45 protein-coding genes and 4 pseudogenes are annotated in these 46616 nt (G+C 35.7%); 18 read left to right on the forward strand and 31 right to left on the reverse strand.

What is annotated here, in order from left to right:
* A pseudogene (locus F960_RS22055) lies at nt 1–185 on the forward strand (IS30 family transposase); the annotation flags it as partial.
* Nucleotides 186–191: 6 nt separating this feature from the next.
* Here F960_RS22055 and F960_RS23080 read toward each other — a convergent pair.
* Both F960_RS23080 and F960_RS20985 read right to left on the reverse strand, forming a co-directional pair.
* Nucleotides 192–797, reverse strand: a pseudogene (locus F960_RS23080) (RHS repeat-associated core domain-containing protein); the annotation flags it as partial.
* Nucleotides 798–847: 50 nt separating this feature from the next.
* Nucleotides 848–1507 (reverse strand): hypothetical protein, encoded by a 660-nt coding sequence (locus F960_RS20985; RefSeq protein WP_004871648.1) that lies wholly within the window; start codon nt 1505–1507, stop codon nt 848–850.
* A 77-nt stretch (nt 1508–1584) separates the two neighbouring features.
* Between F960_RS20985 and F960_RS20990 the strand changes: the two genes are divergently transcribed.
* Nucleotides 1585–2547, forward strand: coding sequence for an IS30 family transposase (locus F960_RS20990; protein ID WP_004854881.1), 963 nt, complete (start codon nt 1585–1587; stop codon nt 2545–2547).
* Here the strand turns inward: F960_RS20990 and F960_RS20995 are convergent.
* From F960_RS20995 to F960_RS21045, 10 genes and pseudogenes are all read right to left on the reverse strand, one after another.
* Entirely contained in the window at nt 2510–2713 is a 204-nt protein-coding gene (locus F960_RS20995) for a hypothetical protein (RefSeq protein ID WP_004871652.1), read from the reverse strand. The genes F960_RS20990 and F960_RS20995 overlap by 38 nt on opposite strands.
* Nucleotides 2714–3045: 332 nt before the next feature.
* Nucleotides 3046–3582: a DUF4303 domain-containing protein gene (locus tag F960_RS21000; RefSeq protein ID WP_004871654.1), complete on the reverse strand. Its 537-nt coding sequence runs from the start codon at nt 3580–3582 to the stop codon at nt 3046–3048.
* The gene (locus tag F960_RS22855; protein WP_035374227.1) at nt 3582–3857 is read right to left on the reverse strand and encodes a hypothetical protein; all 276 of its coding nucleotides are present in this window, start codon (nt 3855–3857) and stop codon (nt 3582–3584) included. Before F960_RS22855 ends, F960_RS21000 begins: the two co-directional genes overlap by 1 nt.
* Before the next feature lie 106 nt (nt 3858–3963).
* Nucleotides 3964–4521 (reverse strand): annotated as a pseudogene (locus F960_RS23085) (RHS repeat-associated core domain-containing protein); the annotation flags it as partial.
* Nucleotides 4522–4560: 39 nt separating this feature from the next.
* On the reverse strand, nt 4561–4995 hold the full coding sequence (locus F960_RS21020; RefSeq protein ID WP_004871660.1) for a hypothetical protein: 435 nt from the start codon (nt 4993–4995) through the stop codon (nt 4561–4563).
* Between the two features lie 323 nt (nt 4996–5318).
* A pseudogene (locus F960_RS21025) lies at nt 5319–7046 on the reverse strand (RHS repeat-associated core domain-containing protein); the annotation flags it as partial.
* A complete protein-coding gene (locus F960_RS21030) occupies nt 7031–8203 on the reverse strand; it encodes a hypothetical protein (RefSeq protein ID WP_004871666.1) in 1173 nt (390 codons plus the stop codon). The gene F960_RS21030 and the pseudogene F960_RS21025, both read right to left, overlap by 16 nt.
* Nucleotides 8204–8217: 14 nt before the next feature.
* Nucleotides 8218–9378, reverse strand: coding sequence for a hypothetical protein (locus F960_RS21035; protein ID WP_004871669.1), 1161 nt, complete (start codon nt 9376–9378; stop codon nt 8218–8220).
* Nucleotides 9375–10832: a hypothetical protein gene (locus tag F960_RS21040; RefSeq protein ID WP_004871671.1), complete on the reverse strand. Its 1458-nt coding sequence runs from the start codon at nt 10830–10832 to the stop codon at nt 9375–9377. The genes F960_RS21035 and F960_RS21040 overlap by 4 nt, the downstream gene beginning before the upstream one ends.
* Complete coding sequence (locus F960_RS21045; RefSeq protein WP_004871673.1) at nt 10819–13602, reverse strand: type VI secretion system Vgr family protein; 2784 nt, start codon at nt 13600–13602, stop codon at nt 10819–10821. Before F960_RS21045 ends, F960_RS21040 begins: the two co-directional genes overlap by 14 nt.
* A gap of 365 nt (nt 13603–13967) precedes the next feature.
* Here F960_RS21045 and F960_RS21050 point away from each other — a divergent pair, with 365 nt between their 5' ends.
* Entirely contained in the window at nt 13968–14330 is a 363-nt protein-coding gene (locus tag F960_RS21050; RefSeq protein ID WP_004871677.1) for a NirD/YgiW/YdeI family stress tolerance protein, read from the forward strand.
* Between the two features lie 78 nt (nt 14331–14408).
* Here F960_RS21050 and F960_RS21055 read toward each other — a convergent pair whose 3' ends face one another.
* The 4 genes from F960_RS21055 to F960_RS21070 all read right to left on the reverse strand — a co-directional run bounded on the left by F960_RS21055 (nt 14409) and on the right by F960_RS21070 (nt 18538).
* Complete coding sequence (locus F960_RS21055) at nt 14409–15299, reverse strand: LysR family transcriptional regulator (RefSeq protein ID WP_004871678.1); 891 nt, start codon at nt 15297–15299, stop codon at nt 14409–14411.
* Nucleotides 15300–15434: 135 nt separating this feature from the next.
* Nucleotides 15435–16733, reverse strand: a complete 1299-nt coding sequence (salA, locus tag F960_RS21060) for a salicylate 1-monooxygenase (RefSeq protein WP_004871680.1) — start codon at nt 16731–16733, stop codon at nt 15435–15437.
* A 116-nt stretch (nt 16734–16849) separates the two neighbouring features.
* On the reverse strand, nt 16850–18031 hold the full coding sequence (locus F960_RS21065; protein WP_004871682.1) for an MFS transporter: 1182 nt from the start codon (nt 18029–18031) through the stop codon (nt 16850–16852).
* Between the two features lie 240 nt (nt 18032–18271).
* Complete coding sequence (locus tag F960_RS21070) at nt 18272–18538, reverse strand: metal/formaldehyde-sensitive transcriptional repressor (protein ID WP_004871687.1); 267 nt, start codon at nt 18536–18538, stop codon at nt 18272–18274.
* A gap of 88 nt (nt 18539–18626) precedes the next feature.
* Here F960_RS21070 and dmeF point away from each other — a divergent pair, with 88 nt between their 5' ends.
* Together dmeF and F960_RS21080 are read left to right on the forward strand one after the other, a co-directional pair.
* Entirely contained in the window at nt 18627–19604 is a 978-nt protein-coding gene (gene dmeF / locus F960_RS21075) for a CDF family Co(II)/Ni(II) efflux transporter DmeF (protein WP_004871690.1), read from the forward strand.
* 98 nt (nt 19605–19702) lie between these two features.
* Nucleotides 19703–20416, forward strand: a complete 714-nt coding sequence (locus tag F960_RS21080; protein WP_020847073.1) for a DsbC family protein — start codon at nt 19703–19705, stop codon at nt 20414–20416.
* A 70-nt stretch (nt 20417–20486) separates the two neighbouring features.
* Here the strand turns inward: F960_RS21080 and F960_RS21085 are convergent, their stop codons facing one another.
* From F960_RS21085 to F960_RS21105, 5 genes are all read right to left on the reverse strand, one after another.
* A complete protein-coding gene (locus tag F960_RS21085; RefSeq protein WP_004871698.1) occupies nt 20487–20741 on the reverse strand; it encodes a GlsB/YeaQ/YmgE family stress response membrane protein in 255 nt (84 codons plus the stop codon).
* Between the two features lie 269 nt (nt 20742–21010).
* Complete coding sequence (gene hpt, locus F960_RS21090) at nt 21011–21538, reverse strand: hypoxanthine phosphoribosyltransferase (protein ID WP_004871701.1); 528 nt, start codon at nt 21536–21538, stop codon at nt 21011–21013.
* 214 nt (nt 21539–21752) lie between these two features.
* Nucleotides 21753–23078, reverse strand: a complete 1326-nt coding sequence (gene guaD, locus F960_RS21095) for a guanine deaminase (RefSeq protein ID WP_004871704.1) — start codon at nt 23076–23078, stop codon at nt 21753–21755.
* Between the two features lie 178 nt (nt 23079–23256).
* Nucleotides 23257–23739, reverse strand: coding sequence for a hypothetical protein (locus F960_RS21100; protein ID WP_004871706.1), 483 nt, complete (start codon nt 23737–23739; stop codon nt 23257–23259).
* Between the two features lie 41 nt (nt 23740–23780).
* Nucleotides 23781–24680, reverse strand: coding sequence for an NADP-dependent oxidoreductase (locus F960_RS21105; RefSeq protein ID WP_004871709.1), 900 nt, complete (start codon nt 24678–24680; stop codon nt 23781–23783).
* A 142-nt stretch (nt 24681–24822) separates the two neighbouring features.
* Here F960_RS21105 and F960_RS21110 point away from each other — a divergent pair, with 142 nt between their 5' ends.
* Nucleotides 24823–25410 (forward strand): nucleotidyltransferase family protein, encoded by a 588-nt coding sequence (locus F960_RS21110; RefSeq protein WP_004871711.1) that lies wholly within the window; start codon nt 24823–24825, stop codon nt 25408–25410.
* 85 nt (nt 25411–25495) lie between these two features.
* Here the strand turns inward: F960_RS21110 and F960_RS21115 are convergent, their stop codons facing one another.
* Together F960_RS21115 and F960_RS21120 are read right to left on the reverse strand one after the other, a co-directional pair.
* On the reverse strand, nt 25496–26464 hold the full coding sequence (locus F960_RS21115; protein WP_035374230.1) for a TerC family protein: 969 nt from the start codon (nt 26462–26464) through the stop codon (nt 25496–25498).
* Nucleotides 26465–26848: 384 nt separating this feature from the next.
* The gene (locus tag F960_RS21120) at nt 26849–28042 is read right to left on the reverse strand and encodes a sugar transporter (RefSeq protein ID WP_004871717.1); all 1194 of its coding nucleotides are present in this window, start codon (nt 28040–28042) and stop codon (nt 26849–26851) included.
* A 176-nt stretch (nt 28043–28218) separates the two neighbouring features.
* On the opposite strand from F960_RS21120, the gene F960_RS21125 reads away from it, so the two are divergent.
* The 3 genes from F960_RS21125 (at nt 28219) to F960_RS21135 (ending at nt 29887) form a co-directional block, all read left to right on the forward strand.
* Nucleotides 28219–29148, forward strand: coding sequence for an AEC family transporter (locus F960_RS21125; protein ID WP_004871720.1), 930 nt, complete (start codon nt 28219–28221; stop codon nt 29146–29148).
* Nucleotides 29149–29269: 121 nt separating this feature from the next.
* Nucleotides 29270–29557: a GNAT family N-acetyltransferase gene (locus tag F960_RS21130; protein WP_004871722.1), complete on the forward strand. Its 288-nt coding sequence runs from the start codon at nt 29270–29272 to the stop codon at nt 29555–29557.
* A 45-nt stretch (nt 29558–29602) separates the two neighbouring features.
* Nucleotides 29603–29887: a GNAT family N-acetyltransferase gene (locus tag F960_RS21135; protein ID WP_004871724.1), complete on the forward strand. Its 285-nt coding sequence runs from the start codon at nt 29603–29605 to the stop codon at nt 29885–29887.
* 101 nt (nt 29888–29988) lie between these two features.
* Here F960_RS21135 and F960_RS21140 read toward each other — a convergent pair whose 3' ends face one another.
* Nucleotides 29989–30333 carry a hypothetical protein gene (locus tag F960_RS21140; RefSeq protein ID WP_004871727.1) on the reverse strand — a complete coding sequence of 115 codons (345 nt, stop codon included), beginning with the start codon at nt 30331–30333 and terminating at the stop codon, nt 29989–29991.
* Between the two features lie 206 nt (nt 30334–30539).
* Between F960_RS21140 and F960_RS21145 the strand changes: the two genes are divergently transcribed.
* Nucleotides 30540–31013 (forward strand): BLUF domain-containing protein, encoded by a 474-nt coding sequence (locus tag F960_RS21145; protein ID WP_004871730.1) that lies wholly within the window; start codon nt 30540–30542, stop codon nt 31011–31013.
* Between the two features lie 60 nt (nt 31014–31073).
* Here the strand turns inward: F960_RS21145 and mpl are convergent, their stop codons facing one another.
* Both mpl and F960_RS21155 read right to left on the reverse strand, forming a co-directional pair.
* Nucleotides 31074–32441, reverse strand: coding sequence for a UDP-N-acetylmuramate:L-alanyl-gamma-D-glutamyl-meso-diaminopimelate ligase (gene mpl / locus F960_RS21150; protein ID WP_004871733.1), 1368 nt, complete (start codon nt 32439–32441; stop codon nt 31074–31076).
* A 161-nt stretch (nt 32442–32602) separates the two neighbouring features.
* Nucleotides 32603–33133: a hypothetical protein gene (locus F960_RS21155; protein WP_035374217.1), complete on the reverse strand. Its 531-nt coding sequence runs from the start codon at nt 33131–33133 to the stop codon at nt 32603–32605.
* A 341-nt stretch (nt 33134–33474) separates the two neighbouring features.
* Between F960_RS21155 and F960_RS21160 the strand changes: the two genes are divergently transcribed.
* The 4 genes from F960_RS21160 to F960_RS21175 all read left to right on the forward strand — a co-directional run bounded on the left by F960_RS21160 (nt 33475) and on the right by F960_RS21175 (nt 37725).
* Nucleotides 33475–33822: a DMT family protein gene (locus F960_RS21160; protein ID WP_004871738.1), complete on the forward strand. Its 348-nt coding sequence runs from the start codon at nt 33475–33477 to the stop codon at nt 33820–33822.
* Between the two features lie 267 nt (nt 33823–34089).
* Nucleotides 34090–34605 (forward strand): 5-(carboxyamino)imidazole ribonucleotide mutase, encoded by a 516-nt coding sequence (gene purE / locus F960_RS21165; RefSeq protein WP_004871741.1) that lies wholly within the window; start codon nt 34090–34092, stop codon nt 34603–34605.
* Nucleotides 34606–34620: 15 nt separating this feature from the next.
* The gene (locus F960_RS21170; RefSeq protein WP_004871742.1) at nt 34621–35742 is read left to right on the forward strand and encodes a 5-(carboxyamino)imidazole ribonucleotide synthase; all 1122 of its coding nucleotides are present in this window, start codon (nt 34621–34623) and stop codon (nt 35740–35742) included.
* Nucleotides 35743–36426: 684 nt separating this feature from the next.
* Nucleotides 36427–37725, forward strand: coding sequence for a lytic murein transglycosylase (locus tag F960_RS21175; RefSeq protein ID WP_004871746.1), 1299 nt, complete (start codon nt 36427–36429; stop codon nt 37723–37725).
* A 64-nt stretch (nt 37726–37789) separates the two neighbouring features.
* Here F960_RS21175 and F960_RS21180 read toward each other — a convergent pair whose 3' ends face one another.
* From F960_RS21180 to grpE, 4 genes are all read right to left on the reverse strand, one after another.
* Entirely contained in the window at nt 37790–38170 is a 381-nt protein-coding gene (locus tag F960_RS21180; RefSeq protein ID WP_020847070.1) for a hypothetical protein, read from the reverse strand.
* 555 nt (nt 38171–38725) lie between these two features.
* Nucleotides 38726–38977, reverse strand: coding sequence for a hypothetical protein (locus F960_RS21660; protein ID WP_004871752.1), 252 nt, complete (start codon nt 38975–38977; stop codon nt 38726–38728).
* A gap of 88 nt (nt 38978–39065) precedes the next feature.
* Nucleotides 39066–41009: a molecular chaperone DnaK gene (gene dnaK, locus F960_RS21190; RefSeq protein WP_004871753.1), complete on the reverse strand. Its 1944-nt coding sequence runs from the start codon at nt 41007–41009 to the stop codon at nt 39066–39068.
* Between the two features lie 115 nt (nt 41010–41124).
* Nucleotides 41125–41661, reverse strand: a complete 537-nt coding sequence (grpE, locus tag F960_RS21195) for a nucleotide exchange factor GrpE (protein ID WP_004871755.1) — start codon at nt 41659–41661, stop codon at nt 41125–41127.
* A 690-nt stretch (nt 41662–42351) separates the two neighbouring features.
* Between grpE and F960_RS21200 the strand changes: the two genes are divergently transcribed.
* Both F960_RS21200 and F960_RS21205 read left to right on the forward strand, forming a co-directional pair.
* Nucleotides 42352–42588, forward strand: coding sequence for a hypothetical protein (locus F960_RS21200; protein WP_004871757.1), 237 nt, complete (start codon nt 42352–42354; stop codon nt 42586–42588).
* 435 nt (nt 42589–43023) lie between these two features.
* On the forward strand, nt 43024–43269 hold the full coding sequence (locus F960_RS21205; protein WP_035374212.1) for a hypothetical protein: 246 nt from the start codon (nt 43024–43026) through the stop codon (nt 43267–43269).
* A 162-nt stretch (nt 43270–43431) separates the two neighbouring features.
* Here F960_RS21205 and F960_RS21210 read toward each other — a convergent pair whose 3' ends face one another.
* On the reverse strand, nt 43432–44178 hold the full coding sequence (locus tag F960_RS21210) for a hypothetical protein (protein WP_004871762.1): 747 nt from the start codon (nt 44176–44178) through the stop codon (nt 43432–43434).
* 203 nt (nt 44179–44381) lie between these two features.
* Between F960_RS21210 and F960_RS21215 the strand changes: the two genes are divergently transcribed.
* Both F960_RS21215 and F960_RS21220 read left to right on the forward strand, forming a co-directional pair.
* A complete protein-coding gene (locus tag F960_RS21215) occupies nt 44382–45455 on the forward strand; it encodes an alpha/beta hydrolase (protein ID WP_004871764.1) in 1074 nt (357 codons plus the stop codon).
* Nucleotides 45456–45679: 224 nt separating this feature from the next.
* On the forward strand, nt 45680–46195 hold the full coding sequence (locus tag F960_RS21220; protein WP_228134738.1) for a peptidylprolyl isomerase: 516 nt from the start codon (nt 45680–45682) through the stop codon (nt 46193–46195).
* Nucleotides 46196–46616: the final 421 nt, after the last annotated feature.

A 46616-nucleotide genomic window follows, 5' to 3' on the forward strand; every position in this document is an offset into this window, starting at 1 on the left:
TTATACGGCAGTATTTACCGAAAGGAATTGATTTAAACCAAGCTGATCAAAATTATTTAAATCAAGTTGCCATGTCATTAAATACACGACCAAGAAAAGCATTAAACTGGTTGACGCCATTAGAGGAGTTTTCGAGACTAACTGATTATCACAAATGTTTTAAAACTGTCGCACCTCATGTTTGAATCCACCTACCTATCCCAATCCCCATCTTTCAGACCAGTAGGTTTGCCACATTTTGTTTTATAAAGTGAAAGTTTTTTATGCCTCAATGCTGAGTCTAAATTTCGTTGAAGATCTTGAACAGCTCTTTTACGATCACCTTCATTTACATACTTTTTACCAATATGATTTAGTTCCCTTTCAACTGCTTTTGTATAAATAGCATGACCACCAATATGTTCACTTATATAAGCATTTGGTGTTTCTGGTAACATTATACCATTTGAAGCACTATTCATTTTAAAATCAATATCTTTTAAAAGTTGATTGTTTTCTAAAGTTTCAGGAATTAAGTGATGCGCCTGCTTACCTGACCAACTACATTGCCCAGTAACATTTTTACCTAGTTCTTTTGAGTTTTTTTGCTTCCTTGCCAACCCTAATGGATCAATCCACTCCACTGGATTCGGTGCATACTGATAATTATTCTCTCCACCCAATAATCCAATTGGATCTTTGGAAATAAACCTCCCTACATACGGTGAATAATACCGGTATCTATTGTAGTGAAGCCCTGTTTCATCATCATAATATTGTCCCTGAAAACGGATATTATTGGTGATGATTTTTGAGTTTCATATATCAAGCTTCATGTGATTTTGGAATTATATTTATCTTAAAACTCCTATTTTTTTAAATTCAACATACCATTTGTTATACACAAATTACCTAAAGGATATTCTCCTTCCCAACCACAAGGTAAAAAATTACTCTTATAAGCCTCCAATAATAGATTTATTAACTTTTCTGAATATCCAATGTAAATTGCCATTAAAATTAGATGAATATCGCTTTCCATATCATCTAAAAAATAATAAAAAACTGTATTTTTACTTTCTAATTTTTTTTCTAAAATTTGATTTAATTGATCTATTTTTTTCTCGAATATATCTATATTTATTTTTTTTTCATAAACTATGCTATATACTTTTTTAGAAACACTACTTCTTAAATCATTCCAACTTTCAAATGGTTCATCTATATCTTGATCATGCGCTATTATTTTTGCTATATTAAAATCAACAATTTTAAGTTCTTTGTTGTTTAAATTATATTCAAGATTATTTGTTAAAAAAAACTTCTCAAAATATAAAAAAAGGTTGCTAAATTCATCATTAAAATCTAGTAATTTTTCTTTTTTGTGGATTGTTTTTTCCTCTAGTTTTTTTTTAAATTTTTTAATCTTCTCCTCTTCACCATCATTACTTTTAAATAATCCTATAAGATAATTAATTCTATCAGAATCAGTTTTATGATTCGCAGATTCAAATCCCAAGTGCAACACACTTGTAGTTAGTTGAAAAAGTTAGGTGTATTCATAGAATCATTAGACTTTTTCAACTCGCAATTGGAAAGCACACAATGAAGAAATACACCCAACTTTCTCAAGATGAAAGATACGAAATTTATGCTACTTTGAAAAGTAAAAGTTCAATCGCTAGCCTTGCTCGGGAGTTAGGGCGTTCACGATCAACCATCTACCGTGAGTTAAAAAGAAATACTGGGCAACGTGGATATAGAGCTCAACAGGCAGCGAAATTTGCAAGTCAAAGACGGTACCATCCTTCATCATCCATGACAGCATTTGCCTTCGCTTATATTGATTACTTAATTGGCTTAGACTGGTCACCAGAACAAATTTCAGGTGCTTTAACACAACGCGGTTGGCTGGATGTACCTTCACATGAGTGGATTTACCAGCACATTTATCAAGATAAATCACAAGGAGGTAACCTCCATCTACACTTAAGGCATCAGAAGAAATATCGAAAACGAGGTTACAAAAACACGGATCGTAGAGGGCAAATCATTGATAAAACAAGTATTCATTGCCGAGACCAGGTCATTGATCAGCGACAACGTTTAGGAGATTTCGAAGGTGATACGGTGATTGGTAAACATCATAAAGGAGCTTTATTAACCCTCGTTGATCGAAAGAGCCTGTACGTACATATTGTTCATTTAGGGTCAACGAGAGCATCCTCTAAAACGATTACTTGTGCATTAGATCGTTTACGAATGAGCCATGCTTATAGTGTAACATTTGATAATGGAAAGGAATTTGCCGAACACAAAAGAATTACTGATGTCGGCATAGATACTTATTTTGCTGATCCTTACAAGTCTATTCAGCGAGCTAGAAATGAAAATACGAATGGTTTAATCCGGCAATATCTGCCAAAATCATCATCGTTTGATGACGTGTCAAACGATGAAATAGAGCAGATAGAATTTTCACTCAACCATCGTCCTAGAAAAACACTAGGCTGGTATACGCCAAGTGAAGTTATGGCTGGTTTTTATACTGTTGCACTTGCTGCTTGAATCCGCCATTTTTAAATTCAATATCATTAAGTAATAATTCGATAATATTTCTTGATAATATTTTATCATTACTATCACTAAGAATTTTTTCAAGAACTTTTGTGGCCTCAACTACTTTATCAAATTTAATTAATTTTTTTGCATAATCAATTTTTTCAATTTTCAATTTAATATCATCCTAGATGACTTAATACCTCTAGCCCAATCTCCATTTTTTTAACCTGTTGATTGATTACAAATTATTGTAGATAGGAGCACGATTCAGTATCAAAGAGTATAACACATGCAAAAAAACCTTTACGTTATAAGATATAAATCTGAAATCTTTCTTCTTGAGTTAGATGAGGTGGAGTTCATTGTGCAACTTTGCACTTTGGTCTGTTTGTAAGCAAAATGATGTCTCATTTTGCTTCCCACCTGGTTAATCTCTGCTTCACTTCGTCTGAGAATCTAAGGTTTATGAAAAGTACACTGAATTTAACTTCTATAAAAGAAAATTTAATTATTCTTTTGCAAAAATGTTCGTAAATTCTGTGAATCATTATTGATTAATTTTGCAGAATTAATGGCTATTTCTGGTTCCCCAAAAATTGAAACAAAGAAAACAATATCATTAATTTGATCCCCAAGTTTAGTGATTAAGTCTCGTTTAGCTTTCACCATAGCTTCTTCAAAAAGCTTTATATTTTTATTTAATTCAATATTATAATCAAATCCTTGTTGAAATAACGGTACTATATCTTCTTCAAAATGTTTCATCATGAGAGGAGTAAAAGCTCTAATACCTATTGTATCATTATCATCTCCTAACCCTTGCACCCAAGCATTTGGTTCCCATTCTATGCCCTTATGTTCTTGAAGTTTACTTTTTTCAGTTGAAATCATCATATATGTAGTTAAGGCGTCATCATCCGTAATCAATGCCGCAGCATAAAGATGATCTCCATGAGTCGTATATTTTTTATATAAAATAACAAACTCATCTGCAATTAAACTTGCTAATTGATTTAAATGAAATTTATGCCAACTATCCATTATCTATACCCTCCAAATACTTCATGCCCTATCATTTGCAACTTCGCTCGCATTATCAGTTTTGATTGTGTAACAGAAATTTTACCGCATTTTACTGCATCACTGACCTCCCTATCTGCTTGTGTTAGTCCAAACGATACTTTCTTTGCATTATCAATTGTATGGACTCCTTCACCATTATTTGCGATCATTAAGTTCGCAGGATCATTTACAGGATCGATACCATATTTTCTTAAAATAGATTTCGATATTGTTAATATATGGTGTGTATCCATTTTTCTCAAATTTTCCTTTAAATACAATATGATGCCCATGTGGACTTGACATATTCTTTGGTATAGTGTGCCCTGCTTCTAAAGCTTTTACCAACCATGACTTACATGCCAATCCTAATGGATCAATCCATTCAATCGGATTCGGTGCATATGCAAAAGTATTTATACCACCGTATAACCCTATCGGATCCTTACTTATAAACCTCCCTACATACGGCGAATAATAACGATATCTATTATAGTGAAGTCCTGTTTCATCATCCTTGCGCTTCAGACTGAGCAGTGCTCAGTCTTTGCTCATGTCCCTGAAAACGGATATTATTGGTGATGATTTCACTATCCCATATATCACGTTTGAGATGATTTTCAGGTTTACTATTCGAGCACAGCTCTCATCTTGCGCTTCGGGCAAAGCAGTGCTTTGCTTTTCCTCGCTCACCCAAGCCTTATACTCTGCCGTCCAAACGATCGCTCCTGTTTGATCCGACATTTCTTATGGTGTACCGAGATGATCACAGTGATAGAACCATACTCGATCAAACTTCTCAGCCTTTTGGGTTATATGCCACAACGGGTCTTTATCATAGTCATAACCATGTTCCCATTGTGGAGTCTGGTGCTGATTCATCTGCTGACGATAGGTCGCTTGAATCAGTGGTACAAAGCCAATTTAATGTGAATGAGCGTATCTAAAAAATCTTTTCTATATTTTTAATGATTTTAAAAGTGATTTAAAACTGAAATATGCTTCCAAAAAATCTTCAATTGCTGCATCTTCCTTATCTTTAACCAAATTATATAACTGGTATAGCTCAATATTTAAAGAATTTATAAACTGGCTGATTAACACTTTTTTCTCTTTCATCTCATCGACCAAAAAAATATAATCATCTTTGATAAAAAAATTTAAATAAAATGAAGAAGATATACTTAATAATTTATATTCTTTTTTTTGCTTTTTAAGCAGTTTCATTAATCCATCTAATAAATCAGTTAGTACTATAAATATCATTAATCTATATTTAACATTTTTTTTTGTCGAAAATACTGTTTCATCTATTTCTATTGTCAGATCTGCCAGACTAAACCCGTCTATTTCATTATCATAAAACTGGATTTTAATATTACATATACTCATTTTTAGGATCCTGTAATTACTGGAAATGCTGTAATAACAATATTCGTTTGTGTATCAACTGTCACACGAACTAAATCTTGTCTTTTATTCACGACTACCTTTTTTTCAAAAGTTTGTATCCTTCGACATGGATCTTCTGTAACCCGTTTCCCTTTCATAACCACTTCATCAATTGCCTTTTTAACCTGTATGCGTGTAGTTCCTTTAGGAAATAAATCACCTGGTCCACTTGAATGATTACCAGTAATATGTCTTTCATCAATATGTATCCAACCTTTTTTACTATCACCTGTTGTTAATACAGGTTTTTTTCTTTCAATAACTTTACACTGGCTTAATCCTAGAGGATCTACCAAACTGGTTGGATTTGACACATAATTATATACATTATTCCCGCCCAACAACCCAATCGGATCTTTACTTATAAACCTCCCTACATAAGGTGAATAATACCTGTACCGATTATAATGTAATCCCGTTTCCTGATCATAATACTGCCCTTGAAAACGGATATTATTGGTGATGATTTCTGAGTCCCATATATCACGTTTGAGATGGTTTTCAGGTTTACACTCACCCCAAGCCTTATACTCTGCCGTCCAAACGATCGCACCTGTCTGATCCGACATTTCTTGTGGTGTACCAAGATGATCACAGTGATAAAACCATACTCGATCAAACTTCTCAGCCTTTTGAGAAGTATGCCACAACGGATCTTTATCATAGTCGTAACCATGTTCCCATTGAGGTGTTTGGTGTTGATTCATCTGCTGACGATAGGTCGCTTGGATGAGTGGTACAAAGCTCCCCATTTCATAAACATAATGCTTGGTATATTGATTGCCAGACTCAAATGCTAAGGTATCTCCATCCCAACCATATTGCGTCGTTTCGCTATAGCCTCGACTTAATAAATCTTTTTTCAACTTTTCTATACGTCGACCAAGTGCATCATAACGATAATGGGTTTCGGCTTTATCATTTTTACTGCGGATGAGCCTACCTAAAGCATCCCATTCGAAGTATTGGATATGTCCGCCATTCATTTGTCGAATCAGTTGCCCATAGTCATCATATTGATACTTTTGATCTAAATAATCTTTGACTACGTTGTTGATTAAACTGTTATAGCCATGTTTATGGGTCTGCTCGTAATAGGTATCTTGATGTCGTTGCTGATTGTTTTTATTAGGATTGATAATATTGCTTGCAGGGTCAAAAGCAAAAGTTTCTCGTCCCAGTGAACTATTGGCTTGCAGTAAACGCCCTACAGGATCGTATTTATATTCAATATGTCCACGACGTTTATCATGAATATCAGTGAGTTGCCCTACTTTGTCATAATGATATAAACGTTTGAGTAATGCTTTAGTTTGTGTTTGCGCATTTGCATTTTGGTTTTGATAACCTGCTTCATGATCTTTTTCAATATTTTGTAAGATCAATCGCCCGACTTTGTCGTATTGCTGTTGTTGGCTGATTCCATTGGCGTAATGGCGTTCAATCTCACGATGTAGATCATCACGTTTAAAGCTAACACTATCTTCACCATTTAAAGCCAAACCATAAACATGACCGCTACCATAGAGTAACCAATCCACTTTTTGTCCATCTGGGCGATGGGTTGTGGTGCGATTATTCAGTTCATCATACACATGTTGCCAAACTGCTGTCCGTTGGGTTTTATGATCATGATGGTGTTCATGACGAAGATTACCCACTTCATCATAAAAATATTGCACTCGACTTTCAGGATTTTTCGCTTGGATCAGTTGTCCATTGCCATCATAGGCAAATTCTTCTGTGATACGTCCTTCAAGTAATGTTTGTTCATCGCCGTCTTCAAGCACGAGCTTTTCAAGTTGTGCACTAAATCCTGCAGTACGTCCGATCAATCGTCCCATAGCATCAAACTCAAATGATTGAACTCGATGGATCGGTGATGGTTGATTCGTTGCTTTTGCTAACTCGACACTGCGCTGTAATTCACCTGAAGTTTCTGAATAGTGATAAATGGTTTCTTTACCATCAAAGTCTATTTCATTTGATAGTGAATCAACAAATCAGGATTAACACCATTTTTTAATAAATAATCTCGATAAAATTTTTCATAACGATATGCCACTTGTCCATAATTCTCAACCATCGCATTTGGATTGTCATACACATACCCATCTCTTTGTTTTATTTCATCCAGACTTATATACTTTTCACCTTGTTTTAAAGGATAGCGTAAATCTTCTAAACGCAATGGGTTATTGGGAATGCCTTCAGTATTTGGTGGAATTTCCTTAACAAAGTACCAATCTGTATCTATCCATTCATCGCTACCATCAGCGTACATGTCATAAGGGTTAGATGGATTATCATAGTAAGGTGAACTTGGATCATATAAGCCATATTCAATTTCTCCTTTTACTCTTTGAATGGGATGATCCAATTTGGGTAAATCATCAGCACTAACTTTTGTTTGAAAAAATTCTTCGGCAGAAGATGAATAAAAAGCACATGTTTTTAATGGATTATCAGTAATATAAGCACCTTGAATTTCAACTTTTTGCTCAGTATGGAATGGTTTAGGATAAACCAAATAGGTCGGATAAATCTCAGGTTCGCGAAGTGTATCTAGCGCATCATAGTTAATTTTTCTTTCTCTTTCCTTGTTGTCAGATATATAATTAAAAAAATTACCTAATAGTTCGCCTGCATGATAATAACCGCCTAGATTCGACATATTATCAAGCTGTCCTATTTTATCTAGAATTCGATAAAATTCTTCTTCTGCTTGTTTAGAGGGAAAAGCCGTTGGTTCTTGTCCTTGATTAAATACTGTTTTCTCAGTAAATATACGACTAAGATCCGTTACATTCACCGCACTAAACTCTACATATTGCTCAGGATGATTTTTTTTTATCAATATTTTTTCTTGTAAAGAATCAATGGTACGGTTAATAAACTGAGAAACAACTACATCCAACCATACATTATAAAAACTCCAGTTATCAAAGTTTTCACGATGCTTTTGTTTATTGATAGCATCAAATTCCAATGCCTTTTCTTTCAATTCAATAACCAATTGCAATAACTTCTCTCCTTGTGAAAGATCATGTACACGATACATCGTCCAGCAAGCAATCTGAAGATAAGGATTTTGCAAATATTTATATTCTTTTTTTATGCTGCTTCTTTTAAAAAAATCAAAGATCATTTTAAATAACCAATCTACTTTTTAACATTTTGATAAGGCATCAAATCATCTTCATTCACACCATTTTTTAATAAATAATCTCGATAATATTTTTCATAACGATATGCTACTTGTCCATAATTCTCAACCATCGCATTTGGATTATCATATACATACTCATCTCTTTGTTTTATTTCATCCAGACTTATATACTTTTCACCTTGTTTTAAAGGATAGCGTAAATCTTCTAAACGCAATGGGTTATTGGGAATGCCTTCAGTATTTGGTGGAATTTCCTTAACAAAGTACCAATCGGTAGCAATTTCTGTCTTATTTATATATTTAAAAACATCAATGGGATCAACAGGATTATTATAATATTCAGAATAAATGTCATACAATCCATATTCAATATATCCTTGTACACTATTTACTGGTGATTTTAATTTTGGAATATCAATTGAATATATAGAACTCTTATAAAACTGCTCTAAACTTGTATTACTAAACACCTTACTAGCTTTTAGAGGATTATCTGGAATATACACTCCATTTAACTCAATCTTATCATTTACTTTGAATTTCTTAGGTGAAATTAAATAAGTAGGATATATTTCTGGTTCTTCAAATAACACATCATTTAAAACCCCTTTTTCTCTTTGCTTATGATCTGCAATATAATTTAATGCGGTATCAATTCCTAAGCCATTATCTCTCGGATCTCCTAGTTTTAAAAACCAGTCAAAATCTAATACTTTTTTTGTGATTTTATCATATTCGATTTTAGAAATTTTATCTAAAAAAGCTGGAGCGAAGAGCAGTTCTTTTTCTTGTACCATTCGGGTAAAAGTATAAAAGTCTATATAAAATGAATAAAATTGATTTGGATGATTGCGTTTTAAAAAAATTCTTTCCTTTAGAGTATCAATATAAGGGTTAATATATTTTGAAATTGCTATATCCATCCATATATTATAAGGACTCCAATTGTCAAAATTTTCATTAAAATGAGTTTTGTTGACTTTATCGAAACTAAGTAATAGTTCTTTCAATTCTATGAGTAAATTTTTTAGTCTTTCACCTGATTCCGCATCGTACATTTTGTATAATAACCAACTGGTAAGCTGAAAATATGGATTTAATAAATATTTATCATTAGGTGCTTCTTTCTTAGGTAAAAATAAATCTAAAATCATTTTCTTGGCTCACTTCCATCTAAATTAATAATGACTCTATCCGTTAATAATTGTTTTTCATTATCAACATATTCCCAATTGGTTTCTTTTCTATTCGAAACTTTGAAAGTTGTTTCATTCGGTTTAAATACAATTTGTTCAGTACCTCCCTGATAAAATAATTTAAGGTCTGAACTTTCATCGAAAGGTTGCGTTGCAGCAGGCCCTCGCCAAACTTTTAATTCTTTCCCAGCAGGAATATCTAATGTAACGTATTGCCCATTTGCACTCCAGTCTACTTTTACCGCTAGTTTATCACGCCAATCATTACGATTTTTTAATTGTTTAAATACATCTTCAGTTACCCAGAACATTCCACTTGGATTACTCGAAGGATCTATTACACGATAAAGTTTAGCAGGACCTTTAATAATTCCATTATTAATCGTATGAAAAGTTCTAACTATACCTTCATCAATTTCAGGATAACCTTTTTTAATTTTTTCTTCGATAACATTCTTCATGAAATTCTTATTAGGTTCTAAAGCTTTAAATTTTATTTCTTTTTTTAAAAAAGGTAATTTTTTAGCCTCTTCCCAAGCTTTAGTTCCTTTTAAAGCTTTACCATAATAATGAGTAGACATTTTTCCAGAGACGGCTTTGTATAATGCATTATCATGTTTTTCCAAAGCAATAATTAGCTCCTCAATTAACTCATTTAATTGTTGCGTATTATTCTTTAAAGATATTTCAAAACCATCCCTTACAAGTTTTAATCTAGTTTTTAATGCTTGATATTGTGTTTTAGCATTTTTAGGCAAAAGAGCTTCTGATTTGGTAAATATTTTATCTGCACGCTGTAGCATCAAATCATATACTGTTAAAAGCTGATCAGGAGACGTAATTTTTTTATAATTTAATTTTAGTTCTCTTGCTAACTCTTTATAAGGTCTCACCCATCCCTTTGCTTTTAGAAACTTCTTCACCTGCTCATGTGCAAGCAATTCATCAATATAAGGCATTGAGTTTTCAATAGCCTTTCTAAACAGAATTCTTGTCGCAGTTTTTGATGTTGTTTTTATCAGTTTTATAAATTGAAGATAAATTATTCGTAATACCCCTTTCAGAACATCACCTAAAAATGGAATAACGCCAATAACCATAATCACTAGTCCAATCCATAAAATTGGACTGACTTTTTTAAAGTCAAAACTACCTTCTTTAGAACCATCTTCATAAATATGATATACACATGCTATAAAGTCTCTTAAATCGAGAATCCAGGCGGCTATTACACCGACTCCAGTAGTACTTACAGCAATACTAATTCCGACATTTGCAATAACTTGAGATGGTGTCTGATCTTCATTAAAATCTCCCTGCAATACGCCCCAAAACCAATTTGCAGCCTCTTTAGCTGATTGTATTTGACTATTAAAAGCTCTAACGGCTTTGTATAAATCATTCATTTCCATATTTATTATCCATATTTAAGGAAGGAAATGCTGTATCAAAATCAGCATCAAAACTTTCATATTTCTTATAGGGAGGGGCTAATTGTCCATCAGGAAACTTATACTCGACATTGGCAATACCACTTTCATCAACTTCATGTCTAGGGCTATTACCCTTTTCATCCAATGTTCCCTTGATTTCCTTACCACTATTAAACTTGATGATGTAATCAATATTTTTTATAGGGCTATTATCTTCTAGCTCTTTAAGCGCAAGCTGTATCCAACTATCTTGTTTATTAAATACTGGTAACTTAAAGCTACTAGTTTTTGCAGAACTCATATTGTGATTTTCAGCATGTAAAACGATATCTCCACTTGTTCCCAATTCAATCCCATCTTTAGCAATTTTAATATAAGAGCCTCCAACCCTAATATTGATTTCCTCAGGACTCGTCAATTCTATTTTATTTTTTTCAGTCGCTATACTTATTAATTCTTTTGCATGGAGTTTTATATTGGCTGTTTGTGATTGGATTTCTACATCATTTTTTAAAGCATTGATTCTCATATTTTGTTGAGCTGTAATATGAGTATTTTCAAATGAAGAAAGTAAAAAATTAGCGCCAGCATTCAAATCTAAATTTTCTTTACTGGTTAAATTGACTTGTTTTTCTGAAAAACCAATGAAGTCATCTTTAGACAATATGCTTATTGTACTAGGAGAACTCATTAAAATGTTTGAATCCGCTAACTTATAGCCTTTTTTAGTATCTTCTGAACCAATTATTTTATTTCTCGCTGATGTTTCATCTTCTACTTTTTTAATAATGGGCGTTACTGATTTATCAATCATTTGTTTAATTTCATGATTAACATCCCAATATGTTTTAAATAACATCGAAGATTCAGGTCTATAAGTCATTCCTTGTGTAGCATTTTCAGCTGCATAGGTTGTTAAAAATAGTCCTTTACTCGATCGAACCACCCCATGCCCATCCGTCCTTAATTCAAAACCTTCACCTCGAAAGTCTTTACGTCCTTTAGGATCGGGTATCCGAGTGATATAGCCAAGGTTGAGTTCACTGGCTTGATGATCACTACGTAAATGAACTTGTACTTGTCCCTTACTATCATCCATCACCAATTGATTGGCTTGGCTTCCACCGAGTTCTTTGGATTTGATTCCTGAAAGAGCCTTTTGACTTGGCAACTCCCAAACAGGCATTTGTTCTGGATTGGTCAAACGCCCCGATACAAAGGGCATATCAGGATCGCCATTAAAGAAATCAACAATCACTTCCTGACCAATGCGGGGCAAATGAATCGTACCAAAGTTATTGCCTGCCCAAGCAGTAGAAACACGTAGCCAACAGGTATTGGTTCCATCACCAGTATCCGCACCCTCTTCTTGAGCTTGTGCTCCGAGACGATCCCAGTGGAATTTAACTTTTACTCGTCCATATTGATCTGTATAGATTTCCTCACCTGCTGGACCTACCACTGTCGCGGTTTGTGGATGTCCCTGCGGTTTCCTTCGGGTCAGATCTGGACGTAGGATTTGTTCATCAGGTTGTGCTAAAAATCTAACATTTGAATCATAAAATTGGTTATCAGCCTTTTCTTGGCTTATATCTTGGATGGTGATTTGCGTACCCAATACCAACCAACCCCGATTGGATTCGCTATTAGGGTGATTGTCCAGATTGAAGCGATAACCTGTTTGTAAACCTTTTAACTTACCTTGTCCTTCTGCTCGATAACCGTGCTGGTAAAGTCCCTCAACTCGGCTTTTAGCTTTGTTTTGCCCGCCTTCATCCGCAGTTAAAAAATCACCTTGTTGCCATTCATAGATTTCTTGCTCGGCATAATCGTGATCCCAAAGGAATTGATCTTGTGCTGATTGCACGAGGCTTGGTTGTTTAAATTGGTAATCGCTGAGCTGCACTTTTCCTGATACCAATTGCTGGACAGGTTCAAAGTGCTCAATGTATTCGGCAGTATCTGGGAAGCGTTGATTTGGCGGGTAAATGCTTAGGTTACGATAGCCTGTCGCCTCCATTTCCTTATAGGCAGCATTGTGGTCTGAAATGACAAAGGTCAGTTGGTTTTGGCTATGTTCAAAATGAAAATTGATACCATGCTCTTGCATCAAGCGATGGATAAAGCTGTAATCATCCTCGCCGTATTGTGCTTGAAAGTCCAATGCTGCATAGCTTTGACTACAACGATAATCCACAGGATAGGGATAAGGTTGCAGCACTTCTTCAATGATTTGCAGAACGGTTTTATGTTGAAATATTCGATAATTACTGGTTTTAGTTAATAACCATACCCATGGCACCAACGTGAGTTTATACATGGCATGACGGTTACGAACAGCCAAAGCCTCAACCCGATTGACCAATCCCCGAAAATATCGCGTGCCATTAAGGTTGCTTTGGTAGGTGCTATCCCCTGAGATATCATTGATATTCCCTAAACCTGAAAAATCAGGCTTTAAACCATCCAGTCTCACCGCAACAGCAATTTCTGTACCGATCAAACTTTGTAGATTTAGATCAGATGCAGGACTTCCGCCACTTTGCGCAAGTTGTTTGGGTACATAGCCCTCTAATCCTGCATAACCATGTGCAGGATTGTGAAATTCATCACGAACTTTAACCACAAGTTGGTATTCAAAAAGTTCGTTGATCTTATCCGAGCCTGATAGTGAGTCAAACCAAAAATATGGTGTCCCATACTCGCTTTCAGGCAAAGCTTTGCCAAATAATTTTATTTGATGATTCATTTTAGTGTGAGGTATGTCTCATTTTATGTGCGTTATGCTACTAAATTTTATAAAATTTATGGTTTTTAATTTGTAACAACGAATAATTTTTAGTCAATAAATTAAGCTTAAATTTGAAATATATATCTAGTTTCTAATTGGTTATGGATAGAAAGACGTATTTCTGCGATTGTTTAAAATAATTAAAAAAAACTACACAATGATGAAATTAAATCTATTTATAAAGAAATAGTAACAAATTGAAAATAATCATAAAAAACACATAATTTAGAGATCTTGGTCGTTACTTTTACGATTTTCACCTTTAGTTTTTGTAATATTTGTCTATGGTATAAAGATTATTCAATGAACAAAGAGAAAATAGTATGAAAGCTCAAGCCATTTTATTTTTGTCTAGCGTGCTGACGGTATTTTCAAGCCCAGTTTGGGCTGGTGATGCTGAAGACCAACGTATTATCAATGCAGCAAAACCTGCCTCAGTAGCGGTCGCGTTAAAAGTGGCAAAAGATACACCAGTTCAATTAACGGGTACGATCGTAGCGCAAGTTAAGCATGAACATTACCAATTAAAAGACCAAACAGGCGTGATCAATGTTGAAATTGATGATGACTTGGCGAGTGCAGCACAGCTTAAAAATGGCACAAAAGTCCGAGTGATTGGTGAAGTGGATACCCATCGCTATAAAGCTAAGGATATTGATGTGGTAAAAGTTGATATTCTAAAATAAGCAGAAAAGTTATATAAAAAATCATTTAAAAAAACGAGTTTTGGCTCGTTTTTTTAATGTATGTACCCGTTGCGATGTTTATAAACATTCAAAAATATCTTGGATGGTTTTCATCAACCAACGCCGTGCCACGATATCATCGCTACGTTTAAACCAGTTTTGACTGACTGAAAATGAATCCGTTTTAAAGGGCAATTCGAAGCATTTTACATTTGCAATTTTCAAATAATACTGCGCTGCTCTAGATGGAAGTGTAACCAAGAGATCACTCTGATCAAGTACACCTTGCAAGACACTAAAATGTGGAACTTCTAAAACAATATTTCGATAAAATCCCATTTCTTTTAATGTCTTATCGACTTGGATATGCCCAGTTGAGGATTTGATCGCAACATGTTTTTCCTCTAGATATTGGGTTAAAGAAAGCGTTTGCGCTAGACGAGGATGATCTTTTCGTGCCAGACATACATAACGTTCTTCAAACAATGTATGTGTTTCAATATTGGGCATGAGGGTAAATTGCCGATTAAAGACAGCAACATCTAAAAATCCATCAATCAACCAATTTTCAACTTTATCAGATTGAATTTCTTCAATTTCTATTTTGATATTAGGGGCTTGTACAGCGAGATAACTCACAAGATGCGGTAAAAGGCATATTTCACCAATATCGGATAGCCCAATACGAAAATTTTTATGCGATGTTTTCGGGTTAAAATCTTGCACTTCAGCGATGGCTGATTCGATATTATAAATGGCTTTTTTAAATGTAGGATAAAGCTCGCGGGCAATTTTGGTTGGTTCTACACCAACGCGACCTCGTATAAATAATTGATCATTCAACTGTTTTCTTAAACGATTGAGATTATAAGTCACAGAGGGTTGACTTAAATTTAATCGATCTGCAGCATGACTGATATGTTTGGTTTCATAAATTGTCACAAAAACTCGTATAAGGCCAAGATCCATTTTTTGCCTCTAGGAATTAAAGATGGGAGTTCATCCTGAACTCCCATCATAAGGTGAAATCACCAAAAAATAAAAATACTTCGTGAAAAACTGCTGAAAATCCATTTATTTGCATCACGACATATTTTTAATTACCTACAGCGCGCAGGATTCTTTACTTTGTTCTTGTTGAAAATATTGTGTCAGTTGGTTTTGAATGATTTGGAAATCTTGTTGCAGATCATGTTCCCATAACCAATCAAAGCGATGTGTGAGATGTGTGCCGATACTATCGAAATCAGGATATTCACCAGAATAAAGCTCATAAATTTCACCCGATTCACGTGAAGTACGTTGGACTTTGCATGCACGTTCTAAGCGTAAATCTTGGTAAATTTCCGATATTTTCGGGAGAGCTTCTCGATTGATTTGAGCATTTTTAAACAATTCTACGAGCACGGCTGCATCTTCTAAGCCCTGTCCTGCGCCAGCGCCTTGATGCGGTAACATCGCATGTGCTGCATCACCGATGAGAATGACTTTCCCTGATTGGCTTTGATAGCTATTTAACTCATCGATTTCATGTAATGCCCAAATGGTTGGATTATCGATTAAATCCAAAAGTGCGATACAGCTATCACTCCAGTCTGAGAAATCACTGAGCATTTGCGCTTTGCTCACTGGTTGGGTCCAAGCTGTATTCTCAGCAAGTTGCGTATCATCGCGATTTGATTTAAACGCCACGATATTGATTTCTTCGCCCTGACGAATCGGGAAAGTTAAGATATGTTTGTCTTTTCCGAGAAACATTTGCGGTACATCGGCAATTTCGGGATCATTCTGCAAATTTTGGATGGCATTTTTATAGTCTTGATATTTTATGATGCCTCGATATGCCCAAGTCCCTGAAAATTTTGGATAAACTGGAAGTGCTTGCTGAGATGAGAGCACATACTGACGTACGTTTGAATGTATGCCATCAGCACCAATGAGATAGTCGCAACTGGCTGAACTACCATCTTGAAATGTGAGAATAATTTCTTGATCATTCTCAGAAATTGATTGAATTTTTTTGGAAAAATGCGCATTTTCTAATGGCATACGAGCAATAATTGCATCTAAGAAATCTGCACGATGTACTGAAGATTGCCCGACATTTTCAGCCAATGATGCTGATAAAAATTCATCGGTATAGCCATTTCTCCACTGAAACCAGACATCGGTATAGGGTGCAGCGACTTTATCTGCAATAGCATGATATTCTTCAGATAAATCGAGATGTTGAATGGCATTGACTGCATTTGCACCAAAAGAAATCCCGGCACCAATTTCAGAAAATTGTGCTGCTGCTTCATAGAGCTGTACATCTAAATGTGAATGCTTAACCAATTGGGTTGCAAGTGCTAATCCCGCAATGCCACCGCCAATAATCGCAACACGTACAGGTGCTTCCATGACCTGATTCCTCTAAATTTTCGTATTGCTTGTATCTTTGACGATTTTTTTTAAATAATCCAATTGATATTTTTTGATTCAAGTTATCTAAAATTTAAATAACTTGAATTTTTATTTTAAGAGTGTTGAGCTTGCGTGAGTTTGTTATGTTGTAGTAGTAGATATAGGCAGAGTAAGCCCATTCCAAAACAGAAACTCAGTACACCTGTCATTAAACCAAAATGGTCTGCTAAAAAACCTACAGCAATAATAGGAACGATCGTGCCTAAATAGGCAAGAAATAGATAGGTCGATACAACAGCGGCACGATTTTCAGTTTTAGTCATGTGATGCACCAGCGCAAATGCACCCAATAAACCAAAACCATGTCCCACACCCACTAAAATATCGCTAATAAAAAATAGCGTACTCACATGAAATATCATGCAAATAGACAATAATATATAGCTTAAAATTAGGGTACAAAGACCGATATTGAGGGCACGATGCATCGACATTGATTTGGCGATAAACTGAGATACGGCAGAAATTAATAAAATACTGGCAATCGCCGTACCACTGACCAAAGGTCCATGCCAAGGAATAACATCTTTGATAAATGACGGTGCGAGTGATGCGAATAGGCTAAATGATCCGAAGGCACAAAAAGCAGTGAAACTTGCAACATAAAAAATTGATTTATATTGTGTTTCTGGAAGTTCTAAATGCGGAGCAATCGAAAATTTTTGTGTTTCAACTTGAGCTGTTTTGATTTTAAATAAACTAATTAAACTCAAAATTGCGCCAAAAATCACAGGAATATACGGCGTAAATAATGGTCGCATACTCAATTCAGCAATCACACCACCAATAAAAGGTCCCAATCCAAAACCAATCACCGTAATAATGGAACTCAGTTGCGGAGCACTTTCTTTGTGCGATTGTGGAATAGTGTAGATCAAACCTAGCATGGCAGATGTGCTGATTAAGCCAGAGGCAATGCCGATAATAAATCGCCCAAAGCCCAAAATATATGCATTACTCGCATAAGCCGACAAAATCAGTCCGATAATGGCAAAAAATAATCCACTTTGTAGCGTTTTAATATAGCCAAAACTATTACTTGAACGACCTAAAAATAATAAAGTCGTCAAGCAGCCAAACATATATGCCACGAAAATAAAGGTAATATGGCTAGGGAGTAGATGCCATGATTCCTGATAAATCGGGTATAGGGGGCTGGATAACGCTGTACCAATTGTACCAATACAAAGCGCTAGGCTGACCATTAAAAAGGGTCGCCATGTTTGCTGATTCATAAGTTTAGGCTTTTGAGATGAAAATACCAATCTAAAAATAGACTGGTATAAAGAAATTTGTGGATTGTATTAAGACTAAATCTTAGTCAAGATTAGGTCAATTCTATTTTTTAAAAAAGTATTTTATATGAGTTATATAACGTAATTCAGATTATCGAAATCAGTCATTTTAATACACTTTTAAATGAAGATTTAAGTGAAAGTTAAAATGATTTTAGATGGTTAAAAATTAAATAAAACTTAAGAATATCGCTTTAGCAATTTTAAAAATTCAAGTAATTCGTGTTCATCTACTTGGCTTTGATCTTGGATGACGTGATGACGTAAATGTTGTTCAATCAGTTCATTCATTAAACCATTCACTGCACCTTTGATCGCTGCAACTTGCTGTAAAACATCTATACAGGAGTTGTGCTCATTTTTAAGTGATTCTTCAACTGCATTCATCTGACCTTGTAGACGTTTTACACGATTTAAGATTTTTTTATCTTGATGTAAATGGCCCATGCTTGTCTCCACAAATTTCTATACTCCCTTATAGTATAATTTTAAAAATATAAATATACTAAGGGGGAGTATATTTGGGGTATTCAATATGCAGTTCCAAGCAATTAATCGAAAGCATTCACATCATTTTGATCAAGGTAATCCTTTGGCTGAAAAGAAAATTTTAATTGCCACGATATTGACTGGCATCATGATGGTTTTTGAAATTGCTGGTGGTTGGATTTTTAATTCTATGGCACTGCTGGCTGATGGTTGGCATATGAGTTCACATATGCTGGCCTTGGGATTGGCTTATATAGCTTATCGTGCTGCTCGACATTTTTCAGAAGATCAACGCTTTAGTTTTGGTACTTGGAAAATTGAAATTTTAGCGGGATATAGTAGTGCAATTATTTTAATGATTGTGGCACTTTTCATGCTTTTTCAGTCAGTTGAACGAATCATAGCACCCGTTGCCATTCATTTTAACGAAGCTATTCCTATTGCGATTATTGGTTTAATTGTCAATTTAATTTGTGCATGGTTATTACATCAAGGTGGGCATGAGCATAGTCATGGTCATAGCCATGATCATGGACACAACCATTCACATCATCAACATGATCATCATGACTTAAATCATAAGGCAGCATTTTTACATGTCGTTGCCGATGCTGTAACTTCTGTTTTAGCAATTTTGGCACTGTTTGCTGGAAAATATTTCGGGTGGGATTTTCTTGATCCTGTATTGGGAATTGTGGGTGCATTTTTGGTGGCGAATTGGTCTTGGAGTTTGATACGTCAGACTGGAAAAACTTTGCTGGATGCTGAAATGGATGAACCGATTGTGGATGAAATCCGTGAAGTGATTAAACAATTTGATCAGCAGATCAAGATCACTGATTTGCATGTATGGAAAGTGGGAAAAGGCAAGTTTTCATGTATTTTAGCTTTGGAAATACCCAATAAATCGTTGACAGCAGACCAAGTCCGCCGTGCATTAGCTATTCATGAAGAGTTGGTACATATATCGGTTGAAATCAATCAGACAGGAACATTTTCATTCGTTTCACGTGGAACGGTTTGAAATCGAATCGCTTTTTTATGACAAGATTCATTAAATCCACAGAACTAAATGTATTTTAGATTTAAAATAAGCAGTATATTTTGAAAGAACCAAACGAAATGTTAAATAAATTGTTGCCAATCGTATTGGGGATGAGTCTTGCGAGCTTATCCTTTGCAAGCCCAGATAGTGTGAAATATAAATTAACTAAGCAATATCCAAATGTCAAAATAGACAACTTAAAAAGCACAGAGATGCAAGGTTTATATAGTGGGACTTTGGATAATCAAATTGTTTATGTTGATGAAAATGCAGAACATATTTTTATAGGCTCTATGATTCGATTAAAGGATCAGCATAATTTAACCAAAGATTTAGTTTTAAAGAATAAACCAAATTCAGGTGAAATTGATTTTAATAGTTTGCCAAAACAGGATGCAATCAAAGTGGTAAGGGGGTCTGGGAAACGCCAGTTAGCGATCTTTTCTGACCCAAATTGCCCATATTGTAAGGCTCTTGAAGGTAATCTAGCAAAGTTGAATGATGTCACAATTTATACTTTTATTTATCCGATCAAAGCTGAGTCGATTATTCCTTCAAAACAAGTTTGGTGTTCTGCAAATAAAGAATATGCTTGGAAAAGTTTACTACAATATTCAATTAAACCTTCAGCCCCTGCCAATTGTGAAACACCAATTGAGCGTAATTTAGAATTAGGTCGCCGTTTAGGATTAAATGGTACTCCTGCCATTATATTTTCAAATGGTACGAAAGTAATGGGAGCTTATCCAGCTGAAAAAATTGAACAAATTTGGAAGCAATTAGGATTATAAATCGCAAAAAAAAGATCATCGCCTTGATGATCTTTTTTTATTTGAGGTTAATATTTGAAAATTAAACAATTTATCCAGTTCTTCGAGCGATAAAATTATAGATAAATAACACAATAATCGCACCGACCACTGATGCAATAAAACCTGCAGATGCATTTTCACCATACCAACCGAGCATTCGTCCGAGATATGTCGCGACCAGTGCACCAACAACGCCGAGCAATGTTGTCATGATAAAACCTAATTTATCATCTCCAGGATGTATAGCTCTGGCGATCAAACCTGCGATAAATCCGACGACAATTGCAACAATAAGTGACCACATAATCGTTCTCCTTTGTTGTTATCTATTCTGTGATTCGTGAGGAATTGATTCCCCAATATGATTGATCAAACAAACAAAAGTTTGAAGTATTTGATTGAAAATTCATGTTGTTTTTTTGTTCAAGGTCGAGTTTTAGGTATTTAAAATGCATTTTTAAATTCAAAAAATAAATGCAGCAGACGGCCCTAAGTTGATTTATATATTCTTATAGACATCAAAAAGCGGCTTATTTAAGCCGCTTAAATCTTTAACTGTTATGTTAAGTTAAATTAAAGACCAATTTCACCAATAAATGGAAGATGGCGATATTTTTGATCATAGTCTAAGCCATAACCAACGATAAACTTGTCTTCAACTTCAAAGCCTAAAAATTTAACATCGAGATCAATTTCACGGCGAGAAGGTTTGCTGACCAAGGTACAAAGCTCAATCGAATTTGGTTGACGCGTTTGTAAAATTTCAAGGACTTTACTTAAAGTATTACCAGAATCGATAATATCCTCAACAACAAGCACATCGCGATCACGAATTTCGCCGTCCAAGTCTTTTAAAATTTTAACATCACGAGTGGAGGTTGTACCGCCGCCATAACTAGAAACTGTCATAAAATCAAGTTCATGGGTCTTATTGATCGCACGGCACAAATCGGCCATAAAAATAACCGAGCCACGAAGTAGACCGATTAAAACCAATTCTTTATCGCTATTGGCATAATGCGCATCAATTTGTTTACCGAGTTCTTTGACTTTCGCTTGAATTTCTTCAGTTGAAATCATCACTTTCATATCAACGGTCATGGAAAGATACCTAAAACAACAATGCAAAAATAAAAAAGGCGTTGACCAGCAACACCTCTAAATTAACTCAATTTTAAAACATATCATGCCAATATGCATCAATTTTGACAGCTTTTAATGTAATTCGTCCTTTTGCGGCTTAGAATCCCGCTTTAAAACCAAGGCACAGGTCGTTATTAAAACAGCCAAAAGTACAATCTTGGTTTTGGATTTTTTATCCGTTTGTTATTTGCGCATAAACTTTTTGACCATATATATAGGTTGCTTGAATATTGCGATCATCACCAATAGTCATGAGTGCGAATAAAGCATCTTCTATATTTTTTGCATGTTCCTGACGCAATTTTTGCAATGCTGTTGCTTTTAAATTTAACACCACGAAATCGGCTTCTTTTCCTAGATTAAAATTGCCTAATTTATCATCTAAATCCAGTGATTTTGCACCACCTAATGTCGCTAAATATAACGATTCAAAAGCTGATAATTTTTCTCCTTGAAGCTGCTGAACTTTGTATGCTTCATTCAATGTTTGAAGATGGCAAAACGATGTTCCAGCACCGATATCTGTGCCCAATCCAACTTTTACTTGTTTATCCCATGCTTTTTTTAATGGAAATAATCCACTCCCTAAAAAGAGATTGGATGTCGGACAAAAGGCAATTGCAGAGTCAGTTTGATGCATGCAGTCCCATTCATGTTCTTCCAAATGTACGCAATGTGCAAAGACAGAGCGTTGCCCCGTTAAACCATAATGGTCGTAAACGTCGAGATAACCCTTTTGTTCAGGAAAGAGTTCTTTTACCCATGAAATTTCATTTTTATTTTCACTTAAATGCGTATGCACATATACATCAGGATATTCAGCTTTGAGTTGACCTGCTTTTTGCAATTGTTCCGCAGTAGAGGTTGGGGCGAAACGAGGAGTGATTGCGTATAGCGCACGACCTTTACCATGCCACTTTTCGATTAGTGCTTTAGATTCGCTATATGCTTGTTCAGGAGTATCGAGTAGTTCGTCTGGTGCATGACGATCCATCATGACTTTTCCTGCGATTAAACGCATTTGATGACGTTCTGCAGCTTGGAAAAGTGCATCGACTGATTCAGGATGAACAGTACAAAAAACTAAAGCTGTTGTTGTTCCGTTTTTAAGTAATTCTTCAACAAAAAAATGTGCAATTTTGTCGGCATAAGTACGGTCTTTAAATTGAATTTCTGTTGGAAAAGTATAGGTATTTAGCCATTCTAAAAGCTGTTCACCAAATGCACCGATCATTTCAGTTTGTGGAAAATGAATATGGGTATCGATAAAGCCAGGTACGATGAGTTGTTCTGGATAATGCTCAACTTTTAAAGTATTCGGCAGATGTTTTTCACCTTCTTTCCAAGTTCCAAACCACGTGATTTTTCCATTTTCAGTAATAAGAAGCCCATCTTCGATATAGCGTACTTGATTGGCTATATCAGCTGCTTGGGTAACAGTACTTTGAATATCTAGAAAACGACCGCGAATCGCCTGTTTAGAGTTTTGGGAAGACATGAAAAACCTGCAAGTTATATTTTTTTCAGTTGATTGTACCTGAAAAAGTGAACACGATTGTATTTATATGGGTTTGATGCAAGCCAAATGTCTTTTGTATTGGAGCAAAGTTTTTTTAAATTTTTATCTATAAATCAATGAAAAGATGGATAAATAATGTTATTTATCCATTTTTGTGTTAAACAATTTTGCGTGCAGGCGGTAAATTTAAACTGCTGAGGTCTGGATTGAATAAAGCTTTATTTGTTGCTTCAGTGAGTTCAATTATATAACCAGGAGCTAATTCCAAACGACCTTGTGCACCCATGATATTAGGGGTGCGTTTTTGTAAAATTGGAATATTATTTTTTGCAGCTTTTTCATAAACCGCTTCAATATCATCTACAACAAACATTGTTCGAGTATTTTGGATAAAATCAGGCAGTTTTACTCGATTTTCTGGTGCAATAACGACTAGAGAAACATCTCCTAAAATTGATTGAAGCCCAACAACCAAAAGATTGAAATATTCTTCCAATCTAAAAACATATTCAACATTGCCGTCGAAGAAATCAATATAATTACGAATATATTGTTGTTCTTGACCTGGCTCAAGGAATAAACGCTCATATGGGCCTGATACAAGGTGTTCTGCAAAGATACTATTTTCTATTTTACTCATTGTATTTTCCTGATATTAAATTTTTTCATTCTCAATACTACTTAATAAGTTAGTACACTTTTCCCCTTTGTATGACCTTCTAGAATGTCATGATATGCAAGTTGTACCTCAGTAAAAGGATATTCACGACTTACAATCCAGCTAAAACGACCATCAGCTACACGATCAACAACATATTTTAAATTTGCTGGATTTCTTTTTACCCAAACTGCTTGGATTTTACTTGATGATAATTTTTTACCAGCAATAGAGCCCATAAATCCATTTGTTTTCACGGTAGCTAAAGAGGTTTCAGTTGCTTCTTCATTGCCTATGAGGTCGATTGATGCATCAAAAGGTTCGGGATGGATTTCTTTAAGTCGTTCAATTAAACCTGAACCGTAAACAATAGGGGTTGCACCTAATTCACGAATATAATCTTGATTGTGTACAGACGCTGTTGCGACAACATCAATACCTTTTTCTTTGGCTAATTGAATGGTTACTGAACCAACACCACCAGAGCCACCGTGGACTAATAATGATTGAACTGGTCCAATTTCATCTAAAATGGTCATTGCTGTTTGTGCAACACCCGCTAAAGAACCCGCAACAGACCAACTCATATTTTCAGGTTTTTTTATTAGATTGTTTATGTGAACATCAATCACCGTAGCGTGTGTGAAGTTTGTACCAGATCCAAGAACTTCATCGCCAACAGACCAGAGTGTTTTGTTTGAGTTAATTTCAGCAATCACGCCTGCAAACTCAGTTCCAAAAGTTTGTGGTAAAGATGAATGTTTAAACTCACCTGTCATACGGCGTGCGTCAATTGGATTTATGCCAGTCGCTTTCACCTTGATACGTGCCATACCTTCTGCTAAAGGGGGTAAATCATGGGTAATAAGTTCTAATACATCAGGTGAACCATATTGGCGAGCAATTAAGATAGTACTTTGCATTTCTTATCCTTTTTGAAATCTTTAAATGTGTATGTTTAGGTTATATTTATTTAATTTTGATTATAAGATCTAAAAATAGATCACATTATTCTATAAATAAGATTAAGCTAAAAAGAATAGATGATTTTTAAGAAAATTCTTTATGATCAAGCATGATATGCAAAATACTTTAAAAGAAAGACTCATTGTTTTGCTTTCATCACAGCCTTGGCTAATGCAGCGATTAGAATACTTACACACCCTTGATGACAATGCTTATTTGGCAGCAGGTGTTATTCGTAACACGATTTGGAAACTTTTACATGATCAACGATGTGAAATTGATGGGAAAGAAATTGATGTTGTTTTTTATGATAAATCAGAAAATAATCATGAAAAATCAAACTTTTTAAAAGAGAAATTAGCCGAAAAATATCCTGAAAATGAGTGGGATGTTATCAATCAAGCTTTTGTGCATACGTGGTATAAAACATTGGAAGGCAAATCGATTGCTCCCCTAACTTCACTTGAACATGCTCTTTCATTTTGGCCAGAAACAGCGACGGCAATCGCTGTTCGTATAAATCAAAATGACCATTTAGAGATCGTTGCACCTTTTGGTTTCGAAGATTTATTTCAACTCAAACTCAGATGGAATAAAAATTTAGTTAGCCATACAGCTTTTATGCAAAGAATTACTAAGAAACGCTTTTTGCAAAGATTTCCAAAACTCACCCTGATTGATGAGTAAATTTTTTAAATTTAACTATCACGTGATAATGAAAGAAAAAAGGAAATGATATAAAGATCATTTCCTTTATTTTTACTTCAAAAAATCATGAATTTTCTATACTTTGATTTTTATTGTTATAACGAATAGATAACCAAGCTGTAATAGCGAGAACAATCACGATAAAACTCAAGGAAATCCAAATCGGCATATGGAAAACATCAAGTAATAGCATTTTTCCACCAATAAACAGTAAGATAATGCCTAGACCATAAGGTAAATAATGCATTTTCGATGCAGCACCAGCAAGTAAAAAGAACATTGCTCGTAAGCCTAAGATTGCCATTAAGTTTGCAGTAAGAACAATAAATGGGTCACTTGTGACTGCAAAAATTGCTGGAATAGAATCGACTGCAAAGATCACATCGGAAGCTTCAACCAAGATTAAAACAAGTAATAACGGTGTCGCGAACAAGATACCATTTTCACGTACAAAGAATTTATCCGCATTAAATCGTGGTGAAATACGGATATGGCGACGCAACCATTTTAATAGTTTCATATCCTCGATATTTGGATTTTCGTCGTCCTGCCCTTTTAGGAATTTAATTCCCGTATACACTAAAAATGCACCGAAAATATATAAAATCCATGAGAATTCTTGAACGAACCAAGCACCAATAAAGATGAAAATGGTTCTTAAAATAATCGCACCGAGTACGCCATATAACAATAATTTTCTCTGTAATACGGGCGGAATTGCGAAAGCAGCAAAGATCATCAGCCATACAAAAACGTTATCAATAGCTAAAGATTTTTCAAGTAAATAACCTGATATATATTCTAATGTTTTCTGGTTTGCGATCGCTAAACCAACAGTTTGTTGTAAGTAATACCACAATCCAGCAGCAAATAGCATCGCGACGGTCACCCATGCGATACTCCAGCCAGCCGCTTTTTTTAAAGAAACAGGTTGATCTTTTTGCTGTTTAAAGCCTAAAAAATCAATTGCGAGCATCACTGCGACAATACTAAAAAATACTGCATACAGCCAAAAATTGCCAATAGAGTCCACTTTATCCTCCTCATCTGACAATTTGGCCATAAAAAAACCTTGACCAGCTGCCAGATGGATTTCATCTGTAACAACATGATCAAGGTCTTGCCTACATTATCGGAGGATAATGCTCAGTCACCGACTTTTTTCGAGAAAAAGTGTATTGACGATAACTGACACGTAAATTTAATTTCTTACGTTTTGGGAGGCTACTCCCCTTGTCTAATCTGTGTATAGAAATGAGTACATTTCTAAATATTTGCAAAGAATGTCACACTTTTTAACTTTCTGCAAATTTAGTTTATTATTCACATAATTAAATCTGCAAATATGAACCTCAGTAATTAAGTTAAAAAATTAATTTAAAAATTCATTCACTTTACAGGTATATGAATATTCACATTATGATTTGACAATAAAATCAGCTCTATTCACGAGAATAATCGCCAAAATTGTTCCTAAGGCTGCCACGATTCCTCCAACAACACCAATATATTGAAGCCCCCAATGTGTGGTGACGATACCTCCAAGTAAGGCTCCACCTCCGATACCGACATTGTAAAGGCCTGAATAGATTGCCATAGCCACATCAGTTGCATCTTGGGCAAGATTGAGGGTTTTGGCTTGTTGTGCGAGGCTAAAACAAATAATGCCTATACCCCAAAACATACTTAAAGAAATCAAACTGAGCGCACCCGCTGATAAGGGGATAAGCAATAACATGGATATCGCTAAACAAAGGCTACTCATTGGTATAGCAAGTTTAGGATATTTGCCACCATATTTACCAAAGAGATAAGAACCCATAAATCCTGCTGCACCGTAAACCAATAATAAATTTGTGGTTTGTGAAGAACTTAGATGAGCAATATTGAGTGCAAAAGGTTCAATATAACTGTATGCAGTAAATTGGGCTGTAATGATCAAGATCGTTAAAATAAATACGATGACGAGACTTGGTCGCTTAAAGATCACACCAAGACTGCTAAATGAACCCGAATTTATGCTGGGTAATAAGGGTAAGGTTTTTGCCAAAATCAAACAAACAATGGTCGCAAAAACGGCGATTAAAGCAAAAGTATTTCGCCAACCATAAGTTTCTCCAATCATTCGCCCGAAAGGAATGCCAAGTACCATTGCCATCGCGGTGCCTGTTGAAAGTAGGCCTAAGGCTTGTAACTCTTTACCCTTTGGCGCAACGCGGATAGCTAAAGATGCGGTAATAGACCAAAATACAGCATGTGAAAAAGCGATTCCGATCCGGCTACCCAATAAAACGTTAAAATTCCATGCAAAATAAGACAGAATATGACTCATAATAAACACGATAAATAACATAATGAGCAGTGATCGACGTTCAAATTTTCGGGTCAAAAGCATCATCGGTAATGATGCCGGCGCAACGACCCAGGCATAGATTGTGATCATCATCCCTACATCTGTGACAGGCATACTAAAACTTCGTCCGATATCACTGAGCAATGCGACAGGGATAAATTCAGTCGTATTGAAGATAAAGGCTGCGAAAGCCAAGCTAATGACGCTCACCCATTGCTGGGTTGTATTGGGGGCTGATTCGGGAGAAGTTGCAGACATGACAAATTCGATGAAAAATGATTGTTAAATTTTAAGTATCTTTAGTGATAAAGTTAAGACTTAAATTGCGGTGAAAAAGATTTCTTTTGATAATGAAAAATTAAGTGAAATATAACAAATTAAAATCAAAGGTTTTTGAGTATAGTTGAGCTAGATACAAGGGAGTGTATTTAACCATGGGCGAAATATTTGCCATTATTCTACCCATATTCATCATTATTTTATTTGGGTATTTATGTAGAACATCAGGCAAGTTAGGTAGTACGGCAGCTTCAGAGATCAATAAAGCTGTGGTATGGATTTTCTTGCCTGCTCTACTGTTTAAAATATGTGCAAATTCACATATTTCCGAGCTATGGCAACCGCAATTTTTTATCTCTTATACCCTTGGTTGTATCCTGATTTTTGCGTTAATTATGTTTTGGAGAATCTGGCAAAAACTTGATTTAACGACTGCGAGTATTGATGGTCTGAGTGCTTCCTATGCAAATGTCGGATATATCGGTATCCCTTTTTGCGTGTTGCTGTTTGGGGAAAAGGGTTTAAAACCTGCCATGATTGCAACGTTAGATGTGGTGGTCATCCTGTTTGCGATTTCTGTGGTGATTATTGAAATTTCACAACAAGCCAAAGCCAATGTTTTTTCTTCGATTAAAAATGTCATGCTGGCTTTGTTGAAAAATCCGATTATTATTGCACCAGTTTTAGGGTTTTTATATGCTTGGTCTGGTCTTGGAATTGCTAAACCTTTCATGCATTTGTTGGAAATGCTTGCCCTCGCGACGTCGCCATGTGCATTGTTGTCTTTAGGGCTGTTTTTAGCTGAAAAGAAACCTGCGATCATGAATCGCTCATTTATTCCTTTGGTTGTGGCGAAGTTGATTTTGCAACCTTTGCTTACAGCTTTTTTTGTATTCTATATTTTTGATCTTCCTAAAATGTGGGCGCAAAGTGCAGTAATTTTAAGTGCTTTACCAACGGGAACAGGTCCTTATATGCTGGCTGAACTTTATCGTACTGAAGCAAAAACAATATCAGAAACAATACTTTGGTCCACGATAATTTCAGTATTTACACTTTCTATTTTACTGATGTTATTTCAATAAAATCTCTAGTTTTCATATTTTATTTTTACAAAACAAATTGTGCATCGACAAAAAAACGCAACATTATTTTGTCAAAATTTATGGCAAGTTGATGTGCTATGAAAATATAAGGAAATAAAAAATGTTAGAAATCAAACATAAGTTAAATGGGCATAAAGGCGAATTTTTTATTGGTGAAGATAACCATCACCTTGCTGAGATGTCATATAGCTGGGCTGGCGACGATAAAATCATTATTGATCATACCGTGGTGAATGATGATTTAAGAGGTCAAGGTGTAGGTAGAAAATTACTGGATAATGTCATTGAACTTGCACGTGAAAAACACGTAAAAATTATTCCCCTTTGTCCATTCTCAAAAGCAGAATTTGCAAAAGATTTATCGATTCACGATGTTTTGAAAGATTAAAAACTCTGATACATTCAAGTCGGTATAACTTTGAGTGAGTCAAATATGCAAATTCAACATCAAGATGATGCACAACAAGGCGAATTTTTTATTTTGAATGATCAAGGTGATCGAATCGCTGAGTTTAACTATATTTGGCAAGGTCCTGAAAAGTTCGTTGCAAATCATACTTGGGTAGATGATTCATTGCGTGGTCAAGGTGTTGCGCGTAAGTTATTGGATGCAGCAGTAGAATTTGCACGACAAAAACACGTGAAAATCGTACCTATTTGTTCTTATGTGGAAGTAATGTTTCGGCGTGATAAAAGTTTAGCTGATGTTGCTGCTTAACGATCGATAAAATACAATTTTATTGAAATTTTTAAAATGAGTCTAATCGTGGTTAGACTCATTTTTTTAGAATTTCTATTCATTACTCAGTATGTTATCAATCATTTTTTTAATGACATTTTATTAAGAAAAATAGCACGGCTTTCGGTGCTAAAATTTCGTTTATATTGTAGGAATAGTTTTGTGAAAAATATTCCAAGTAAATAACTCACACTCATCACCAATAGCAGTAAGCGATCATTCAAAACAAAATAAACTGCAAAAATCACAGCAAAAAGTATAGCTTCATAAGCAATCGATTTTAGATATATTTTTGCGATTATGCCTAACAGTAATGTTGAAATCACAATATTGGGGAAATCTCCTAGATTTAAATGATTGAATATGATCAAAACAATCAAGTAAGTTATTGCTAATGCTACGATTATAAATAAGTTTTTTATCATCAAAATTCTCCAAAAAAACTCCCCAACATTCGGGACAAATGTTGAGGATGAAGAAAGAAACTCGTTAATTTTTAAGCTTGTTTTATCATTGATATTCTATAAACTTTAATTGCTAAAACTAGTCGTAGTTCACTAAAATAGCTGTGAGAAAATAATTACAAATGATTATTTTTTAATCAAAAATAAGATGTGAAAATGGTGAAGTCATGAAAATAAGATTGTGTTATTCAAGTTTGCGAGTAGAAACGGAACAAGATTTATTGCAGGATTTAAGTGATATTTTAGTGACGGCGAGATCATTCAATGCAGAACAGCAAATTTGTGGTGTTTTATATTATGCACAAGGCGCTTTTTTTCAATGTCTAGAAGGTGAGAAGAATGCGGTTGAAGCTTTATTTGAAAAAATAAAAATGGATCCTCGACATAAGCAAGTACACCAATTTCAAAATATCGAGATAGAAAAAATTTCATTCAAACAATGGTCGATGAAATATGTGAAGTTTGAAACAAAAATAGGTCACTTTTTTAAAGATTTAGGCTTTCAAAAATTTGAACCAATGCATTTAAATACCCAAAATATTCAAGATTTTGTTGATATTTTATTGAAAACGGCCAGCGCTGAACCTCCTCCAAAAGCAACAACGGGTTATCAAAATCGTGGCTATCAAAACTTTTTTTAGTTCTATTTTTTCGTAAAAAAAGCTCACATTTGTGAGCTTTTTTTATTTTTAAGCTTCCAATTATTTTGCTTTTAATGCTGCAATGAGCTTTTGATGCAATCCACCAAAACCACCATTGGACATCACAACCACCGCATCCCCCTCACCTGCTTCTGCAACGACAGTTTGGATGATGTCATCCAATGTACGTGCAATGACAGCTTTATTCGGTGCTGCATCAACGACAGGCTGTAGATCCCAATCCAGGCCTTCAGGTTGATACCAAATCACTTCATCCGCTAAACGCGCTGAATGTGCGAGTCCATCTTTATGGCTACCCATACGCATTGTGTTTGATCGTGGTTCGATGATTGCCCAAAGTTTACGACCATTCAAACGTTTATGAGCACCATCTAAAGTGGTCTCAATCGCTGTTGGATGGTGTGCAAAGTCATCATAGATCTCGATGCCATTGACCGTATCTAAAAGCTCCATACGGCGTTTTACACCACCAAAATTAGACAAAGCTTCACATGATTGTTCAATCGAAACGCCGACATGCTCAGCCGCTGCTATACATGCCAAAGCATTGGCTACACTGTGTTGCCCAGTCATTGTCCATTGCACAACGCCTTTATATACGCCGTGTTGTAAGACTTTAAAATGTGAACCATCTGCAGAAATTAGTTCAGCATACACTTCGGCTTGATCATTGGCTTCGAGTGAGGTGCGTACAACAGGTGTCCAACATCCCATTTCCAAAACTTCATCAATATTGCTTTCAGTAATCGGTGCAATAATCCGTCCTTCACTTGGAATAGTACGGACGAGATGATGGAATTGTTTTTGGATCGCTGCCAAATCATCAAAAATGTCAGCATGATCAAATTCTAAGTTATTTAAAATCGCTGTTTTAGGATGATAATGTACAAATTTAGAGCGTTTATCAAAAAATGCAGAGTCGTATTCATCAGCTTCGACGCAGAAGTATTTTCCACCGCCTAAACGTGCACTTTGGCTAAAACCAAGTGGTACACCGCCGATTAAAAAGCCAGGATTTAGACCTGCTTGATCAAGTACCCAAGCCAGCATTGTTGTCGTCGTCGTTTTACCATGTGTACCTGCAACGCCTAATACGTGTTTGCCTTGCAATACATGATCTGCCAAAAACTGCGGACCAGAGATATATGGCAATCCTTCATTGAGCATGTACTCAACAGCATCTATGCCACGTTTCATAGCATTGCCCACGATCACGAGGTCTGGATGGGGTTGCAAATGGCTACGATCATAACCTTGCATCAATTTGATGCCTGCATTTTCAAGTTGGGTTGACATTGGTGGATAAACATTTTGGTCAGAACCCGTTACGGTATGCCCTAAATCTCGTGCCAAAAGTGCTAGTGAACCCATAAAGGTGCCACAAATACCCAAAATATGCAGATGCATTCGTTCTCACTCCACTGCTTTTATAGACACATCACTTTGTTGTGGTGGTGTTGTCGTTATTGATTCGATTTAAAGGCAACGATAGCAAGGCTTTGCCTGAAAAGATAGTGATTCTTGTATCCTAAAATATATACATTTGACCTTTTTTAAAAAATTAGAGCCTATTGCTGTTTAGCTGATGAGATAGCATAGAAATAAAGGCTATCCTCCTCACCATTGGCTAAAAATTTCATGACTTTATTTAGAGGAAAGGTAAACTGAGTCCCATCCGTTAATACAGCAGCATATGCAAACGAATCTTGTGAATCATTAAAAAATTGTGGATTCAGTTTTTGTGCATTTTCAAAATCCACCCAATTCCATTTTTTAGATTTGTCATTTCTTCGGATGGTTTCACCGACATAAGCACCTGTGCGAAGCACAATACGAGTATATTGCTCATTTGATAACTCATCTAAATTGGTTTTTCTCAACTCTAATAGATATTGATCTACCAGTTTCAAACTTTCGTAAGAGAAGTCTAACTTTTTGTTTTTTAAAAGTTCTAATTTATATATTGGATCTTTCTTTTCATGATTAAACATATAAGCTAGATCTTCAAGAGTATCGTTGATTGGGTTAATTTCAACGGGGGCAGCATTCGCCGTTGCAACTGTAAAAAATGCCATTAAACTAAGAAAAAAATTTTTCATTTTTAATAGGGTCTGTTGATATTTCACAACTGAATTGCGTTGTCAGCTAAAATTGAGCAGGCAAGGCGCGAAATGTAGAGAATGGCGAGACCATTTTCAAGTTTCGTAACGAAGCCTGAGATAATTTTAGCTACAACCCTTCGGGACAAGAGTGTTTTTTGATGCTATTTCGTTGTAGCTTGATCATTTAGATGACTAAATCTCTCAAACTACGCCTCATATCATCTAAAAAACACTCATCGTCGCAACCAGTTTGAAATGTCTACAGACCCTAATCTCATGAGAGAATTATTTATTCTCAATTTTTGTAAATTAGGGAGTATTTTCAGGAGTAATCTTACTTGAATGTCACTTATTTAGCCTTAGGTTTTCTCATTATTTCCAATTGTTTTATGACTTTGGCTTGGTATGGGCATTTAAAATTTTTACATCATGCTCCGCTCTGGCAAGCGATTCTTTTTGGTTGGTGTATTGCCCTGCTTGAATACAGTTTTATGATCCCTGCAACACGTTTACTCGCAGCACAGGGCTGGTCTATGGGACAGATGAAGATTAGCCAAGAAGTTGTGACTTTATTGGTTTTTGTTCCATTTATGATTTTTCTATTTAAACAGCCATTTAAGCTCGATTATTTATGGGCTGGTGTGTGTTTGCTGGGCTGTGTTTATTTTGTATTTAGAAGCCAGTAAGCGTGGTGTTAGCTAAAGTTCATTTCCAAATGAATATTTTATAAAAGTACGATTGAGTCGTTTAGGAAAATTCATTAAAAATTGAGATAGCAAAACTTAAATCGTTCATTTGGCTCTATTTCTTAAAAAATATTGAAAATATTCTGCCATTTAGCTCGTTTCATTTTCGCAAGCTGAAAAATCAGTCTATAATAACGAGCTTCTTAAATTCTAAAGCTTGGCTCTCGTCGAGATTTATCACTTTTAATCATCTCTGGAACATTAGCAATGAATGCGGACGCAGCTCAAAACGCTCAACCACTAGTTGGAATTATTATGGGTTCCCAATCTGACTGGGCAACCTTAGAAAACACAGCCAATATGCTGACTCAGCTTGGTGTTCCTTTTGAAGCGGAAGTTGTTTCTGCACATCGTACTCCAGATCGTTTATTTGAATATGCCGAAACTGCGCGTGATCGTGGTATTCAAGTGATTATTGCAGGTGCTGGTGGCGCTGCACACTTACCGGGTATGTGCGCTGCAAAAACTGATTTACCCGTACTTGGTGTACCTGTGAAATCTTCGATTTTAAATGGCGTAGATTCATTGCTTTCAATCGTACAAATGCCTGCAGGTATTGCTGTTGGTACACTTGCGATTGGTCCTGCAGGTGCAACCAATGCAGCGATTATGGCTGCACAAATTTTAGGATTAACACGCCCTGAAATCGCAAAAAATGTTGCGGATTTCCGAGCAGCGCAAACTGAAAAAGTTGCGAGCAAAAATATTCCGGGTCAAGCTTAAAACGGGACATAAGATATGAATAAAACCATCGGTATTTTTGGTGGTGGTCAACTCGGTCGAATGATGGCGCAAGCTGCACTTCCGTTAAATATTCAATGCACATTTTTTGAAGCCAATACGGATTGTCCTTCTGCGGCACTGGGTCAAGTTTTTTCGACCAAGGCTGAAAATGGCTTAAATGAGTTTATCGAGAGTGCTGACGTATTTAGCTTAGAGTTTGAAAATACGCCATTGGCTGATGTTGATGTATTGACTCAAAGCAAGGCAATACACCCTCCTCGTCAAGCTTTAGCAACGGCGCAAAACCGTCTGCTTGAAAAAGCATTATTTGATAAATTGGATATTCCAGTTGCGCCTTATCGTGCTGTAGATTCTTTAGAAAGCTTAAAGCAAGCGGTGGCTGATCTAGGTTTACCGATTGTGCTGAAAACTGCAACAGGCGGTTATGATGGCAAAGGTCAATTCGTTCTTCGTACAGCCGATCAAATCGATCAAGCGTGGGCTGAACTTGGACCTGCAAAAAGCCTAATCGCAGAAAGTTTTGTAACTTTCTCACGTGAAGTTTCGATCATTGCGGTACGTGGTTTGGATGGAGAAGTGAAAACTTGGCCATTGGCTGAAAACCATCATCACAATGGGATTTTGTCACATTCGATTGTACCTGCGCCAAATAGTGCAGATTTACAGCCTGTAGCCCAAGATTATATTACTCGCCTGCTCAATCATTTGAACTATGTTGGTGTATTAACGCTTGAGTTATTTGTCACTGACAAAGGCTTATATGCCAATGAAATGGCACCACGTGTGCACAATTCTGGGCATTGGTCGATTGAAGGTTCGGTATGCTCGCAGTTTGAAAATCATGTGCGAGCAGTAGCAGGATTACCTTTGGGCTCAACAGAAGTTGTTCGCCCAACGGTTATGATTAATATCATCGGCAAACATCCTAAAACTGAAGACGTTTTGGCTTTAAATGGTGCACATTTACACCTTTATAATAAAACTGAACGTGCAGGACGTAAGCTAGGTCATATTACTTTGATGCCAGTCAATCAAAGCGAATTAGTCTTACTTTGTCGCCAATTGGCAAAAATATTGCCTGAACCATTGGCACTTAGCGAAGATATGAACATTTAAAAGCACCTTTGTGCGATAAAAAAGCGGTCATCTCACTGGCCGCTTTTTTTATTTTTCAAGTTCGTTATGATGGCGCTCCGATAAAATTAATGCGATTTCATGTGAAATATTGGATTATTTTTATCTAAAAAGTTTGATATAAAAAATTTAAAAATAGACCTAGTTTTTATCCACAAGCTTGGGTCAGCAAATACAAACAAAGATATGCATCTTTTGAATTCAAACTTTATTTATAAAATACATGAAAAATGTTGGAAGTTATCCACTGTCATTTAAATTCAAAAGATCAAAAGTTTTGAATTTAAAATTATGAATTCAAAAATAAAAAACGAAATTTGTAATAATGCTCTTTTTGAGATATAAAAATTAGCCAGTTTATTTGTTTTGTATCAATCATTTATAATAAATTTAAGGATTTTAAAAGTTAGCCTGTGGATAAGATGGTTTTGAGATTTGAATTTAAAAGTTTAAATTTAAATCTTGTTTGAGAATGAATTTAAAAGTGCTTGAAACATTGGCTTGTGGATAAAAATTTTTAAATTCAAAAACAATAAATGAATTTAAAAAATAGAAATAAATTTAAAACCAAAGAATGAATTCAAATTTTACGTTTTATTCCTATCAATTTATGTCTGAGATGCTATGTTAGGTTGATAATTTTAAATTTAAAAATTTTGAGATCTTATGAAACGTTTATCATTTATTTTTGGTTCGATGTGTTTGGCGATGACGCAGGCAAATGCAGAACTTATTATTAATGGTTCTACAACTTCAACGGTAACACCTGTACAAAATTCAAGTGCTTCAAATCAAAGTTATTCATCCAATAATAATTTCCAAAATTGTATCGCAAATTTACGTTCTCAAGCTGTTGCTTCTGGCGTTAGTGGTGATACCTATGACCGTTATACGCAAAATTTGACTCCTGATTATTCTGTGATTGATAAATTGAATTATCAACCAGAATTTTCAAAACCGATCTGGGATTATATGTCTGGTTTGGTCGATCAAGAGCGTGTAGATAAAGGTCGTGAAAAAATCGCGCAATATCGAGATGTGCTCAACCGTGTACAAGCTGCCTATGGCGTACCTGCTGAAACAGTCGTTGCAGTGTGGGGCGTAGAAAGTAATTTTGGTGATATTTCAGGTAAATATCCATTGTTACAAGCTTTGGGAACTTTAAGCTGTGAAGGGCGTCGCCAAAGTTATTTCCGTTCTGAATTTTTTGCGACGATGCGTATTTTGCAACGAGGTGATTTAACGGTTGATCAGTTGAAAGGCTCATGGGCTGGTGCTTTTGGACATACCCAATTTATGCCATCAACTTATGAACGCCTAGCGGTTGATTTTGATGGGGATGGTCGCCGTGACTTAGTTTCTAGTGTTCCTGATGCTTTGGCTTCGACGGCTAATTTTTTGAAAAAAGGTGGTTGGCAAACAGGCATGCCTTGGGGTTTTGAGGTGAAAATTCCAGCGGGAGCAAGCGTAGCAGGTGAGAGCCGCCGTAATAAAAAGCCTTTGAGTAGTTGGGTCAATCGTGGATTTACACGTGTGGATGGCACACCGATTATTCAGGGAAATTTATCCGATAGTATTTCCGCAGGTTTGATGATGCCAGCAGGTGCAAATGGTCCAGCATTTTTAGTTTTTAAAAATTTTGATGCAATTTATGGTTATAACGCTGCGGAAAGCTACGCTCTAGCAATCGCGCATTTATCCGATCGTTTGCAAGGTAAAGGTGAATTTGTAACGCCTTGGCCAACAGATGATGCTGGAACTTCTCGTGCGGAACGCCGTGAAATACAAAATTATTTGTTAAAAAAAGGCTATGACATCGGTGATGCAGATGGCTTAATCGGTGATAAAACTCGTCAAGCAATTCAACAAGAACAAATGAAACTTGGATTAAAAGCGACTGGACGAGCAGGGCAACAAATTTTGTCTGTACTGCGCAACCAAAATGCTGGTCAAATCATGCAGTAACTGTATAAAAAATCTAATAAAAAAGGTCTGATTTATTCAGACCTTTTTTATTGAAAATTGGATACTATTCATTTGAATGATCTAATTTTACGGCATCTAAAATATCCATAATGACTGTGGTTACATCTTGAGTATGATCACGATCATTAAAAATTTCATAAGCCGTAATCGTCACATCTGAATTGCTTGGTAACTGACGTTGTTCTTCTTCGATTAAATGTTGAATCGGCAATAATGTTTGTTTTACTTCAAGATGTAAAATATCATCAAACTCGACATTTTCATCTTCTAGTTCAATCATTTGCTCATTGAAATAAGGCAATAAAATTGCATGAAGATAAGGTTGAATTTCGACTATATCAAATATCTCTATATCACGAGTTTGCTTGATGGTGCTGATATGATCGTTTACTTCAAGAATAATATGATAGTAGCTCACTTCCATTTCTCCACGCTGTTGCCTTTATTGAACAATAGCATGAAATGATTCAAAAACCGATTATTAAAAAGCTAAATACTTAAAATAATTAAGGGATTTATACATTATTTTAAAAAGCGAGCTAAAATCTTTAGTGGATTTTAACAGTGTGAAAAGATTAAATTTTTTAAAAATATCCAATAAGGATCGATCAATAAAAATAAATCTTGAGGTTAAAACAGTATTTTGATTTCGAAACTATTTGAGATGGATGGGCTCGCAAGATTGAATACATTTTTCAGCTGAAATAGATGCTCAGAAATATAAAATTTTAATGTCAAAAAACAATAAAATGAATGCAATAAAACTGAGAAAATAATTTAATTTTGCTGATTTTTTTAAATAATCTTCAGTATTGCAGATGGCAAGATATTCTTTGAAATGTAGCATGATATAGCTTATTTTTTCTTTATAACTCTCAACGACTGCTTGTTTCTGTACTTGGTGGGCCATTGCAGAGCGAATAATATAGGCATTTAGCCACCAGACCAAAAATAATAAAATAACAATGACACAAGCACTCTATGCATAAACCAAGTTTTGATTTTTTTCAAAAAAGACCAACTCAGCATAGAGATGATTCATCGCAAATATACTGAAAAGTAGCATCAAACGATAAAAAGTTTGTTGAATAAACTTCTTATGTAAAACATTGCCTTGCGATGATTTTTGATTTGATCGTTCAATGATTTTTGCGACATAGACTGCAAATACATGACAAATAATTTCTAATATAAAATAGATCAATACAGTCAGTGAGATGACTTTAAGCATGCATTTCCCTTATTGTTTTTATACTTTATTGAAAAATTTTAACATAAAAAAAACCGCGCTTAAGCGCGGTTTTCTCTAAAGCGACAAATTATTTTTTGTCATCTTTAACTTCTGTGAATTCAGCATCTACGACACCGTCATCAGCTTTTTGTTGTTGCTGACCAGCTTCACCACCGAATTGATTTGGATCAAAACCTTGAGCATCGCCTTGACCTTGTGCTTGTTCATAAGCACGTTGAGTGATCGGCATCAAGATGTTTTGAAGCGCTTCTGTTTTCGCTTTGATGTCATCAACATCATTGTTTTTAGCAGAACCTTCAAGCTCAGTTACCGCAGTTGCGATCGCAGTTTTTTCATCTTCAGTTACTTTGTCACCAAGATCTTTCACTGCTTTGTTAGAGCTTGCAACTAAAGCATCAGCTTCGTTACGCGCTTTTGCTAACTCTTCAAATTTGCGATCTTCTTCAGCATTTGCTTCAGCATCTTTGATCATTGCATCGATTTCAGCATCAGACAAACCTGAGTTTGCTTTAATTTGGATCGATTGCTCTTTACCAGTGCTCTTATCTTTCGCAGATACTTTCAAGATACCATCAGCGTTGATGTCAAATGATACTTCAATTTGTGGCACACCACGTGGAGCAGGTGGAATGTCGCCTAATTGGAAGTTACCCAACAATTTGTTTTGTTGAGCCATTTTACGTTCACCTTGGTAAACTGAAATGTCTACTGCTGGTTGGTTATCTGCTGCTGTAGAGAACACTTGTGATTTTTTCGCAGGAATTGTTGTGTTTTTCTCGATAATCGGAGTTAACACACCACCCATTGTTTCAATACCAAGAGTCAACGGTGTAACGTCAAGAAGCAATACGTCATTTTTGTCACCAGACAATACCGCACCTTGAATTGCAGCACCCATTGCTACAGCTTCATCAGGGTTCACGTCTTTACGTGGCTCTTTACCAAAGAATTCTTGTACTTTTTGTTGTACAAGTGGCATACGAGACTGACCACCAACCAAAATCACGTCTGAAATGTCAGAAGTTGAAAGACCAGCATCTTTCAATGCTACGCGACAAGGTTCGATTGTACGTGCAACCAAATCACCAACTAAACCTTCAAGTTTTGCGCGAGTTACGTTGATCACTAAGTGTTTAGGACCAGTCGCATCCGCAGTAATATACGGAAGGTTAATTTCAGTTGAGTTAGAAGAAGACAACTCAATTTTTGCTTTTTCAGCAGCTTCTTTCAAACGTTGTAATGCAAGTGGATCATTTTTAAGGTCGAAGTTTTGTTCTTTTTTGAACTCTTCAACTAAATAGTCAATCAATGCATTATCAAAGTCTTCACCACCAAGGAAAGTATCACCGTTAGTTGATAACACTTCGATTTGTTGGTCACCATCAAGGTCAGCAATTTCGATTACTGATACGTCGAATGTACCACCACCCAAGTCGTAAACAGCGACTTTACGGTCGCCTTCTTTTTTATCCATACCGAACGCAAGCGCAGCAGCTGTTGGTTCGTTGATAATACGTTTTACATCAAGACCCGCGATACGACCAGCATCTTTAGTTGCTTGACGTTGAGCATCGTTGAAGTATGCAGGAACTGTAACAACAGCTTCTGTTACTGTTTCACCCAAATAGTCTTCAGCAGTTTTTTTCATTTTTTTCAAAACTTCTGCTGAAATTTGTTGAGGAGCAAGTTTTTTGTCGTTTACTTCAACCCAAGCATCACCGTTGTCTGCTTTGATGATTTTAAATGGAACGATACCAATATCTTTTTGTACCGCAGCATCATCATAACGACGACCGATCAAACGTTTGATCGCGAATAATGTATTTTTAGGGTTAGTCACTGCTTGACGTTTTGCAGATTGACCTACAAGGATTTCACCATCTTTGTACGCAACGATAGATGGAGTTGTACGTGCACCTTCAGCGTTTTCGATTACTTTAACTTTATCGCCTTCAAGTACTGCAACACATGAGTTTGTAGTACCTAAGTCAATACCGATAATTTTAGCCATTTATATTTTCCTCTAAATTCTTTTGCAATGTTTCTGCTTGTTATCCGATATGAGAGCCAATCAAAATTTTTCAAGTTTTTTTTCTAAAAAATTTCGAAAATTCTCATTTAAAACCTTATTGACCAACCATAACCATGGCAGGGCGGAGTAAACGACCGTTTAAGGTATAACCTTTTTGCAATACATTGCCGATTTGATTTGCTTTGGCATTTGGATCAATACCCACAGCTTGGTGTAAGTCTGCGTTAAAGCCATTTGTGGTATCTGCTTCAACCACGCCAAATTTTTCAAGTGTAGCTAACAAAGATTTAAGCGTCAGTTTGACACCTTCGACCACTGGATTTTCTTCTGCACCAGCGGCTTGAATTGCACGTTCTAAATTGTCTACAGAATTGAGTAATTCTTTGGCAAATTTTTCAAGTACAGCATCTTTATGCTTTTCAGCTTCACGTGTTAAACGTTCTTTAGTTTTTTCAGCTTCATAGATTGCATTTGCTGCACGTGCTTTTTCTAATTTCAAGCTGTCTTCAAGTTCTGTGACTTTCGCTTGCAAATCTTCAATGCCCAGCTCGCTGACTTGCTCTACATTTTCATTTTGGGCATTTTGCTCTTGTTGAATGTCTTGAGCCTGTTCATTTTGCTCATTAGCCATTGATGATCTCCGTTTAAATGGGTTTTTAAACATGCACAGTCCTGTTCAGTTGGATCACTGCTTTCACAAACTGCCATGATCGTTAAATTCATTAATAATGAATGAAGTATGGGCGAGCGCAGAAAATTCAAGCTTAAACTGACAATATTTAGCTTATTTGAATTTATTTTGAATGAATACGTTGCATGATTTGAAATTATTTTCAAAAATTAAATGATTTAAGCGTTGATGTAGAATGAGAAATTTTATTTTTTTGAAAATAGAGGAGATTGAAGCTTCGGTTTGGCTCACTGAAAGACACATTTCTTTAAAAAAGTTTACATAAGCGTGTTGATCGTTCTCATGGGTTGTTTGAATAATATACAAGGCAAAGATCTTGAAATATATAAAAAAGATTTTATTTATCGTTAAAATGTCTAAAACTTAGAGAAAAATAGTCTTTTACGCTCTAAAAAAATACCGATATTCTTGCTGAAATATTCGGTGCTGTAGTTCCTGATGTATTTTTTAAAACTTGTGTTTTTATAGCTCATTCAACCTCCTTGAATGAGCTCTTTTTTTGCTTATTACAAACTAAATTTTTTTGATTTTAAATAACATAGCTCAAAACTTTAAAAATGTTTAAAAAAACATCCATTGAAGTGGATTATACTATGTACCTTGCAAAAGGGTAGATCTCAGAGTGTGTATATGAAAATGTCAGCGAAATTATCTCTATGTGCTGTGTTGGTTTTAGCTGCATCAGCTTGTACTTCAACACCAAATGCACACAATCAACAAAGTGTAAATGCGGGCAATACGACGATGATCGAAGGTCACCACTTGCATGCGCAAACCAATGTCGCATTACAAGCTGATCCGACACTTACCCAAACTGAAGCAGCAAATACAGCGTCTGATCTTGATACTGATATCGCTGCTCAATAATCTATTGATAAAGTTCGATGGATAGAAAAAGATGATGCTCGAATGATTCGGGCATTTTTTTTGAGTTTGATTTTCTAAAAATAAGGCAATAAGCATCAAATCAAAGCATTTTTAGTTAAAAAAATCGAATTTTTTGGCTTACATTGTTAAACATCCGCAATTTTATATTGCAGTAGTTATCTCAAATTTTTTATTTCAGTGCGCTTTTCTTGCTTGAAAACCATAAAAATATTCAGGTTTTCAAATGTTTATTTCAATATAAACACAATTTTTAGATAAATCTTTGATTTAATAAAAAATTGCAGAAGTTGTACTTGAGCACCTTAAAAGTCCAACCAATCATGTGCGCGAGTCAAAGAAAAACAAGGAATCATAGGCCTCGCAAGACATTTTAGTGTTTTGCATTTTTATTTTGAAGAAAGAAGGAAATCAATGATGAAAAAATTGGCTTTAATTTCACTTGTATTGGCTGGTTTGGCTGGTGCTACTGTTGGGTGTGCGTCTAAAGAAGTTGCTTCAAATCCTGAAACTGCATCGTCTCAAGCGCCTGTAGCGGATACGACGGCAAGTGCGGGTGCTCAAGGTAATGTTGCTGTTCAAGCTGACCCAACTTTACAATCAGACCAATCTCAAGCAGCACCAGCAGATAGCAGTGAAACTGCGCCAGCGACAGCTCAATAACTCTCAATAATTAAAAAACGCTTATTCAGAACTGATCTAGATCAAATTCTATTCTGAATGTTTGAACCTTTGAGAATAGACAGTAGATCGGATGCCTGTACTGTCTATTTTTACAAAAAAGCCCAATCAAATGACTGGGCTTTTTCGCAATGCATCAATGGCTTATTTCTGTTTATCTTGATCTTTAGAATCTTGCCATCTTTTACGATTCTGTTGGTTGTTTTGCTGCGGTTTAGTGCTTTGTCCTGTGGCTTGGTTAGGTCGTTGCCCATTCCAACCATGTTGTTGATTGCTTTGTGTTGGACGTTGTCCCCAGCCTGGACGGTTATTTTGCCCATTTTGAGTTGGTCGTTGTTGACCTTGTCCCAACCAACCTGGTCGAGTGGTTGAAGTACTATTCTGTGGGCGATTAGACCAATCAGGTTTATTTTGTGGGCTTTGAGTGTTTGGTTTAGGGCGATTTTGATTCCACGTCCATTTTTGCTGATCTTTATTGCCATTTTGATCACGCCAGTCAGGACGCCGATTATCGTGCTGATTGTTTTGTTTCCAATCCCATTTTTGCTGATCATTTTTGTCATGATCACGGTTTTGATTCCACCTTGAATTTGGACGATTGCGATCATTCCAATATTTTTGGCGACTTTGTGCAAAACGCATTTGCATATCGCGATCACGTTGCCAACGACTATAGTCATTTTTATAAATGACACGGTCGGTTTCCCAGATATAGTTGTGATAAACGTTACTATAGTTACCATTATAATAACCAGAATAGCTATTATAATAAGTTGTTGGATAAGAATAGCCACCACTATAACCATTGCCATAATAACCGTCGTCTAAAGCGACGCAACCTGAAAATAAAACGGTTGTGGCAAGGGAAAGCATTATAATTTTTGTAGCCATGAGATGACCTCCAGCAAATTGTGCAGGAATAGCCAAAAAATTCCTGTTTCGTAGATAAATTGTCAATGACAAATGCTATGTGCTCAGATTAGCTTATTCTAGTTAAGAATTTGTATATAGATTAGTAGACTTGTATAAGAATATAGTCATAAATCACGTGATCGTGTAGACAATATGAAGGGTCTAAAAGAAGAGGCGGACACATGGTCAATGTAAAAAAGAATCTTCAAGAATTTGCTGATAAAGGACAAGGACCTGCAGCACGTTCACTTGATCGACTTCCTTCATTTGCTCAGGAAGCGATCGTTAAATTGTTGGGATACCCTTATCAATATCCACAATTAGATAGTTTTACTAAATGTCTGATGGCTGTTCAGCATAAACAAGGAATTCGTGGATTTTTAGGTAAGGGTGATATTGAAAAAGCACGTAAGCAGATGGATTTGCAAACGCAATCTATCGTCAATAAACCGACCCATGTCCAATTTGTTGAAGATATTCGTTTGCCATTGCAGAGCGGTAGTGTGTATGCACGACATTATCATCCTGCCCCCAACAAAAAGCTCCCATTGATTGTGTTTTATCATGGCGGTGGTTTTGTGGCAGGAAGTGTAGATTCTCATGATGAAATGTGCCGTTTACTTGCAGTGCATAGCAAATCTCAGGTGTTAAGCATTGATTATCCACTTGCACCAGAGGTTGGTCCTCATGCGCTTATTCAATCGTGCGAAGATGCTTTGGCTTGGGTTTATCAAAATCGCCGAAACTTTAAAATTTTGAAAAATAAAATTGCGATTGCAGGCGATAGCGCAGGTGGCAATATCTGTGCAGTCTTGGCTCAGAGAACGTCGAGAGCTGTTTATGCGCCGCAGGCACAATTTTTGATTTATCCAGCTGTTGATTTTAAAAGCCGTCATCCATCATTCTTTGCCTATAAAGATGGTTTGGTGCTGACAGGTTCTGATATTGATATTGTCACTGAGAAATATCCAAATGCCTATCATGTCGATCTAGATGATACGGTTATTTCACCAACCTATGGCAATTTGAAAAAACTTGCACCAGCATACATCGTGACAGCAGGGCATGATGTCTTGCACGATGAAGGTAAGATCTATGCATATAAGCTACGCCAAAATGGTGTCAAAGTGCATTATCAAGATTATGAAGACCAAACACATGGATTTATTAATCTAACGCCAGTTTCGAAAAAAGCTAAAAAATACGTGATTGAAATGAGCAAAGACTTTAGAAAATTCTGGGATAAATATAGTTAATAGTCACACAAAACTTGCGTTTCACGTGAAACGCAAGTTGTTTCACAATTAGAATAGAGAACTGTAATAGCGAATAAAATAAAGAGACCCTAATGACAATAAAATTTAACGGATAATCTTTGTATAAATCTCTAAGATAAACATTCTACCGTAACAACGAGATTGAGGAAAAGGCTTTGAAGAAAATTGCACTGGGGTTAACTTTAGCTTTGGCAAGCACCTATATGTATGCCAATACAAATATGCAAATTAAAACATCCATGGGAAATATCGACATCGAGCTTTATGACGACAAAGCGCCGATCTCGACTAAAAATTTTGAAAACTATGTAAAAAGCAATTTTTATGCAGGCACAATTTTCCACCGCGTTATTCCTGGCTTTATGATTCAGGGCGGTGGCTTTGAAGCGAATATGGTGCAAAAGAGCACACAAGCACCGATTAAGAACGAATCTTTTAATGCATTGAAAAATGATCGTGGCACTTTGGCTATGGCGCGTACCAATGATCCTAACTCAGCAACAAGTCAGTTTTTTATCAATTTAACGGATAACAACTTCTTAAATAGATCGAGCGGCAATCCGGGTTATGCGGTGTTTGGTAAAGTTGTTAAAGGGATGGAGATCGTAGACAAGATCGCGAAAGTACCTACATCTAACTACGGTGCGTTTGAAAATGTACCAAATCACCCTGTTAAAATCTTGTCTATACAAATGACAAGCACAAACCCTAAAAAATAATAAAAAATAAAGCAGAAATATTAATGTCATATTTCTGCTTTAAATTTAAATGTTTAGCGATAAATTAGTATAAAAGTGAACCAAAATAGTGCATAAAAATACAACACTTAGAAAAACAATCAGTTAAAAGCACTTGCGCACTAAAAAAAATGCCCTATAATGCACTCATCCCGACGCGATACAGCAAACGAACTTAGCTTAGAGGGTTAAGTTGTTGAGATTGTATTGTGTTAGATTTTCACTACTGATGAGGTGGTGAGTTGATCATTAAGAGATTATGAAGAACAACTTGTGTGGATTTTTGCTGGTTGATCATTGAAAAAAATTATCATTGATTGATTGGTAGAAATTACTCGAAGTTTATTTGAGAAATATTTGTCAGAAAATTGATGAGCCAAGTTTAAGAGCTTTACTTATAAAG

Origin of the sequence: Acinetobacter gerneri DSM 14967 = CIP 107464 = MTCC 9824 (assembly GCF_000368565.1) — a bacterium.
Taxonomy (GTDB): domain Bacteria; phylum Pseudomonadota; class Gammaproteobacteria; order Pseudomonadales; family Moraxellaceae; genus Acinetobacter; species Acinetobacter gerneri.

Bases quoted from the DNA above. Each gene is read 5' to 3' on its own strand.
- hpt (WP_004871701.1), bottom strand. From the start codon at position 21,538: ATGACCGTTGATATGAAAGTGATGATTTCAACTGAAGAAATTCAAGCG.
- guaD (WP_004871704.1), bottom strand. From the start codon at position 23,078: ATGTCTTCCCAAAACTCTAAACAGGCGATTCGCGGTCGTTTTCTAGAT.
- F960_RS21110 (WP_004871711.1), top strand. From the start codon at position 24,823: ATGATCAAGCATGATATGCAAAATACTTTAAAAGAAAGACTCATTGTT.
- F960_RS21180 (WP_020847070.1), bottom strand. From the start codon at position 38,170: ATGGAAGTGAGCTACTATCATATTATTCTTGAAGTAAACGATCATATC.
- F960_RS21080 (WP_020847073.1), top strand. From the start codon at position 19,703: ATGTTAAATAAATTGTTGCCAATCGTATTGGGGATGAGTCTTGCGAGC.
- F960_RS21200 (WP_004871757.1), top strand. From the start codon at position 42,352: ATGAAAATGTCAGCGAAATTATCTCTATGTGCTGTGTTGGTTTTAGCT.
- dmeF (WP_004871690.1), top strand. From the start codon at position 18,627: ATGCAGTTCCAAGCAATTAATCGAAAGCATTCACATCATTTTGATCAA.
- F960_RS21050 (WP_004871677.1), top strand. From the start codon at position 13,968: ATGAAAGCTCAAGCCATTTTATTTTTGTCTAGCGTGCTGACGGTATTT.
- F960_RS21070 (WP_004871687.1), bottom strand. From the start codon at position 18,538: ATGGGCCATTTACATCAAGATAAAAAAATCTTAAATCGTGTAAAACGT.
- F960_RS21130 (WP_004871722.1), top strand. From the start codon at position 29,270: ATGTTAGAAATCAAACATAAGTTAAATGGGCATAAAGGCGAATTTTTT.
- F960_RS21155 (WP_035374217.1), bottom strand. From the start codon at position 33,133: ATGAAAAATTTTTTTCTTAGTTTAATGGCATTTTTTACAGTTGCAACG.
- F960_RS21170 (WP_004871742.1), top strand. From the start codon at position 34,621: ATGAATAAAACCATCGGTATTTTTGGTGGTGGTCAACTCGGTCGAATG.
- F960_RS21145 (WP_004871730.1), top strand. From the start codon at position 30,540: ATGAAAATAAGATTGTGTTATTCAAGTTTGCGAGTAGAAACGGAACAA.
- F960_RS21105 (WP_004871709.1), bottom strand. From the start codon at position 24,680: ATGCAAAGTACTATCTTAATTGCTCGCCAATATGGTTCACCTGATGTA.
- grpE (WP_004871755.1), bottom strand. From the start codon at position 41,661: ATGGCTAATGAGCAAAATGAACAGGCTCAAGACATTCAACAAGAGCAA.
- F960_RS21085 (WP_004871698.1), bottom strand. From the start codon at position 20,741: ATGTGGTCACTTATTGTTGCAATTGTCGTCGGATTTATCGCAGGTTTG.
- F960_RS21000 (WP_004871654.1), bottom strand. From the start codon at position 3,582: ATGGATAGTTGGCATAAATTTCATTTAAATCAATTAGCAAGTTTAATT.
- F960_RS21030 (WP_004871666.1), bottom strand. From the start codon at position 8,203: ATGATCTTTGATTTTTTTAAAAGAAGCAGCATAAAAAAAGAATATAAA.
- F960_RS21020 (WP_004871660.1), bottom strand. From the start codon at position 4,995: ATGAGTATATGTAATATTAAAATCCAGTTTTATGATAATGAAATAGAC.
- mpl (WP_004871733.1), bottom strand. From the start codon at position 32,441: ATGCATCTGCATATTTTGGGTATTTGTGGCACCTTTATGGGTTCACTA.
- F960_RS21215 (WP_004871764.1), top strand. From the start codon at position 44,382: ATGGTCAATGTAAAAAAGAATCTTCAAGAATTTGCTGATAAAGGACAA.
- F960_RS22855 (WP_035374227.1), bottom strand. From the start codon at position 3,857: ATGGATACACACCATATATTAACAATATCGAAATCTATTTTAAGAAAA.
- F960_RS21135 (WP_004871724.1), top strand. From the start codon at position 29,603: ATGCAAATTCAACATCAAGATGATGCACAACAAGGCGAATTTTTTATT.
- F960_RS21220 (WP_228134738.1), top strand. From the start codon at position 45,680: ATGTATGCCAATACAAATATGCAAATTAAAACATCCATGGGAAATATC.
- F960_RS21065 (WP_004871682.1), bottom strand. From the start codon at position 18,031: ATGAATCAGCAAACATGGCGACCCTTTTTAATGGTCAGCCTAGCGCTT.
- F960_RS21055 (WP_004871678.1), bottom strand. From the start codon at position 15,299: ATGGATCTTGGCCTTATACGAGTTTTTGTGACAATTTATGAAACCAAA.
- F960_RS21035 (WP_004871669.1), bottom strand. From the start codon at position 9,378: ATGATTTTAGATTTATTTTTACCTAAGAAAGAAGCACCTAATGATAAA.
- F960_RS20990 (WP_004854881.1), top strand. From the start codon at position 1,585: ATGAAGAAATACACCCAACTTTCTCAAGATGAAAGATACGAAATTTAT.
- F960_RS21040 (WP_004871671.1), bottom strand. From the start codon at position 10,832: ATGGAAATGAATGATTTATACAAAGCCGTTAGAGCTTTTAATAGTCAA.
- dnaK (WP_004871753.1), bottom strand. From the start codon at position 41,009: ATGGCTAAAATTATCGGTATTGACTTAGGTACTACAAACTCATGTGTT.
- F960_RS21210 (WP_004871762.1), bottom strand. From the start codon at position 44,178: ATGGCTACAAAAATTATAATGCTTTCCCTTGCCACAACCGTTTTATTT.
- salA (WP_004871680.1), bottom strand. From the start codon at position 16,733: ATGGAAGCACCTGTACGTGTTGCGATTATTGGCGGTGGCATTGCGGGA.
- F960_RS21205 (WP_035374212.1), top strand. From the start codon at position 43,024: ATGAAAAAATTGGCTTTAATTTCACTTGTATTGGCTGGTTTGGCTGGT.
- F960_RS21100 (WP_004871706.1), bottom strand. From the start codon at position 23,739: ATGAGTAAAATAGAAAATAGTATCTTTGCAGAACACCTTGTATCAGGC.
- F960_RS21140 (WP_004871727.1), bottom strand. From the start codon at position 30,333: ATGATAAAAAACTTATTTATAATCGTAGCATTAGCAATAACTTACTTG.
- F960_RS21125 (WP_004871720.1), top strand. From the start codon at position 28,219: ATGGGCGAAATATTTGCCATTATTCTACCCATATTCATCATTATTTTA.
- F960_RS21045 (WP_004871673.1), bottom strand. From the start codon at position 13,602: ATGAATCATCAAATAAAATTATTTGGCAAAGCTTTGCCTGAAAGCGAG.
- purE (WP_004871741.1), top strand. From the start codon at position 34,090: ATGAATGCGGACGCAGCTCAAAACGCTCAACCACTAGTTGGAATTATT.
- F960_RS21120 (WP_004871717.1), bottom strand. From the start codon at position 28,042: ATGTCTGCAACTTCTCCCGAATCAGCCCCCAATACAACCCAGCAATGG.
- F960_RS21660 (WP_004871752.1), bottom strand. From the start codon at position 38,977: ATGCTTAAAGTCATCTCACTGACTGTATTGATCTATTTTATATTAGAA.
- F960_RS21175 (WP_004871746.1), top strand. From the start codon at position 36,427: ATGAAACGTTTATCATTTATTTTTGGTTCGATGTGTTTGGCGATGACG.